Origin of the sequence: Sphingobacterium faecale (assembly GCF_016746095.1) — a bacterium.
Taxonomy (GTDB): domain Bacteria; phylum Bacteroidota; class Bacteroidia; order Sphingobacteriales; family Sphingobacteriaceae; genus Sphingobacterium; species Sphingobacterium faecale.
The window spans coordinates 115,344-168,298 of the sequence record NZ_JAERTY010000013.1; the positions used below are offsets into that span (position 1 = coordinate 115,344).

Here is a 52,955-nt window from a genome sequence, read left to right on the forward strand (position 1 = left end):
AGAAGACCATTGGCGGTATCCCGGAGATCAAGCCACCTTTGCCAAGTTTACGACAGAAACCTTAGAAATTCCTACAACACCTGTTGATGCCTCGTTCTTATCGTGGAATAATATTTCTGTTTCTTACAGTTTGGGAGATCAGATATTGAAAAAAATACGGGTAAAAAATTTGAGTCTTGCTCTAAATGTTCAAAACTTGTATAAGTGGACGGCATATGTCGCCGAACCAGAAATAAAGCAAGGATCCCTTATTCCTATTCCTCGGACTTTTGTGGGAAGTTTAAATATTGGGTTTTAAAATATCAGTTATGAAATACTCATGTTGAGCAAAGCACAAAAAACCATGAGCATTCCATTCCGATTAATTGGAACAAGGTAATGACAGATAAGGAGCAAACGTGCTTGCGAGCTCATTTATATAGACGATACCAAACACACATGAATAATTATACACATATGAGAAAAGTCAACCTAATAACAGTAGTTGGTCTGATCGTAACAACCTCTCTTTACAGTTGTACAAAGTGGTTGGTGATTGACGAACCGAAGGATGCAATAGCGCAAGTGAAAATGTTTGCGACAGAAAAACAAGCTGAAAATGCATTGATGGGGATATACAATTATTTGATCCACGGCACTTCGGGATCTTCTATTGCATCGAATGTTTTTTCCGGTGGACTATCCACCATAGCAGGATCTAGCTCTTCTTATGAATTAATTCCATCAGATGTGGGTTCTGGTGGGATGCCGGTATTGTGGCAGCTAAATAAAGAAAAATCAGCTGCGCTATGGACATCAGCCTATCAAGCGATTTTTTTGGCTAATGCAACCATAGAGGGAATCTCGAAATCTCAGTCCAATGAACTGAGAGATAGTGTAAAGCGACAATTTATTGCGGAGGCTAAATTTTGGAGAGCGTTTTCACATTTATATCTTATTCAATTCTTTGGCGATGTTCCGTTAGTCTTAACCAGTGATTTTAATCAGACACGAACTTATAGACGAACACCACAGGATCAGGTTTACCATCAGATTTTAATTGATTTACAGGAAGCCGAGCACGATTTACCCAGGACATTCGCTGCAGGTTCGGGTCAGCGTGTTCGAGTTAATGCTTGGGCTGCTACAGCCTTGCTAGCCCGAGTTTATCTGTATATCCGCGATTATACGACAGCGATTTCTAAGGCAACTGAAGTCATAACGGCAACACATTTATTTAATATGCCTAAACTTTCCGACTCATTTCTGGCTAATAGTCATGAGGCTATCTTACAACTATTGCCCACTAATATGTATAGTGATCTGCTTAATGCTACACCCGAGGGCTATACCTTTTTACCTTCTCCTTTAAATACCGGAAATATCTATTATCGTCTTTCTGATCATTTGTTGGAGGCTTTTGAGCTTGGTGATCAGCGTCAGGAACAATGGATAGGCCTTACAGACCGTACAGCTTCACAACTGCCATCTCCCACATCAGTTCACTTTCCTTTTAAGTACAAACAGGGGATATACAACGGTGCGCTAGGAGCACCTTCTCCCGAATACTATACGGTATTACGACTTGCTGAGATGTATTTAATCCGTGCCGAAGCAGCACTGATTGATCCCAGTGGGGATATTTCTGCAGCACGTGCAGATTTAAATAAAATTCGTAGCCGCGCCGGTTTAACCGATCTGCCATTAACATTAGATCGGCAGGAATTGATTGCATCTCTCTGGCAGGAGCGCCAAGTTGAGTTCTTTGTTGAATGGGGACATTATTGGATAGATATATGTCGGAATGGGAGTGCGCGACATATCCTTTCTAACGTCTCGGTAAATACGCCATGGTTGGGGGATTGGCAACTTCTATATCCTATTCCTGAGGATGAAATCAAAAACAATAAAAACATAATTCAAAATGAAGGCTATGATCAGGTTCGTTAACAGTCGCTGTAATATATTAGTTTTGCTCGGCTTATTCTGTCTTTTCTCTTGTAAGGAGGAAGAAAAATCCCCCCAACAGATAAGTTCCCTAACCCTTGTACATGCGGTCGTCAACGCAGGTACCCTTAAGACTAATTTTAAAGGTCGGGAACCTATCCGATACACGACTGCCAATGGGGTCAACTACGGCATTTGGAACACTGGGTCAGGCCAGTATACGATCAGTTCTAAAAATAAACAATTGGGGCTTTTTCATGTTCCGGATACTTTGGTCGATAGTAAGCCGTTTTTTTTAATACCGCTAGAAGTCGGCTACTCACCGTTACAGACTCTTTTTCTAACCGGGACATTACAGAACCCGGAATATAGACTGGTAAACGAACAATTGCCCCGATTATCCCCTGCGGATAGTATTGTAGGCGTAAGGTTCGTTCATCTAGCGCCGGACCAGCCGGCTGTGAACATCTATCTCAGGGGAGCGGTTTTGCAAGAGAAAATAGGGTACAGGGATAATGTTACAAATAATTTTCATCTGCTCTCTGCTAAGAAAAGCCAACCCGAGTATGTCTTTGAATTTAGAGATGCGACTACGGACGAATTATTGAATGAGTATCGGTTTGATCCTTCTGATGAATCTCTTGATCGGAATATCTACCGCAATCGTTGCATCAGTTTGGTGTTAACAGGGGGGCCGCACAAGTTGACAAGTCCTCAGTTTTCTACGATTTTAGTACACCACTTTTAAATAACTATAAACTACGATATGAGTATTTTAATAACAGAAAACCTGTCCCATAAATATGGGGCAGGCTGGGCTATCCGTGACATTAATATCGATATTCCACAAAAAGGAGCTTATGGACTACTAGGGGCTAACGGCGCCGGTAAATCCACTCTGATGAATATTATATGTGGTGCACTCAAGCCGACCGATGGACGTGTAATAGTCAATGGGATAGATCTAAGAAAGGAACCACAGCGTGCCAAGACCTCGATAGGTTTCCTACCCCAAATACTTCCTTTGTACTTAGATCTTAGTGTAGAAGAGTATCTACGCTACACAGCTAGTCTGCGACTCGTGGATAAGAAAAATATAGATAGAGCTGTAGAAGAAGTGCTAGAACGTTGTCAGATTACGCATTTTAGACGACGTCTTTTAAAAAATCTATCTGGAGGATACCGGCAGCGAGTTGGTATTGCGCAAGCGATCATCCATAAGCCACTGTTGGTGGTGATGGACGAGCCTACTAATGGTCTGGATCCGAATCAATTGATAGAAACGCGTAGACTCATACAGGAAGTAGCAGAGCAAAGCCTCGTACTTTTGTCTTCCCATATTCTAACAGAAATAGGTCAACTGTGTCAAGAAATCATTCTCATTGATAAAGGAGAACTTTTGTTTTCCGACAGTGCATCAGCCTTTCAACAGCAGGTCCAATCTACCTATTTACAGGTTATATTTGATAATCCGCCCCCTATCGAACAGCTTAGTCAGCTAGTTGGAGTTAATGCAGTAGATATGGAATCAAAAGGTAGTTATAGAATATCCTACGACAATCTGGACATGCTGACACAGCAATTATTAGAACTATCGATACAAAAGGGCTGGAAGTTGAAGACCATAAGACCAGTCGAGAATAGTATGGATGAAGTATTTAAGGAATTAACCAATAAAAGATAAAACACAATGAAACTGATCCTTCGAATTGCAAAAGAAGAGTTGAGACAATTATTCTTTTCACCAATAGCATGGTTTTTACTAATTGCTTTTATCCCTCTATGCTCCTTTTCATATTATATGATTGTAGAAGCTTTGAGCACGTGGCAGGACACATTGTTGGCAAATGATACTTCATTTACTGGTTTTCATGCAGGTTTGTCAAAAACAATTTTTACAGAATCGCTCTATCCGAGGGTTTTCCAACATTTATATCTTTTTTTTCCACTTCTGACGATGTCCATTATCAGTAAAGAAGAGGGAGCTGGTACTATTCGTTTATTACAATCATCTCCGTTGAAAATGAGTGAAATATTGTTGGGCAAGTATCTTTCTTTATTGACTTTTACTTTGATCCTAATCCTTATTGTTGGTGGTTTCGTTATTTGTGGGACACTTTCAATTTCGAATGTGGATCTAGGGTATTTGCTACCCAGTCTCCTAGCCATGTTTTTGATGTCGGCCTGCTATATTGCGATAGGGATGTATTTCAGTAGTCTTACAGTATATCCGGTTATTTCGGCTCTGGCCACTTTCCTCACTTTATTCGTGTTGGGGAATATTTCATCCCTATGGCAACAGTATGATTTTTTCAGAGAGTTAACGTTCTTCTTGTCGATTTCTGGACGAGCCGAGAAAATGGTATTGGGTCTGATCACATCTTATGATCTAATCTATTATCTTTCGATTTGTATATTGTTCTTATCGCTTACTTGGCTTCGCATGCAACGGTCCATCGAATCCAGACCTTGGTCTATTTCACTTTTGAAACATATTGCTATCATCTTCCCTATATTGGTCATTGGTTACCTCTCTATGAGGCCTGCTCTTCGTTATTATATAGATACCACAGCCAATAAGGATAATACCATTAAAACAACAAGTCAAAAGATTTTGGCTGACTTTCGTGAGGAGGAGCCACTGAAAGTGACATTTTATGTCAATCTTTTGAGCCCCGTCTATGATCGTGCATCCCCTGCTAATAGAAATGAATATGTTTGGAGTTTTTGGGAACGATACGTTCGTTTCAAACCTGATATTCAATTTGACTATATATACTATTATGATGTTAAAGATGGGGATAATACACTTTTTAACACTTACAAAAACAAGACTTTAGAGGAAATAGCTGAGCTTCAGATGGAAGGCCGGGGTAATAAGTCTGGTATTAGAGGCTTTGTAACTCCGGACTCTATTCGTAGTCTAGGCGATTATCAGGAGGAGTATGGTATGCCCTTTATTAAATTGGAGTATGGGGAGCGATCCACTATTATACGAACCTTTTCAGATCCGGATTTTTGGCCGGATGAAATGCAGGTATCCTCAGCTTTTAGAAGGCTGCAAAGACAACAGCCCCCGAAGGCGCTTTTTGCTACTGGTAATTTAGAGCGAAATGTTTATAAGAAAGGAGAAAGGGAATATTACGGACATACTATTGATCGTACGTTGCGTACTTCGCTGATTAATCTAGCTTTCGATGTTGATTCTATCAATTTGGATGTCCAAGAGATACCAGAGGGGACAGATATGTTAATTGTAGCGGATCCTAAGACAAGATTAAGTGGTGCCAAGATCGATAAAATAAAGAAGTTTGCAGATCAGGGAGGTAATATCAGTATTTTTGGTGAGCCTGATAAGCAGATGATCCTCAATCCTTTACTTGATACGTTGAATACAGGTGTATCCTTACTATCTGGTCGTTTGATCGAGGTTACTTATGATGAGATGGCCGACCATATTTGGCCGTTTAGTATTCCCGAAACTATTAGCTCACTTGCTCCTGATTATTTTTCTTCACTGATAGAAAAGATAGGTGATGAGATGAAGATTGATAGTGCAGCGTTGTATCGTAAATTGGTGGGTGCTACAGCCATTACTTATGATCAACACAAATCTCTTTATACCATAGAACCTTTGTCCCAAACACAAGCTCAGCGTAATACCTTCCTGAAACAGGGGAGGGTAGTTCTCGATTCCGTACCGCCATTATTTGAGCCTGATCGAGGAGATATTCTGCAACCCAACTTTGATGTTTGGTTAAAGTTGATTAGAGAGACTAATGGTAATGTACAGCGTATTTCTATTCACGGGGATGCCGACGTAGGTAGCACGATGCGTTCTCGCCCAATGGAAGATTTGTTGCCGATTTACAGTTGGATGACAGACAATCTGTTTCCCGTCGTTATCCGTGAAGCGAAACGTGAAGACATCTTTCTCAAATTGACGGCTGCAACAGCCGGTATCCAAAAGACCGTGATGTTATACATACTTCCTGGTTTACTATTACTTTTTTCCATCGTATTTTTAATTCGCCGTAATCGCCAATAGTATGAAGCCATTATTAGAGATTGATGAACAGAGTCGTGCTGATTTAGGGCTAATGGGGGATTTGAGAAATTCCCCACTATTCAAACTTTTTGATCATGCCTATACACGTGGTGGTATGCAATATTTGCAACAGTTATTTTTGAATCCATTATCAAGTGAAGAAGAAATCAAAATCCGTATCCGTATGTTTTCATACCTTTCGGCAATCGATCTTGATTTTCCTTTTCCGTCCCATCTTTTTGATACCTTAGAACGCTATATGCAGCATTCGCAGGCGCAGGAACAAGAGCGCGAAGCTATATATCTACAGGATAAAGAGATAGAAGATGGAGTATTTGCTATGTTGCACCTGTTACACAAGGTAGAAAGCTTCTTTCATTCCGATGCTGCAATGAAAGCCGTAGGACTGGAGGAACTTGTCACTTCCGTATTATCGATATTGAGCCTGCCATCACTACAACCGATATTGGGTGTTTCTAATAGTAAGGCTTTGTCTTACAGTTCTATCGTTGCCTATGATACCTTATTCCGAAGTATTGCCTGGACCGAGATAAGAACGTTGTTGCAATATCTGTACCGTCTGGATGCCTATCTAGCGGTTGGAAAAATCGCCTCAAAGCCAGGTTGGACATTACCTACCGTTTTACCGAGAGCGACTGGCGTATTGCGTGCCAATGGACTATATTACCCAACAATCAAAGGAGCTGTCGCCAATAGTTTTGAATTTAGTAAAGAAAAACGTTTGCTATTTTTGACTGGAGCCAATATGGCAGGAAAGAGCACTTTTCTACGCTCATTGGCACTTGCTCTTTATATAGCCCACCTCGGATTTCCGGTTCCCGCAGATAGTATGGAGTTTTCTGTCCTTGACGGTATATTTACGACGATAAACCTCCCTGATGATCTAGGCATGGGGGCCAGTCATTTTTATGTAGAAGTATTGCGGGTCAAGGATGTAGTAGAGAGTCTGCGAGCAGGTAAATCCATTTTCGTAATATTCGACGAACTATTCCGAGGTACCAATGTGAAAGACGCGATGGAAGCAACTATTGCTGTCAGTCGGCGTTTTCTTCAATCGGAAAACAGTCATTTTGTGATATCATCCCATATTGTGGAGGCTGCTGATGCGTTGCGTGAAGAAGGCACAATCGGATTTCAGTTCCTACCTACGAAGATGGAGGGGCACCATCCGGTCTATACCTATACGTTAGAAGATGGAGTGAGCGATGACCGCCATGGTATGCTTATTATACAAAATGAGCAAATATTAAGTATTCTGGAGAAAGGAGTAACACATGAAATTTAAAATAGACCAACAGACGCTCGAAGAGCTTAACCTATTGGGACGATCTAAACCAGGTTCTGTCCAACAGCTGTTTTCCCGTGTTAAAAGCAGGGCGGGAGAGCAGCTACTGGACCGAATGTTTAAAACTCCTTTGATCGTTAAAGCTGAAATAGAGAATCGTATCAATTGCTTTCGCTTTTTTCAGCACAGGGATATCATATTTCCATTTGATAGCAAGGATCTATCTGAACTGACGGAATACTTTTCGCAGGTCTCTTCTCAAAGTACGATCAAAACTTATTTTCAGGTTTTTTGGAATCGCTTACTTGTTCGGGTATTGAACGATACGCGATTCAAGAAAGAATTGCAGGCATTACATGCACTGGTGTCGGTCTTACAAAAATTAGATCAATTCCTACCGAAGCTTGGAGATATACCCAGTCCTATGTCACAGCGTATCGAAGTCATGCGACAACAAATACAGTCTGGGGTTTTTAGAGAGTTAGTTGCAAGCAATATCTACGAAGGCTTCAATGTAGGGCAGATTGCCCGTTATCAACAACAGCTTCGGGGTAGACTATCGAAAGATGTGCAGGGTATCCTATCATTCATAGCCGAGCTCGACGTTTATATTGCGGTCAGTAATGTAGCAAGGGAGCGCAATTTCACTTATCCTATCGTTCAGGCAGCAGAGACCAATATCTGGAAAGGAACTGATCTCAGGCATCCCGCTATTGAACATGCTGTGGGTAATGATTTTCATTTGGGTCAAGAGTGTAACCTTTTTTTCTTAACAGGAGCCAATATGGCTGGCAAATCCACTTGGATGAAGACCTTGGGTATATCTCTTTATCTTGCTCATATGGGATTCCCAGTTGCTGCAAAATCCTATGAGTTTTCTGTCAGAGAGGGGATGTATTCATCCATCAATGTGGCCGACAATGTTGCTTTAGGCTATAGTCATTTCTACTCGGAGGTAATACGGGTCAAGCAAGCCGCTGAAGCCGTAGCGTCAGGTGCCCGACTGGTGTTATTCTTCGATGAGCTCTTTAAAGGAACCAATGTTAAGGATGCCTTTGATGGTACCTTAGCTGTAACACGTGGCTTTGCACGTTACCGGCAATCACTTTTTATGATCTCTACACATATTATCGAAGTGGGTGAAGAATTAAAAGAGCTGCCCGGTATTCAGTTTGGCTTTATGCCTACCATTATGAATGGACACCGGCCTCAATATACCTATACGCTCAAAGAAGGAATTACAGAAGATCGACAAGGTATGATGATCATACGTAATGAAGGAATTCTGGATTTAATTTAGAAAATATAAATACATAAACCATGAGAAAATTACTTTTAATTTCCCTGATTTTTATCGGGCTGGGACAGCTATGGGCTCAGGAAGATAAGGACTTTTTGTTGACCAAAGAAAGAATCATAGCAGATTTTAAGCTGGCATCAGATATTTTGAAGAAACAGCATCCGCACCCTTACAAGTTTGTTGATTCCGTCCGGTTGGACCAACAATTGGACTCTTTGATGCATCTCGCTCAACAAGAAGAAGATGTCTATGCTATATTACAATATTCTCCTTTGCAACTATTTAGAGACGTACATACCAAGCTACAGCTATCCGCCGAAAACTCAAAGCAGACTATACGTCATACTCGGTTTTTTCCCTTCCCGGTTATCATCGAGAAGGGGCGTATATTTGTAAATAGTAGAGGTGGCTCTATCCCGTATGGAGCCGAAGTGCTGACAGTAAATGGGCAACCCTCATCCATTATCATGCAGATGCTTGCTCCCAACTCGTACAGTGACGGTTTTATTAAGACAGGTACTGACCGTTTTTATGGTGATTTTCAAGGGGTCTGGGGGTATAACAATGCTAGTCCAAAGAACTATACAATACGCTATCGTCCTGCTGATGGCAACAAAGATCAGGAGCAGGTGGTCCCTGCACTGGATCCTTCAAAAGGAGTGCATAGTAGCAGGCTTGGTATTGCGCCGTTTAACCGTTTGGAGACTTCGTATTATGTGTACGGTACCTATCTTGACGAGGAGAGCACCGGCATCCTTACCGTTCTCTCCTTTGCTCTTGATGAGTCTTTTGCGTATAAAGAATTTAGTGATTTCTTTAACGAGGTAAAGAAAAGAAATATTCGTAATGTAATCATTGATATTCGTAGCAATGGAGGAGGCAATCCTGCGATTTCGGCACTATTGTATTCATTCCTGGCACCCAAGTCATTCGATAATGTTTACAATCAGCGTACTAAGACTATTGATATAGCTTATCCGGAGTATACGATTAATAATGGGCGGAGAATGTCTGATGAAGATATACGAAATATGTACAATTTTATGAATCAGCGATTTAATAAAGATTCACTGACAGGGTTTTATGTCGGTAATGCCCGGCTAAAGGAAAGCCAACTCGAAAACTACCCGCCAGATAAAGACGCTTTTAACGGTAGTGTATATGTACTCACCAGTGGAGCTACGGTGTCGGCCGCTACTTATTTTGCATCCTTGGTCCAGAAGAACAAGCGTGGACTGGTGATAGGCAAAGAAACCGGTAGTGGCGAGCAGAGTACCACAGCAGCTTGGTTCTTGAACTACCAGTTGCCCAATACCAAATCTATCTTGACGATCCCGATGTCCGAGATGTACTTTTTCAATGCGCAGACTGATAATGGCAGAGGGGTGATGCCCGACCGGGAGCTGTCGATGGAAGAATTTTTGAAATATTTCCGCTCCGAACAGGATCCGGAGATCAGCTATACCAGAGCGTTGATAAAGCAGGGCACCTAAAACCGGCACGTTGTAAAACTATATTTTTTAGGTGACCTGAAATTTGATACTAGCTACCTATGGTAATGTGATCGCTATAGACGGAAAAGGTATGTCTCTTGGGAATAGAGCATACCTGATCGCTATCGTGCTAGCGCTGCCCTTTTGAGCAGCGCTTTCGGTTTATAAAATACTTTATCTACCGTAATTTTAGGACCCTTTGAGGGTAGTGACACCAGCGGATGGTTTTTAATTTTTGTTAATATCTTCTTAATCTTAGCGTGTTATATTTGAATGGAATTATCACGAGAATAAGAACAATTAGATTTAAGTTTTAATCACGATACTTAAAAATTAGATGGGTTTGCCCTTTGTTGTAGGTTTTTATTTGTTAATTAACAAATAAAGTGCTTAATTCGCTAATTCCACTGTCCTGTTTTATGTCTCAATTAACTGATGAAAATGAATGCGAACTACTTGCCCCATTAAGAAATGGTGATATTGAAGCGTTCAATCAGTATTTCAGACGCTATCATGCTAAATTAGTTTTTTTTTCTAATAGAATTTTAATGTCGTCTGACTTGCAGGATGCAGAAGAAGTGGTACAAGATGTTTTTGTTAAATTTTTTAATAGAAGGACTAAGTTTGAATCAGGTGCTCATATAAAAGCCTTTTTGTATCTCAGTGCCAAGAATGCCTGTCTAGACATCATAGCGAAGGAGAAAGTACGGCTTCGACGTTACGATGCCATTACTAGCCAGTTTGAAGAGTTGGAAGATAATGTAGTCGCTCAGATTGTCTATACTGAACTGATACAGCAAGTTAATCAAGCCATTGATTTATTGCCTAATAAATGTCGTGCTATTATTAAGAAATTTCTAGATGAGGGTAAAAACGCCCAAGAAATTGCGCAGGATATGAATCTTACGGTCAGCACCGTGAATAATCAAAGGGCAAGAGGTATCCGTATACTACGGAGTAAGCTATCGGCTGAAGGAATGAAATTCTTAATTTTCATTTTAGTAGTCTAGTATTGCTGAATTTTTTTTAATTTTTTTTAGAGAAATATTACTTTTTGCCGTATAGGTAAGAAAAGAGCTATGGAAGAAAGCGCTAATCTTAAAAACCTGAAGATTATTGTTGTGTTGCAAAAACGACTGCAAGGAGAGGTGCTATCTGATCATGAAGTCCATATGTTGGATATGTGGTTGCAACAAAGTGAAGCAAATAGATTGATTTATGATGAAATGTCGGAACCAGAACAGTTGGCGTCCAGTTTAGTATTTTTCAATCAGACCGATAGTGAAGCTCAGCTAAACACGTTGCACCAGAGAATACGTAGAGAAACCTTCAGAAAGCGCGCTGTTTATTTAGCTGCTGCGGCTATGTTGTTATTATGTTTAGGTTTGGTATTTTGGCTTTTACCTTATAAAAGCACGGATGGAGTAGCTGAATCTCAAATGGTACAACAGCAAGATATTGCTCCTGGATATAATAGGGCAACACTAAAATTTTCGGATGGCCAGGAGATGAATTTAGATAGTTCAAAAAGTGGTTTGGTAAGTAAGGGATATGCGCTTCGTTATGAAGACGGTGAGCTTATTGAAGCTACGGCTAAATCTGTTAACGCTACCTTAATTACGCCGCATGGAGGTCAATATCAGGTGACCCTCGATGATGGCACTCGAGTCTGGTTAAATGCAGCTTCGGAATTGAAATATCCAATGGTTTTTAGGGGGGTGAATAGGGAGGTTTATTTAAAAGGAGAGGCTTTTTTTGAGGTATCCAAAAACCCGGCTAAACCTTTTATTGTACACACAGAAAAGCAAAGTATTCAAGTCGTAGGAACAGCTTTTGCGGTGCGTGCTTATGATGCAAATGAGCAAACGACTTTAGTAGAAGGCCGGTTAAAAGTGGCAAGTGGAAATAAACAGAAGACATATGATGTTTATCCAGGTTATCAGGTGAGTGTTAAAGCGGGTAATGTTTCTTTACAGGAAGTTTCCATCGACGATTACGTTAGTTGGAAAGATGGGTATTTTGTAGGGACATCGGTTTCTTTGGCTGACTTGATACCTGACTTGGAGCGTTGGTATAATGTGAAATTTATTGATTTCGCATCTTCAATATCTGATGAAATAGGTTTTGTTCGTATTTATCGTAACGAGCCTCTTTCTGCGGTATTGAATGCTTTAGCACTGACATTTGAAGTTAAATTTGAAGTGAGCGGAAAGGAGGTGCGAGTTAAGCGTATAAAGTAATTGTGAAACTTCAAAATCCGCCCTGACTGGTACTCAGGACGGTTGTTGTAAGTCTATTAAATAAAGCTAAGTTATTAACAGAATAAATTAACCTACAAATCAAAATTAATGAAATTAAATATCATTAGCAATGGTAGTAATAAACCTATTCCTATAGGTCAAACATGTACTAGGGCTATTCTTTTAAAAAGTATTCTAATGACCAAGTTAACACTACTTTTTATATTGTTTTTTGCTTTGAATAGTTGGGCCAGCGTAAGTGCGCAAAAGCTCTCTTTTAGCAATAGAAAAGTGGATTTTAAAACAGCTATTGAAGAAATCCAAAGGCAATCGGATTATTCTTTTTCTATAAAGGATAAACATCTGCGCTCGGCAGTTATGGTGAATCTTTCGGGACGTGACTTGTCACTGGAGGAAGCCTTACAGCTGGCATTCAAGAATCAGCCATTTGGGTACAAGTTAGGCGGAAAAATTATTGTTTCGGTTGATCAAATACCGGAAAAGGCTACTCCAAAAAATATAAAAAATAACGAGTCGTCGGCTATAAGTACTGTTGTACAGCAACGTATTGTACGTGGAAAAGTAGTAAATGAGTATGGTGAGGAAATGGCTGGTGTATCTGTTTTTGTAAAGCCCGCGCAACACACGGTAACAACCGACGCTAAAGGTGAATATGGCTTTATTTCTAAAAATAAGGTGGATTCGATATACTTTTCTTATGTAGGTTATCAGAAGATAGGTATGGTTTTTCCGATGGGAGAATTATTGAATGTAAGGATGAAACCGCTTGTGGAAAAGGTGGAGGATGTCGTTGTAACGGGTATTTACTCTAGAGATAAACAGAGTTTTACGGGTTCGTATTCGAGTTTCTCGGGAGAAGAGTTAAAACAGATTGGGGTTCAAAATGTTATCCAAAGTTTGCGTACGTTGGACCCTGCTTTCAATTTACTTGAAAACACCCAATTTGGATCTGATCCGAATAGGCTCCCTGACTTGGAAATACGGGGCAAGAGTAGTATCGTGGGATTGAAAGAGCAATTTGGTGAAGACCCAAACCAGCCTTTGTTCATATTGGATGGTTTTGAAACTTCCCTACAGACCATTATGGACTTGAGCATGGATCGTATTGCTTCGGCAACGATATTAAAAGATGCGACATCTACCGCTATCTATGGCTCTAAGGCTGCAAATGGAGTGGTTGTTATTGAGACTAAGTCGCCCGCTAGGGGTGAGGTTAGGGTGAGCTACAATAATAGTACAGACCTTACTTTTGCGGATTTGAATGATTACAACTTGATGAATGCTGCTGAAAAGCTGGAGTTTGAACTGCGTGCTGGCCGCTTTAAATCTAACTTGTCAACGGTGGAGGAGGATAACTCTTATCGATATTACCACTTGGTCCAGGAGCTAAAGCGTGGGGTGGATACGGACTGGTTGTCTGAACCATTGCGTACAGGTGTCAACCAACGGAATAACTTGTACTTGGAGGGGGGCGATCGTGTGATGCGCTATGGAATTGGTGTAAGTCATAATGCTATTCAAGGGGTGATGAAAAATTCGAAGCGTAAAAATTTATCGGGTAACGTAGACCTTATCTACAGAAAAGGAAAATTCAGTCTCATGAATAAGCTTTCTATAGATCAAATGGATAATCAAAATCCAATAGTCGAATTTTCAGCCTATTCTCGGGCCAACCCATATTATCGTAAATATAACGATAAAGGTGGCGTGGATAAGTGGTTGGAAACTTTTAACATGACCACAGCTAATGGACGGGTACAACCTGTAGGGAACCCTCTGTGGGATGATGCATTGAATAGTAAGAATACTGGCGGAAACCTTGGGTTTAGAAATAACTTAAACCTAGAGTATAGGCCTGATAACTATTTTAACATCAGAGGACGATTGAGTTTGAGTAAAAGTAATGCGGAAACCGAAGAGTTTTATTCGCCAGATGCAACAAGATTTGAAGGAATGGAGGCATTAAGAAAGGGCAGCTATAGAAATTCATCTACTGTATCCACGTCTTATCAGGGCGATATCTCGGGTACTTACGGGCGTATGTTTGCCCATAGACATCAGATTAATGTGGTGTTTGGAGGGAATATTAATGAGTCATCTAGCGTGTCTAAAGGTTTTGATGCTGAAGGTTTTCCCGAGGGAGATTTTACTACTCCAGCATTTTCAAATGGCTATCCGAATGGTGGTAAACCATCATACAGAGATGCTAAAAGAAGAAATGTCGGTTATTTTGTAAACACGGGGTATAGCTTTGATAATAGGTATTTGTTTGATTTTAACTTGCGTTCGGATGGTACTTCCGTATTTGGTTCGAATCGTTTGTTTTCTACAACTTGGTCGGCAGGGGCAGCTTGGAATATTCACCGCGAGAAGTTTTTGGAAAAGTATGCTGATGATATTTCTATGTTTAAGATCAGAGCCTCGGTAGGTAATCCTGGTAACCAGAATTTTGGAACTTTTAATGCGATCACAACGTATCAATTTAATAATTGGCTTCAAAATAATTTTGGAACAGGGCTGATCATCGATCAATTTGGCGACCCTAATTTGGAGTGGCAGAAAACATTGGATAAGAACATCGGTCTGGATTTGAGTATTCTTAATAATAGATTTCACGTTACGTTTGATTATTATAACAAAAAAACGGACCCATTGCTTGCTAATGTAGGTATTCCTCTTTCAGTAGGTATCCAAAATAGACTGATGAATGTAGGGATGCAGATGGATAAGGGGTATTCAGGAACAGTAAAGTATGCCATCTTTTATAAACCACAAGAACAAATAAATTGGACAACGAGTTTTACATTTCGTTCGGGTAGATCGGAGTATGATAATATCGGTAATAAGCTGGATGCTTTTAACAGGGAGAACCTAACTAAAAATATGACTCGCTTTTACAATGGTGCTAGTCCAGATGATCTGTGGTCTGTTATTTCTAAAGGTATAGATCCGGCATCGGGTATGGAGATCTTCCAAAATCGGAACGGCGAAAATGTTTTTGCATATAGCTATAATGACGAGGTAGTTGTAGGTAATGGTAGACCTAAGCTAGAAGGTGTATTCGGTAATACTTTTTTCTGGAAGGGCTTTTCCGCAAATGTACACATACGTTATAGTTATGGAAGTGATGCTTTCAATTCCACACTTTACAGTAAAGTAGAAAATATCTCGAGCACTTCGATCAATATGAATCAAGATAAACGTGCCCTTTATGACCGATGGAAAGAAGTTGGTGACGTAGCTCAATATAAAGGAATATCACTGTCTGATCCTTCGCCAATGTCTTCTCGATTTGTGCAGAAAAATAATTACCTCAGTATAGAGTCGATACGTGCTGGATATGAGTTTAGAGGTAATTGGATGCGCTCTTTAGCTTTATCAAGATTGATGATTAACGCTTATATGAACGATATATTAAGAGTTTCTAGTATGGGGAACGAAAGAGGTATAGATTACCCTTTTGCGCGTACAGTGACGTTTGGTTTAAGTGCAAATTTTTAAGACGATGAGAAGATTTTTAATAATCCCCATATTGGTGGGAACAATGGCTTTGACTTCTTGTAATAAATGGCTGGAAGTAAAACCTAGTGATAGGGTTACAGAAGATAATACTTTCTCAACTCCGCAGACGTTTAAAAAGGCGTTAAATGGAATATATATTGAGCTTAACAAAGATGAGGTTTATGGAAAGGCGCTTAGTTGTGAGTATATCGATATCCTAGCGCAATATTATCCGATAAATCAAGAGTCAACCAGTAATAAAGAGTTGGCGCAATATAATTTTACGAGTGCTGGTAACATGGCCAGGGCTGAAAAAATATGGGGAACGCAATATAACTTGATTGCCAACACCAATCTTATCATTCGGAATAGTGAAAAGCGTCGTGAGGTCTTGTCTGATGATTACTATGCGCTAATAAAGGGAGAGGCACTAGCGTTAAGAGCCATGTTGCACTTTGATCTTTTCCGTTTGTTTGGACCCGTATACACGAAGGAAAATACGGAAGCTCGATTGCCTTATTATACAGACTATGTGCTGGATGTTAACCCTACATTGCCTTCAAATGAGTTTTTAGCTCAGGTTATTTCCGATTTAAAAGATGCGCTTGAATTACTGAAAGAGGATCCCATTATCCAATATGGTCCTGCTGGCGATAAGTCCGACTCTTTTAAACAGTACCGCACTTTGAGGCTAAACTATTATGCTGTTAAAGCATTGTTGGCTCGAGTATATCTTTATGCCAAGGAAAATACGCTTGCACTGGAATTGGCCAAGGAAGTGATGGGGGTACAAGAAAAATGGTTTCCTTGGGTCAAGCCAGAGGTAGCTTCTGCTAATCGAGTGTTCTCTTCGGAATTGCTGTTCTCGTTACAGAATAATAAGGTGAACAATAATTTTACCAGTCTTTTTGATGGTAAAAATGTCCAGGCTACCAACTTGCTAATTCCTAAAGAATATGTCGTATTGCAGCTATTTAACTACCAAAGGCATGATTACCGGTACTTAGCCAATTTACAAAACTCGGTGTTGATCGGGTCAAATAATCATAAGGTGTTTAGTAAGTATGAAAAAATATCGGACTCACTGGAAAATCAGCTTATCCCAATGATACGTATGAGTGAGGTATTTTACATAGCTGCGGAAACTGAGCCTGTACTTACAGAAGGCTTAAAACATTTGAACAAAGTACGCAACAATAGGGGGATTGCAAGTTCGTCTTCGGATAGGTTTTATTTTCCGGATCAATTGCTGACTTCGGAGTATACGCGTGAATTTTGGGGTGAGGGCCAGTTGTTTTACTTCTTTAAACGTAGGAATGTAAAGGAAATTCAAGATCCACATGATGAGTGGTCTAAGGTGTCGATGAAAAATGCAAATTATGTTGTTCCTATTCCTGAAGGAGAAACTAAATATAATTAAACCATGAAAAGACTATTATATCTTGTTGTAGCGCTATGCCTATTGGGCTGCACGAAAAAGGAATTATTAACATATACGGATGGCGATGGGCTGTTTTTCGATACACGGGAAATGTTTTTAGACACCGTTAATGTAAGTTGGGGATTAAAAAATAATGAGATCAAGACACAGAAAGTGAAACTTAATGTTAAACTCATTGGGCATGTGGCAGATTATGATCGGACATTTTATGTAAAAGTTAAAGATGATCCAAGTGACTTATACCAAGCGAAAATAGGGGTAGACTACCAGCAGTTTCCTTTGGAATATGTGTTACCCAAGGGGAAAGCGTCTACAATGATCGAAATTGATGTGTTAAGAAACCCCATTTTACATGAGGAAAACCGTTGGTTAACCGTTCAGCTTGTCGAAACGGATGAGTTTAAATTTTTATACTCCAGAAAACTAGAAGATAGCCTAGGAAATAGACGTTTGTTAGATGTTCAACGTGTTATTAAAATGAATGAAAACTTTCCCAAGCCGAGGTGGTGGCTCGTATTTGGTGATAGGGTATTTGGTAAGTGGTCTTTGAAAAAGCAAATCCTTATCTGTGAGTTGATGGGGATTGATCGGGAGAAGTGGGTTGGCGACGTGGTTTCTGATCCTACTTTTTCGGAAGGCTATTTGCGATTTTGTGGAGTTAAAGTACACCGATGGCTAGAGGAGCAGAAGAAGAATGGGGAAACCTATTATGAAGCGGATGATATAACCCCCATGCAGATGGGCCCTGACTCTAAACGGTAGTTTAATAAATTAGAATTAAGTTCAAATTATGAAAATTTTTATTTCAAGTATATTATACCCCATCGCTGTTGTAGCTCTTCTGTCTTCCTGTCTTAAAGACAAAGGAAATTACGACTATAAAGAGATCAATGAGGTGGGGATCGGAGGTGTTGAACAAAAAATACCGTATGAGGTATTCTCGTTTATAGACACGTTAAAAATAAATCCGCTGATTCAAGCTGCAGACGTTGAGGATAAAAATCGATATAACTACGAGTGGAAATTGATTAAAAGCTCGGGTGATCAAACGGTTGACTCGATAGATTATGTCATCAGTACGGATCCTCAGTTGAAATATCCCGTAACATTACCAGCAGGGGAATATAAAGGTTATCTTAAGGTCACCGATAAGGTTGAGGAAACGAGTTGGGGGGTGACATTTTTTGTGTTAGTTCGTACGATTACCAATGAGGGGTACATGGTACTCTGTGATGATGGTGGTAAAGGACGATTAGATGTTATTGCGAGTGTAAGTGAAAAAGAATATAAAATTGCCTATGATATCTGGAAGAATGAGGATTACGATTGGGGCAAACCATATGCTATATTCTTTAATTATAATCTTCAAAGTGGCTCGACAACCTATTATGTAGCGGAGAAAGGTACATATGGGTTGAATAAAAATCTATTAACAAGTGAGGCTCAAGATATGAAGTGGGCGTTTGGTGAAGTGCCTGAAAAAGTTTCCATCAAGGGAATGAACTCGACAACATTTAGTTTTGACAGGCGTAGAGAGGTACTTGTTAATGAAAAGAACCAACTATACGCGCGAAATACCACATTGGGCGGCTCGCTTTTTGAGTTTCCGATTAATTTTGTTAACGGTCGGGACGAATTTAAAGCTTCTAAACATATCGGTATGCCTATACCCAATAGTTTGGCAGGATATTTTCCTTATGGGCATACCATATTGATATACGATGAAACAAACAAGCAATTTTTAGAGCTGATTGACAAAAATGAATTTCCAACACCTATTAAATTTTCAAATACAAACTATTTTCCAACTTTGACGGGAAGAGATATGGTACATGTAGAATCTACCTCCAATGGGTTAACTTTTGCTGTACTAAAGGACCCTATAGACAAGAAATTTTATATGTATGGTATGCGATTAGGTGAAAATGCTGTTAACACGCAACAATATTATATGGAAATTCCTATTGCAACGACCAGCACTATTAATCATTTCGCTTTTCACCCCGTGTTACCTTATTTGTTTTACGCAACGGACCATACAGTTTATCAATTCGACTATAGTCAACCTAATCTAAGTCCGAAGGTAGCATTGAATTATCCAAACGATAAAATTGCTGTTATGAAGTATTTCCCTTTAGTCGGTTGGAATCCTTATGCACTTTGGGAAAGAGAAAAAGCTTTTAAACTATTTGTTGCGCGTAACGTAGATAAAGGTGCGGATGAAACGGGGGTCCTGGAGTTATATACGGCGCCAGCTTTAGGCCAACCGTTGGTGCGAAATGCCGAATTTGAAGGTTTAGGTAAAATAATTGATATAGAAATAAGAGAACGATAATGATGAAATATAAATATGTAAGTGGAATGTTGTCTATGATGCTTGTAAGTGTCATGTTTTGTTCTGCGCAAGTACGTACTGCAAAGTTGCAAGCAACATTCAAAAATGCAGGTAAAGGGGATAAAGTTGTCCTTTCGTATAGTGATGTGAATGCCCGCGTTATAGATACCATAATGATTAAGGACAAGAAAATCTTGGTAGAGCAGAAGTGGAGTATCAATACAAGAGCTACGTTGACTTGGATCAGAAAGGCTGATCAAAATAAACAAACGCGTCCGGATAGAGTGCATTTATATCTTAGCGAAGAACCTATTCAGATTGTGGTGCGGGATTCTATGAAGTATGCTAAGTTCAATGGCAGTAAGTTGAATGCCGATTACCAAAATTTTATGGCTGTATTGAAGCCTGCTGACGATGTTTTGGACGAGTTAGATTTTAAATGGAGAAATATGAGTAAGGAGGAGCAGGAACGTTTTTGGTTTGAACGCTCGGAGCGTACTAGAGATGCAAGGGGGCAAAGAAAGCAGCTTATGTTGGAATATGCAGCTCATCACCCTAGTTCTTACTTTAGCCTACAGTCTCTTATTGATTTGTCGGTGCAATCGGTGGACTATCGAGCTGTGCATAAAGTGTTTGATAATTTGGATAGTACGCTGAAGAACACCACGGCTGGTAGAAAACTAAAAGAACGAATAGATATTGCCGGAAATATAATTGTGGGTGTAATGGCACCTGATTTTGTTCAAAACGATGTTAATGATAAACCTGTACGTCTTTCCGGTTTTCGTGGCAAATATGTTTTGTTAGATTTTTGGGCCAGTTGGTGTGCTCCATGTCGTGCTGAAAACCCTAATCTGGTGAAATTGTATGATCGCTATGCTGGTGATTCATTTGAAATTTTAGGTGTATCATTAGATTATCCTGGGAAGAAACAAGCATGGGTTAATGCTATAGAAAAGGATAAATTACCATGGGTACATGTTAGCGATTTGAAGGGATGGGATAATGAGGTCGCTAAATTGTATGCCGTGAGAGGGGTTCCGCAGACCTTTTTAATAGACCCTCAAGGTAAAATAATTGCCGTTAGTTTAAGCGGAGAATCATTGGCAGCAAAGCTTAAAGAGGTATTCCAGAGATAGCTAGCCGCTAGTACATGTCTCTGATAGCGTTTTTGGAGGAGGGTTAGGAATTAAAAACTTGAGAAAAGCGAAAGTAAGCCTTGAGAAATCAAGGCTTGTTTTTTTGGCCTGCCCAACATGGTCAAAAACTCTAGGGAGCGTGTGCCAAACACGTTATTAAAGTAGGAAGTGTTAGCTCACAGCAAGGGGGGCATCTTGATTTGGAACCCCGAAAGGCTCGTCGAAGATAATCTGAAGAAAGTTCTAGGCAAACCCTCGATCCGACGCACAGAAAATATATATTAAAGTCGCAGGTACGGAACGAGATTACCAAACAAACCGAAGTCCTGTACTATAGCATCGCCATGGTAAATGTAGTGGATATATGAAATCAAAATTATCTTTTTAAGTACTTCGTTTGCTATTGTAGTCGGGGATTTGTGTATGAAAATAGTGTTCTTTCCCACTTTGCGATGGTCGAGGGACGGGGCCGAAATACAGGAGGCACACTGAATCACGAATATATGCTGACCGATTATCAGGGGAACGTCTGGGTGAGTTTTGAAGAGGACAATGGAGTGGCTGTCATTCGTCAGGATAATGGATATTATCCGTTTGGTCTAGTCATGCCGGACAGTGTGGTGCCTGCACAGGCTAACAAAAATCTCTATAATCGTGGGTCGGAATGGCAGAATGATATTAGCGATCTTCCAGACTGTTACAAGACCCATTATCGCAATTGACGATGCGGCACTGGGGCGTTTCATAGAGGTAGATATCCGTGCCGAATAAAATGTATTTATCAGTCCGTATCAATATGCGTTGAACAATCTCATTATGCTCAACGACCCTTTAGGAGATAAACAACGACCCGTTGAAGCAGCAATAAGGGGACTGTGGAATTCTTCTTATGGAGGTACGTGGAGTGAAAATAGCGGTTATTCTTTTTTCGGTAGTAATGTAGATGTTTTCCAGTTTTGAGCAGCTTACATGGATTGTCATGGCAGCTGGGGGATGTTTGGCTTTTCATCAGATTTTATTGCTGGAGAAAGAGCATTTAATCAAGATCAACGCTTATCTTTGTCAGAGCCACGTTCGAAGGGCCAACATGATTATATTGTGTTATCCTCTTGGTACCCTAATGCGGATGGTAGCGCTACAACCGTAGACGGAGTGAGTGCTCGGATGATGGTAGTAGATCTGAATTATAAGCATTTTTTAGGCGGTATGCTAGGCTTTGTTGAAAAGCATTTCAATGGAAATATAGGGATAATTGGCTTTGCCGGAGAAGCTTACTCCAAGATACCTAATTCGACTAAATATCGTCTAGTTTATGAATTATCCAAGGTGACGAAATGGAAAGCCGGAGAGATATTTCAGAAAGGCAAATCTTTCTCGAATGGTGTTGGTAAGTTCGCAAGTAAAGCGGGCGTGGCAGGAGCTATGTTGACTGCAGGGCTAATTGGTTATGAGCTTTGGTACAGATACCTGGGATGCACATACCTTTGTTAATGCAGGACTATTGGTCGGAGGAGTGGTTGCTACTATTTACGCTGCTCCTGTTGTTCTGAAAGGAATAGCCTTATAAGGAGTTGGGGATTATTTTTTTGATTTTAGCGGTAAGATAGATTCGGCTGTAGGAAGGAATTCAAATATATGGTAAAGAAAATATTGCAACCGGATTTCGTGATGACGAAATGGTTTGTAGGAAAGAAAAAAAATGATCGGGTTATTCCTGCTACGGTTGTCTTTTTTTTATTCAAGGTAGCGTATATTGATATGGTCATTTATAGTTTGATTGCTAAATGGACAGGAATTAGCAACGATGTTAGTATATACATGGTTGTTTTGCTGGTTCATTTGTCATTTCTTTTATTTGGCTTAGAAAAACCACTCAAACAGATGATCAGAAGTGAAGGCTTGGAAAGGAGATATAAGGCAATGAGTAAGTCTGAGATACAAAAAAAACGGGCTCTTGCTCTATCTCTGCTTATTTTTTCATATATCTTCATGTGCTGGGCCTTGGTTATGATTTTTAGAAAATAGCTGTTCTTCAGAGCCATGGTCTGAAGAACAGCGGGATTATCTTGTGTTATCCTCTTAGTACCGTGATGCGGATGGTAGTGCTACAACCGTAGATGGGCTGAGTGCTCGGATGATGGTAGTAGATCTGAATTATAAGCAGTTTTTAGGCGGTATGCTAGGCTTTGTTGAAAAGCATTTCAATGGAAATATAGGGCTAATTGGCCAAACAATCTCCAACGGTCCTACACGTCTTAGCTTTACAGTTATGGTTAAAAACGTAAAGGAAACATGAATGAACAAGCCTTATCAGGTTTTGAATTCGAAGATGAATTTAAAGAGAAATTAGTAGAGTTAGTGCTCTATAAAAATCTATCAGCAGAACAAACTGCAAAAAAGTACGGACTCCCCAATACGAAGATCTTAATCAATTGGATTAACAATTATTAGCGAAAGATACTTTCAGACAATATCAATTAGAGGGCTAACGATTAAGAAGATTATTATATATCTAGCCCAATCTTTCACAAGATTGGGCTGTATAATTTAAAGGTATTTGTTTATCCCTTGCTTTCGGATTCTATAATCCTTTTACCATTTTCCGTAATGATGTAATAGGAAAGGAAGCCTTCTTCTGTGTTTTTTGTTGAAGTTTTAGCCAGCCAGCCAGCCTCGATATAGACTTTTATCGATACAGTCATTTTTGAGAGCTGTACTCCAAGCAATGCATTATTTCTTAGCGTATAGGTTTGTATTCTTCTTTGTCGGATGTGGCCAGTGCTTTATGAATCCTGAATTTTGTATTGTGATGGAAAGATTGCTGAAGTTTATTTTTGGATAATATGTCCTTATTATAGCTTTAATGTGCTTTAGTTCTAACTCCGGTTCATTTAAGAAATTAGCATCGTGAATTAAGATGTTGTCAATTATAAACGGCAAGGATGGTGTATCATTTAGAGCTTTCGAGAATTCAAGGTTTTTGGCATGTTTTTTTTGAAGTAATTCTCTTAAATTATCAGGAGGTACACAAGTCGAAGAAGTAAATTTTCTAAATTCTACCGAAAAGAAGCTTGCTGCTTTAATTACTGTATCTACATCAAAGACATAATCATTTTTTAAGGAACTTACGGATTTAAACCACCGGTCAGATATACCTATTATATTTGCAAAAGCATCTATAGTTAAGCCACATTTTCTAAAATAATTAACAATATTAATCTTTGCGATATTCGCATCATAAGTTCCCATGTTAACAAAGGAATATTTATAATGGATTGAAAAAGGGAAAATTAATTCCTTTTTTTAATTATTTTATTTATATTTGTTTAATGATTTTTTATGAACATAAGTAATTGATATAGAAGTTTAGATAAATAGATTAAAAACGAACCTCGTAACGAAACCTGACAGTTTATTAGTAACGCGAGTGAGTAATGCGTCAATTTATCCTATCTTTGAAAATATTATTTTCTGAGGTGGGATTGGCGCTTGCTTTATCCACTGTGTTACATCACGAAAATCGACCTCAGACGATGAGTAGGGTCTCTGTCAGGACCTTCGTTACAGAAAGATGAGCAAGGAGCCAATCCATCTTTAATCTTTCAGGTTCGTTGAAATACACGAATTATGGGAAAAAAGATTAGAGGAGTTAAGCACTTAATAATATTACAGAAATGTAATGTTTTTGGTGCTTTTCTTATTAACAGGCACCGTGTCTGTAAAAAACAACAGTACAAAAATATTATTAAAGCACCCGAATAGTTTGGAAAAGCTTAGTCATTGTCATGACTTAGATCGTTGTATGTGCCAATTAGAAAACCTAAGATTCCAATTATAAACGTTAAGGCATTTCCTCGATTTCATTCAGTTAATTTTTTATTTAAAACAAGAACTAGTGACTAGTAATGAGTAACCAGTAACGATACTAGGTGTGCCATTTTAGGTTGCTAAAATTACTTTAAAAATGAGACAATTTTTTAGGGGTGGGATAGGACTGCCCTTTGGACAGAGGTGTGTCCGACCACTGGCGGATGAACGAGTTAACATGTTAACAAGTTATCAAGATCTTTCTAGTTACCCAATAGAACAAAATAAAAGCAGGTTGTGCCATAGACTGCTTCTCCCGCTTGGGCGGTATCGCAGTGACGAAACTTGGTGCAATGATGGGAGAGTGGGGCGTACTGCTTACAGCCTATGGCCTAAAGCCATTACAATAATATTCTGTGTGTTGTTTAGTGTGCCCAATTTGCTAGGGACTGGCGCTATGGCGCAGTCCCAGCATGGGGCTGTGCCCCGTATTAATTTTGTGGATCAAATGCCCGTCGGTTTGGAGGCAGGCACTCAAAGGCAAACTGAGCGAATACTCGTTTATGAGGTATGCTCGGTTGCCGATGGGGGGACTGTGAATCAGGTTGGCAGTAATACTGCGGTCGAACAGCAAAAGGTCTCCCTGCCTCCTGCTCTACAGAAGAGGATAAGGGTAGGGGAGGTCGTGCCCGAAGAGCTATGGAACCTTCCTTTGGATGTGCTCTATCATAAAGATGGGGCGAAGCAGATACGTCTTGCTGACTATAGAGATACACCCCTTATCATTATCGATGTATGGTCGACTTCCTGTGCGGTGTGTCTTCGTGAGATGCCTCATGTTAGAGCCGTATCAAAGGCGACTGATGGAAAGATGCTACCTCTCTTTCTGACTCCGCAAGCTAAATCGGATGTAGAGCGATTTATGGCGCGCAGAGAAGGCGATATCTGGGAGACCATTGTGGGGGCAGATATCTTTCTGAAGCTATTTCCGACATATAGCGCGCCGCAAGAGATATGGATCAAAGACGGAAAAGTATTTGCGATTACGGAATATGTATATGTGACCAAAGATATTGTAAAGGACGTGTTGGACGGTCGTATTACTGAGCTGCCGGAGAAGGTATACAATGGCGATTTTAAAATCAGCAAGCCGCTACTTCTATCCGATAATGGTGGCAATGCTGGAGACATGCTATATCATTCGTTATTTACGAGATACTTGGATGGAATTTATGACAACAGCCTACGGATAGGAGGAGGGAATGGGAATAAAATAACATTAACGAACATGTCGGCGTATCTAATGTACGTGCGCTTTGCCGAATTAGTAAACGCAGATCTTATTACAACAAACAGGATGTTGATACAATCTGATCTCATAGATAGCCTTAAGACGCTGAGCTCTTTTTATCCGGAAAATCGGAAGCATTTTTTCTCCTACGAATTGTTATTGCCTCCAAATATGCAGGGGCAGGCTCCCGAACTTATGTTAGCCGATCTTAACCGATTTTTCGGTGCGTTGTATGGTATCAAGGGAGAGGTCGCAAAAATAAAGCGCCCATGTTGGGTACTGCGTCCGAATGGGAAAGCTATTCCTTATGCCTCCACAGGTGCACAGCAAGAGGCGGAAGCACACGGTGGCGTGATTGATATGCGTGCCTATCCACTGTCTTCCTTTGTTTCCGCAATGAAGCGTCATTTTAACATGTTGCCATTGCCGATCCTGGATGAGACTGATATTACTGAACGTGTAGATATACAGCTGTTTACAGAAATGGAAGATTTTGAGAAACAACGTAAGCACCTAGAAGAAAAGGGATTTGAACTGGTTCAGGAGCATCGTGAAGTTGACATGTTGGTGTTGTCCGATATCAAAACAAAGAAAGGAGATATTGAATGAGAAATTCTATAATTATTGTATTTCTGCTGTTTGTTTTTGCACAGTATATACAGGCTCAATCTATACGCATAGGGACGGTGAGGGATGAACAAGGGGTACTTCTGAGGGGTGCCAATCTGTTGATCTACCCTAATAAAATAAATATAAGAACGGATAGTGATGGACAATTCAACCTACCGGCCGAGGTTGACTCTATAAGGATATCAAAAGTAGGATACCGTACGGAAGTATTTGTCATCGATGCTAATACCCCATTGATATTCACGCTCACGTCCTATAGTCAGTTTATTGAAGAGGTACAGGTGTTCACCGGTTACCAGGGATTGACGAAAGAGAGGCAGACGGGGTCTTTCGTATTGGTCGATAATAAGTCTTTGGAGCGGCGCAGCAGTGCAGATATAATGAGCCGGCTTGAGGATCGGGCTACTGGGCTATTGTTTGACAAGCGGCCTACGGGCTCATCATCGTTTTATGTGCGGGGGCAGAGTACAATCAACTCTGAGGATCGGCCGCTCATCATATTGGATAATTTTCCCTACGAAGGTGATTTAAAACAGATCAATCCCAACGATATTGAATCGGTGACTATCCTTAAAGATGCAGCCGCAGCCTCGATATGGGGAGCAAGGGCCGGAAACGGGGTGGTGGTACTGAGGACTAAGCAGGCTCGGATAGGTCAGCGGACGGCGGTAGATTTTAAAAATTACTACAGCATAACTGAAAAACCTGATTTACGTGCTAATAAAAATTACTTGCCTTCGGAGCCATATATCGATGTGGAGCGTTATCTTTTTGGTAATGGGTACTATGCGGATAAAGAGCGTGATCTAACCTATCCGGTGCTGTCTCCTGTAATCGAACTGTTGATCAGCCAACGGGAAAATGCTATAACAGCAGACGAGCTAGAATCTCAATTGAACCTGTTGAAACAGTTGGATTTCAGAGACGAACTGTCACGCCATGTTTATAGACAGCGAGGGGATCTTCAGTCGGCCTTAAATATTCGTGCAGGCAGCGATCGCCTAGCGTATTCTTTTTCTGCCGGATTTGACAAAAATCGTTCGGAGATAAAACACATGGGTGATAAACGGGTAGATCTATCACTATCCAGTCAGTTTAATATAATACCAAAATTGACTTATCACAATACTTTTTCCTATGTCACGGCTAAGAATACGTATGATAGTTATGTCGTACAGAACCTATATGGTGCAATGGCGATTGCGCCACCTTATCAGCGCTTGCAAGATGAACAAGGTAATTCCTCTATGTTATGGAAGGATTACCGACAGCGCTATATACATGAGCGAAGGGCAGAGGGATATCCCGATTGGGCATTCTATCCCTTAGAGGATTTGAAAAACCAAAAGAATAGGGTTGAGAATAATGATATACGGATCAATAATACGCTTCGCTATGCCTTGATACAAGGTCTCGATATAGAAGTACATTATCAGTACGATCGGCAGTCACTCGATGATAGGAGTATGCAGGATCAAGACCTGTATGCCACACGGGATCTGATCAATAGGTTTGCACAGAAAGATGATACTCGATTTATTTATCCTGTGCCATTGGGCGGTATACTTGATCAGCGACGACAGGTGAGAACAACCCATTCAGGAAGAGGACAGACGTCTCTTAATAGGCAATGGGGCGAGCATAGCCTGGCAGGGATATTAGGCGCAGAATGGAGAAAAGGACGGTATGACGCCGATGGAAATCGTCTATATGGTTATAATGACAATCTGTTAACATTTAGTTCCGTGGATTATCAAGGTTATTATATGATGAATCCGCAGAACTATGAAGGAAAAATCCCGAATACGTCCTTTTTAAATGGAAAAATAGATCGTTTTGTGTCGTATTATGGCAATGTAGGGTATGATTTGAAAGGCCGCTACATGCTGTCAGTAAGTGCGCGCAAGGATGCTTCGAATATTTTTGGAGTACGTACCAATCAAAAAGGCGTGCCATTGTGGTCATCGGGACTAAGCTGGAATCTTAGCAATGAGCCCTGGTATGATCTGAAACAATTACCGTACATCAAGATCCGCACGACTTATGGGCTGAGTGGAAATGTAAACCGTTCATTAACGGCTTACAGTACGGGCTATTATAGTGTATCTAGTTTAACCCAACAGTCGTATATACAATTGCTCACACCTCCGAATGCAGATTTGAGATGGGAGAAAATAAGTACGGTCAATCTGGGCTTAGATTTTAAAATTAAGGATAATCGCCTGTCGGGTAGTCTGGATTTTTATTGGAAAGATGCCAAAGACTTGATCGGAGAATCACCTCTGGATCCTACGGTTGGGTTTTCTGTAGGTGGTCGAAATACTTTTATCGGCAATAACGCCCGCATGAAGGGGCGAGGAGTAGACCTGAATTTGAATTATCATAAAAAATGGAATAAACTCGATTGGTCCACAACTGTTAATTACAGCTTTAGCACGGATAGGATCGTGAAGTATGATTTTGAAAATCACCTGTCTGCCTATTTTTCAGCATTTAATGCGCCTATGGAAGGGCGATCTAGATTTTCAGAATATGTACTGGCTTGGGGAGGGCTCGATTCTGAAAACGGAGATCCAAGAGTCCTTTTGGGGGGTGAGCCTTGGAAGGATTATGGTAATTTCTACACGAAATTGGTCAAGGAGGATATTAAATATGGAGGAGCGATATTGCCCCGTCATTTTGGATCGGTTCTTACCGAACTAAGCTATAATGATTTTCAGCTAAGTATAGGTTTGAACTATAAATTTGGGCATTGGTTTAGGCAGCCCACAATCAACTACACCGATCTTTTTTCAAGAGGTAGAGGGCATTTGGATTATCTAGACAGATGGCAGAAGGAAGGGGATGAACTCCATACCGACATACCTTCCAGACCTGATCCTTCGATAACACCCATGCGGGATTTTGTATACCAATATGCAGATGTACTCCTTAAGAGAGCCGATCATATCCGCCTGAAGGATGTTCGTCTCAGTTATACTTTTTCCGGAAAAATGAGACAGGCGTTCAGGGGGGTAACGGTTTTCGGATATGTGGATAATGTAGGTTTGATGTGGACCGCCAATAAAATGAACATAGATCCGGAGTATGTGCTGTCCGATTATTCTGCTATGCGTAGTTATGTCTTAGGCTTGGATATTAAATTTTAAAGATACAGTTATGATTAAACAACATTATATTTTGGGGATGATCTTGTACTTTTTGGTTCTATCCTGTACAGGAGATTTTTTGGACGTCAAACCGGACAAAAAACTAGTTGTTCCAGAGACGCTTGCGGATATGCAGGCCTTGCTGGATTATACGGATTTAATGAACCGGTCTATACCTATCGTAGACGAGATGCAGGCCGATGACGGCTATTTGACGGATCAGGTTTGGAATGCGATGGGGAATTATCCTGACTATAAAAATGCGTATCTATGGCTGGATCAAATATATGAGACAAAACTGTTAGATGCTAATTGGTCTGTCGCGTACAGGATCATTTTTCAGGCAAATAATGTTTTGGAAGGATTGTCCAAGTTGGATCCTGATCAAGATCCACTCCTATACAAACGTCTTAAAGGACAAGCCCTTTTTTTTAGAGCTTGGCAGCATTGGAGACAGGTGCTAATGTTTGCCCCGCAGTTTGATAAAGATAAGTCGGCCACAGATATGGGGGTACCGATGAGACTCGAAACCGATATCATCGCAAAGACGGTACGGATGTCTGTAGAGGAGAATTATAAAATAATCTTAATGGATCTATTGGAAGCTGCTGACTTAGTGGATGATCATGATGCTGTAAAAACACGACCGGGTAAAGCTGCCATACATAGTCTCTTGGCTAGGGTGTACCTTACTATAAGGCAATGGAAAGAGGCTGCAACGTATGCGGATTTAGCGTTATCTAGTCCCCATTATTCATTAATGGATTTTAGCACGGTGACAGATGGTAGTTATCCGTTCAAACGGTTTGGTTCGGAGGTGCTTTTTCATGCGATAGCAAATACATCTTATATTTTTTCGTCTTCTCGCTTTAAAACAGATCCTGAATTATTCCGTTCATACAGCGTAAATGATTACCGTCGTCAGCTGTTTTTTAACAGCGTAGGTGAGGAAGCGAACTACAAAGGGAGTTACGACGGCTCACTTTATCCTTTTGTGGGCATTAAGTTGTCAGAGTGTTTTTTGATAAAGGCTGAATGTGAGGTAAGAATGAATCAAGTTGAGCAGGGGCTTAATACATTAAGCAAGTTGTTGGAGTCTCGAATAGAAGGGTATCAATCACCTGAAGGACTATCGCAGTCTGAAGCGTTGAACTATGTGTTGTCTGAACGCCGTAAGGAACTTTTTTTGAACGGTGTGCGTTGGTATGATCTGAAGCGTTTGAATATGGAGAAAGCGACAGAGAAGGTGCTTTCAAAGACGGTTTTGGGAAAGGTGTATACGTTGGAACCGAATAGTTTAAAATACATATTCCCGATCCCACCTACTGTGATCCAAATGACAGGGATTCCTCAGAATCCCCGTTGATAAAAGGAAGAGGTTGTTCGACCTTTCGGACAACCTCTTTGGTTTATTCTCTCGTACGGAAATCTTTGTGATTGCCTATTTCTGAAGTAATGACGGTACGTGATGCACCTGTACCCGTTGTCTGGGAGTCTAAGTATTTCCTAGCGCAGTCCGGTATTTCATTATCATCAGGACACGGCAAATCGATTTCATTCACCTCACCGGGTAATGGTGTGGTACCCGCTGCGTCCATAAGGAACCAATACTCTGCTTGAACATCAGATTTTAAACCATCTGCAATGGCGTACATGCCAAAGCCTGTTAAAGTAGCTGTAAGTGCAACAGCAAAAATGTTTTTTTTGATAAATTGTATGATTTTCATTTGTCAGGTTTTTATTTCGCACGGACGGAAAAAAAACACGGTAAAAAAAAGCACAGTTTACTATTTTGTTAAAAGTCTAATCTCGTCTCCATGGGAGACAGTATTTTATATGTCTGCGGAGTCACTATCTGCCGATGGTGGATCTCCATTATGCCTTTACTTTACGGTTTGCCCGAAATAGTGCAAATTTCTCTCTTACCGCATAGGCGTTTTTTTGATTTCGATGTATCATAGGGCTAAGCTATAGAAGATAAGCATCTTTTTTAGATGTGTTAATTCGCAAATGCGATGAATAAAAGCTCAAACAGTATGTCTTTTGCACTTTTCGTACGAATTAATTCGTAAGTTTTTGAAAATATGGAATGTCTTTTTGCTTTAATATCTTCTGTAGGTTATCTTAGGCTATAGTGACCATTAAAAGTTGTAAGCGCTTTAAAATGTTTTTATTATGGATGAAATGGACAGACCTAAGTTTAAAAAATGTAGGGGTACAGGTAAGGTATCCTTTCCCAACAAGTTGGAGGCGCAATGGACGATGCTCAAACACAAGTGGTCCGCTTTGATCCGGAATAAGATCGACGGGCGGCGGGTCAAGCACCGCCAGGGCAAGCAGGCGCAACGACGTATCTACTACTGTAAGGTGTGCAAAGGCTACCACCTGACGAAATGGACCAAACAGAATTTTAATAATTATACGCGCTATCGGGATGAGGAGCGGTTTTGACTACTTGCTTTTTGTTTGAACAGAGAAACGCTAGTACAAAAATCCGAATAGCCATAGCGGAATCTTTGTGCCGAAACCAGTCTCTATCCCATCTGCTGCAATAAGGTAATTATCGGTGTTTTTAACCTGTTTTATCCCCTTGTTTTTACCCCCTACTTCAATATGGATATCTTTGACAAGAAAATCACCTACCTGTGGTTCGGAAACTTCCAGTCCGGCATTGAGTAATTGATTCAGTAAAAAAGTCTCCCTAATATTTCCTTGATTAGGTTCTGGGTGGATAGCATACGAAAGGTTGGTGTTTTCTAAGAATAGCTTGTCCGGCTTTTGTAAACGGGATATACCTTTGCCCTGTGCAGACAGGACATTTAGAAGCCCGGCATCACGAAGTTGGTATATATATTCCAATATACGGTCTCTAGAAATGTCCATTTTAGCTGCAAGAGCAGATATGTTGGGTTTGAAGGGAGCTGATTCAGCAATTACAGCTAATAATCTTTTGACCTTCACAGCGGTACCAGCATTGTATGATGCTATGTAAGCTAGGTCTGTATCTACCACAGCATCTATTACTTGTTCGAGTTTCGGTAGATATTCATTCTCACCCTCGGTAAATATCGGGAGATACCCCAATCGTAGATATTTAGTAAATAAAGGTAGTGGTCTTATTGTTGATGTAATTTGCAGACTAATATCATTTCCATATTGCAGTTTGTATACTGCAAATATAACTATAAATTGTTGTTTTAAAACTACATTTTGACTTGTGTATCGCTGTTTTGTATCAGCAATAATAGGGGGATGTTGATTTATTTCTTACACTTTACTGGTGCTTTGGTCCGCAATAAGATCGACGGGCGGCGGGTCAAGCACCGCCAGGGCAAGCAGGCGCAACGACGCATCTACTACTGTAAGGTGTGCAAAGGCTACCACCTGACGAAATGGACCAAACAGAATTTTAATAATTATACGCGCTATCGGGATGAGGAGCGGTTTTAGTTACCGATTTCTTGGTAAGTTATGATTTAACTGCATAAAGACTTGGCAAATGGTGGGACAATACCAAGATCATATAGATGCTACAGTTCGTTATAGGTTTGATTAAGGCTTTATTTTTACGATTTTCTTGTCGCGAATTATCACAAGCTCGCTGTTTTTGGCCTTTTTAAACTCTATAAGCTTTTCATATACTTTTTCGAGTCCTTTTAGGATTTTGATCTTCTCCTCTATCTGTACTTCAATAGTTGTCATAGTAATGTTTTAAAAGATTAAACTTCTCATCATTGATAACATTCAGCAGGTCATCTACTTGTTTGTCTGCTAATAGTTCGTGGTGCCCCTCAGAATTATCGAAAATTAGAGCTCCGTCAACAATCGGAAGATAAATGTCAAATAGATTTTTGATTCCTTTGATATATCTTCTCTCTATCACATTAGGTTCAATATTATGTCCTCCTTCAGCAACCCTTGTCTTAACTCTTTCTTTGGCTAATTCAATATTTTGAAGCCAAAAGAACAGTAATGTTACCCGATAGCCCTTTTCTTTTGCTGTAGCTACTGTATGTTTGTAACTTCGGGTCGATAGTGTAGTTTCGAATGCGAAATTTTCATTTTCAGAAAGTAACTCTTTAATTCTATTTAACATGATCCGACCTGCCTCAAACGAAACTTTTTCCGGTTGGAAGGGGGATAAACCTTTTGCAATCTCATCAGCATTTACAAACTCTTTACAATCTAGAATTTCAGGTAAAATTGTAAACGAAGCTGTCGTTTTTCCAGCTCCATTACAACCTGCTATTATATAAAGCTTTCTGTCCTGCATTTTTACAAACTTACCAATAAAAATGTTGTTTTGAAACTGCAACTACTTATTCTTCTGAAACCAGCGTAAACCCATTTTCAGATAGCTGGCTTTTTGCTCGTCTGTGATGACGTAATAGATGTCCTTGTGGTCGTCCCTAAACTGTGCCACTCTTTCTTTGGCACCGGTTCGCTTGATCCAGCGGATGTGCTTTTTCAGTTTACTGTTCTTTTGGGCCAGGAACCGGTTGAAATAGTAGTTGATCTCGGGAAATTGTTCCCGTATCCGAAACAGGTCGATCAGGTCGATCTCCAGTGTGGTACTTGCTACAGGGAATACGATGTCCACATCGCTGATCCGCTCTTGTAGTAGGCTGCTGGCATGGATGATAAAATCGGTCGGGCTCCATATCCAGTCCAAGTGTTTTTTTTGCTGTAATTTTTCCAATGCAATGGCTTTGCCATCCTGTAGCAGTACGATCTTGGTATAGATCTCGCCCGATCGGAGCAATACTTCTTTGTCTTCGTAGCTTTTGACGCGGCTCTTGTGGAGTATCGCCTCCAAAAGATCTTCGCTCGGTATTTTGTAGCGGCTCAAAACACCTTTTAGAAATTGGTAACTCAGATCCTGTTGCATAATGTGCAGTTTTCGTTATTTCAATAAATCTCCCGTAGAGCGGACTTTCTGCTCGGTAGGGAGAAGGATGATAGGAAGGAATGTCGGGCAGAGTTGACCAATGGCAACTATGCCCCAGAGACACCGAAGGTGAGCGGACGGTTGTAATATGGACCACACATCGCAAAGGATACCAATAGCCGAAACCACTGATGCGGTCGGGTATAAACAGTAATGTATCGATGATATGTAACCATAAAAGTGATATAAAAGGATCTGTAATAAGGGGTGGGCTTGGATAAAACGGAACAGCTATAATCGGACAGATCCAGTGATGTTTTTACTAAGTTAATAAATTAAGATAGATGTTCATAATATTAATTGATCAAAACTATTTTAAAATTAAAAAGTTATATAGAAAGCAGTGTGTTTTTTTTTGCCGAGGAGGATGCGGCACACGATATAGGATGATAGGGAGTGATCCCAACCAATTAATAATTTATAAATCTAGTTTTTGTTTTAACTGCATAGTAGCTATGGCCGGACTTTGACTGTGCATGTCATTGTTATTATTATGAAAGAGATGTTGCAACATATTATTGATCAACAGAGTCAAACGAATTTTCTGTTGAGCCAGCAGAATGAGTTTTTAAAGGGGTATTTATACCCGGTAGCAGATAATAATACCGAACCACAGCCTGTGGTACCGGTTCAAAAGCCGGAGGTGTTACCCAGACACCTAACAGTCAGTGAGGTCATAGATTATTTTGAAGTGTCGCAGGCTACATTTTACCGCAATATTAAAGATGTACTGATCCATCCGGTCAATAAGGTGGGCAATAGGCCTTACTACCTATATAGTGATGTGGAGGAAGTAATGAAGCATATTCCGGCTCATGAAAAAGGAGCCTGGACCTTTAAGAAACTTAAAAATAGAATGAAAGATGGCTAGAAGGGATCCGTTCTTGATAATCAGTGATTGCTTTTAGCAGAAAAGGGTTCGCTTTTTCTAAAATAGTGAACCCTTTTCCGAGAGAAGGAGTCCCTTGTTGGAAAAAAGTGAACCCATTTCGAGACAAATGGGATGGTATTCCGTAATAAGGGAGCACTTGTTATTAAAAAGGGAAAGCTTGTTCTCAAATAGGAACTGCTATTTGTGAATAAGGTGTATCTAATTGATAAATAGGTGTCCCTTTTATTATAAAAGGGACACCTATTTTTAAAAATGTGTTCGGTTGTTACTAAAAAGGGAACGCAATTTCATACAAAGGGAAATGGTTTTGGTAATAAGGTGCTCCTTTTTACTAAATAGGGGATGTTAATTGCCGATAAGTGACACCTTTTTCTTAACAAGGGATCACTTGTTTGTAAAAAGGGATCACTTGTTGTAAAAAAGGGAATGGTTGTCCGCGATAAGGGTTCCCTTTTTGGGGCACCGTCCCGCAAAGTGTGTAAAGTTGAAGGTAGATATTCTCAGTACAGTACCTTGTTCCTCTCAATATGGCCTGTGCATTATCAGTTTGAATGCCGGCTTCTCTCAGTTCGTCTCAGTTTGGTTTTTTAGGAGTAATCCGAGATAGGTTTGTGTCATAAGGTCGGCCGCGGCGACCGGTGTTCATTAATTTACTAACAAGGGATATTCCCTAAAACAATTACAATTATGCGTACAAAAAGAGTATTGCTGGATTATTCGGGGTTCAAAGATGATGAGTTGAACACCCTGGTAGGGAAAGTATTGGACTGCCTTACGGATCATGTTATTTTTACGGATCTACCCATCGAGCTGACGGAACTAAGTCTGCAGATGATTGACTTTAGAGAAAAATGGCAGGTGGCAAGTAGAGGGGGAAGTCTGTTACAGATTTCCGAGAAGAATGATGCCAAAGGTGTATTGGCTGCTAGCTTGAGGGACATCGCTTTTTATGTCAATAAGATGTCGGGTGGTTCACGCTCCAAGCTGTTGAGCTCAGGTCTACAGCTTGAAGCTGATCCAAAGGAGGCGCAGGTGCCGAACAGGGCGACAGGAGTAATGTTGACCGACGGTAAGCAGCAGAATCAGATGGATATCAAATTCAAACCACAGAAGGAGGCATTGATTTACGAATACCAGATTGCAGATGGTGTAGATGAAGATGGTGTTCCGATATGGAAAGAAACTTTCCAGACGGGTAGCAGTCGAAGCAATATGTATGCGCCGACGGTGCCTGATACGACCTACTACCTGCGCGTACGTGCGCGCAATAAAAAGGGTATCGGAGATTGGTCGGATATCTTCTCTCTGAAAGCAAGGTAAATCATCAATGACTGATTATAGGAAGGGCGGATATGCGTATTCGCCCCCTATCACGCTATTATTACTACTGGATAATTCGTTCACTTGACAACTACATAACTTTCTTATAACATGACAACAATATCAACCAACTCTTCATGGCTGGCCCAGGGCTGGCGGGGAGAACTTACGCTCGGGGAGAAGCTGTTCTTCGGTTTTCTCTTTCTGCTCATCGGCTGGGTAGGCGTATCGGTCATACTACAGCTTATTGATCCGGCCATCGGTATACTGGATTTCGGTACACTGACCTTAGCGATCTTTGGACTGCTGCTGGGATGGCTTGCTATCTATATCAGTATATGGCTGCAGGAGATGCTGTGGCATCCCTTTAAATCATTTCGTAAACAGTTCGGTCAACATTTTAATCAATTGACATCATGGCAACAATGTATTATTTATTTTGGAGTTTTCTTTTTACTGCTTTATGCAGTGATAATGGTGATGGTAGTGGTGTTCTAGATGTGTTCAAATCATCAGTAGTAAACGATTTTTATCCCCTTTATCAAGTGAGGGATTTTCATTTTTTCCTTGATGAAAAAACGAAACAAAAAAATCAAGGCTTGGTTGCTCGGCTAAATTGTTCTCTTATTTCTGGCAATAAGACAAACTCTCCCGATAAATCGGGATCAAACAAGTCTGATTGCGCCTCAGAAATAATCAACAATTCTTTACGCCTTGCGCAACCTAGGCCATCTTATTCGGCTAGTGCTAGTTGTTGTCCCTTACAACCAAAATTAATGTCGCCTGTGAAGTATTTAGCTTTTAAGGACGACCTTTTAGCATATGGAGTCAAAGGCCGTAAAGCTACAAATAGCAGTTCTGTACATTTTGCACTAGTTCAGGAGTCCCAGTCGAAGGCGGGGACAGGAGGGCAGGGGATCTTGGGAACCGCCTCTGTAGCTTTGCGAAGCCGTGATGAAGATAGGCTAAACAGTCTTGATCTTTGTGGCACTTTCTATCAAGGGAAAGTGCCTAGGCAGTCTGCCAATGAGGACAAAAGAAACTTAATAATAGCAATTGCTTCAAAAGAACTTGGTGTTCGTGAAGCTACTGGCAATAACGATGGTAAGCGTGTGGAGGAGTACTTGCGCTATACCAACCTTGGTAAAGGATACGAGTGGTGTGCAGCCTTTGTAAGCTTTTGCTACGGTCAGGCAGGTTTGCCTGTTCCACGTAACCCATGGAGCCCAGCGCTATTCCCGAAGGCCAGACAGATTGCTACAGATAAAGCTCAGGCAGCCGATGTATTTGGGATCTATGGTAGTGCTGCCAAAAGAATCAATCACGTAGGCATAGTAAAGGAGATCTCAAACGGATACCTGATCAGCATCGAAGGCAATAGCAACGATCGGGTCGAATCAAGGCGGCGGCACCTAAGGACAGTATATGCTGTAGCGGAATGGGTCAACAAAGTTAACCAGTGAACTTGTGATACTGTTAACTAGCATACTTGATAACTTGTTAACACGATAACTCCATAACTTTTAATTTCAACAACCATGAAAAACATAACTATCATACTCCCCATCTCTCTTTTGGTAATCTCCACGTTCTCAAATTGCCGTACGGTAAAAGAAAAGACATCCCTTCAAGAGTCAATGATACAGCACCAATATACGGGGACGCAAAGCCGGCAGGCAACGTACTCCCATCAATGGGACAGTACCGGAAGGCGTTGGTTCTTTAGTACAGATAGTGTCTTCTATTATCATCCCGATAGTGGATTGTATGCAAAGCAGGGAATACTGTCTATACGTGAAAATAATCTAAATGTACAAATGCAGCATGCAGTTGTTGATAGCACTCGAATAGAGACTACCACCGAAGAAACGCTTAGCCTGTGGAAGACATATTATCGTAAGGTAAAAGATAGTAGATGGACTCTTATTATTGCAGGAGTGCTGCTTTTGGGAGGTGTATACTGTTGGCTTAAATACAGGCGTGTCGCTTTCTCAATATTTTGGAGGAAACCCAATACTCCGTAATGGCCCACAGGTTGGTTGCCGAAATCTAACGGTACGCCTAAGGTCGTACTGGGTATGCGTTATGCGTTTCGTTTTAAATAGTGTTTTTATTTACGGCAAGAAGCAATCTGTTGTGAATGGATTGCTTCTTGTAGTTTGTGGAAGACTAAAGATTTAACGGTTTTCTTTTTTGATATCATTTGTCGTCACAATCTGCTCTAAGTATTCAATACGCTTGTCCTGCTGTATAATGTATAAGGTAAGCTCTTCTATTTTCTCCAATAGGATTTTGTTCATTTCGCCTAAAGCGATTCCCTGTGCACTGACCTCGGCGGCTTTGGGAACATTGGGTAAGTCAGGCTGCACTAACTTTAGTAAATCAATAGCTTTGTTACATAAAAAGGTTTCATTTGTTTTTTTGTGATTTTTATGGTAGTAAGAGCTGCTTTCTTTTTGGAGTCTTCCGGAATCTCTTGTTAATATAAAGTTAACACAAGATTAATGATAACATAATTGCCTTTTTGACGGTTTGTGCAGGGGTATTGGCTAGTTTTGCATCGTTTTAATAAAAGACCGTAGGCCGGTATTAACTTGTGTAGTATGTTTTTAATTCTTTCAAATTTCAGTTGTATTATTTTGTTTTGTTTCTTTTTGTTTTAAAAATATTTGTTTTGTTTGTTTTTCAGCATTATATTCGAATATTCATTAAGAACCTGTTGTAAACGTAATTAACCCATCATATGTTATGAAAACACATATCCTATTCATGATTCCTTTGTTTTCTTTGCTGTTTTTCTTCGGTTGTAAAGAGAATGAAGCAGCAAAACAAAGTGTGCATGACCCGAATAAGCCGGTCGTGCTGACTTCTTTTTATCCTACCGAGGGTGGGGCAAAGGACAAAATCTTATTAAGTGGTGAGAACTTCGGTTCGGATCCCAGCAAGATCAAAGTGTATTTTAATAATGCGAAAGCGGCAGTAGTATCATCAAGTGGTGATCGTATTTATGCTATTGTTCCACGTCTACCTGGAGATGATCCTGCGATATCGGTGGTCATTGGAAAGGATTCTGTCGTATATGATAATACATTCGCCTATACGGTACAGGCACAGGTAACTACTGTGACTGGAACAGGTTCTAGGGAATTTATTGCCGGCACGCTTGATCAGGCGCGCGTATGTGCTAAATATCTGGAACTGGATGCCGAGGGTAATCTATTTATGACGTGGCGGGACGGTAAAGATAACGCCGTGTTTGGTGTTGGAAGGGTCAGTGAAAAGGAAAATCTGGTTACGGCTATGTATCAGGTTAAAGATAAGCCTTACCCTTATGCGAATGGAATTACAGTCGACAGGGCTACGGGAGTAATGACCGTCTCGCATGAATCTGTTGTCGAAACGTTTTTCTCGTTCGATCCTATTGAAGGATGGTATCCACGTCAACGTAATGCAAAATTTGCGCAGGCTCACGAAATCCCTAATGGAGACCAGTACATGAACTTTATTACTTTTAGTCCTTATGATGGTTATCTCTATAGCCGCTCGCGCGATGGAAGTGTAATCAAAATACATCCGGATACGTACGAGGCAACATTGGTGCACAAGGGATCAAAAGCAGCAGGCTCTACATGGCCGTATGGATCGCAGTATGGACAGGGGATCAATCCGGCTAAGCCGTGGGAGCTCTGGATGACGCTCCACTCGAATGCCAGCCCTATTGAGTATCGTCAGGGACTGATGGTGCTAGACTTGCGTCCAGAGCATATCGGTAAGGGATTCCGTCGTGTAAACGGTACAGGTGGTAGCGACCATCGCGATGGACCGCTCGAAGATGCGATATTTAACTATCCTAAAGATATTAAGTTTGATAATGCCGGAAATATGTTTATCGCAGATTCGGGCAACCAATGTATCCGTATGGTATCAGCCGATGGGATTGTCACTACCGTAGCAGGCCAACCTAAGGTCAAAGGTTATAGGGACGGTGGACCGTTAGAGTCTATGTTCAATGAACCTTGGGGAGTAGCGGTCAATGAACAGGGCGAAATATATATAGCCGACTATGGTAATTCGCGGATCCGTAAACTAGTTATCGAATAATTAACCTAACTCTATATCATGAGGATTATTTATATTTTGTGTATACTGCCTTTGTGTCTGTGGTTTACGGGTGCATTTGCGCAGCAAACAGAGGAATTAACGATTGCAGGTACGGTGGTCAATGAAAAGAATGTACCGGTGCAAAGTGTGTCTATATATATTAAAGATAGACCGGCAGGAGGGGCGTCTACGGATGAGAACGGAAAGTTTAGCATCAAAGCGATATACGGAGATATGTTGGTGTTCAGCTACGTGGGCTATGAATCCGTAGAACATCTGGTGACCAAGTCTCAAGCTAATCTAAGCATTAAATTGGCGGATAAGAGTTTGGATGTGGAGGAGGTCGTGGTGGTCGGTCTAGGAGCCACACAGCGGAAAATAAGTTCGGTGGGCGCTATCACAACGGTAGATGTCAAGCAGCTACAGAGTCCGGCTCCTTCCATGTCTAACCTATTGGGTGGACGTGCAGCTGGAGTAATCTCCATGCAGACTTCCGGAGAACCAGGCGCCAATATCGCCGATTTCTGGATACGTGGTATCGGTACCTTTGGAGCCAATAGCAGTGCACTGGTACTTATCGATGGGCTGGAAGGCGATCTGAATACGATTGATCCGGCAGATGTCGAAAGCTTCTCCATCCTGAAAGATGCATCGGCGACAGCTGTATACGGTGTGCGTGGTGCGAATGGGGTAGTTTTAATAACGACCAAACGAGGTACGGTAGACCGTATACAGATTACGGCAAGGGCCAACTCTACCTTGTCAAGACTCAATAGGTTGCCTAAATACCTAGGCGCTTACGACTATGCAAAGCTAGCTAATGAAGCGGCCTTCTCACGTGGGGAATCGCCCATATACAACCCTACGGAACTGGGAATCATTGAGAATGGCCTGGATCCGGATATGTACCCTGATGTCGATTGGCAGAAGGAAATTCTGAATAATAGCTTCTGGCGCCAAAGTTATTACGCCTCAGGACGTGGAGGTTCGGAGATCGCACGTTATTTTTTGAGTTTAGGAGGTAAAAGTGAAACGGCAGCTTATAAAGTCGATAAAAGTAGCCCCTATAGTTCGAATGTTGGATTCAATACCTACAACTACCGTGTCAATCTGGATCTAAATCTGACTAAAACGACTAAGGTTTACCTGGGATCGGACGGCTATTTATCAAGATTGTTACAGCCGGGGATTTCGAATACGGATTATATCTGGGGGTCGCAATCGAGTCTGACTCCGGTAGCTGTACCGACTAGGTATTCTAATGGCTTATTCCCTGCGGCCGGAGGAGGCGAGCTTTCTTCTCCCTACGTATTGATCAACCGTACAGGAAGGGCATCGGAAGAGTGGTACAAGGGAAAGACAACGCTTGCGATAGATCAGGATCTTAACAGCGTATTGGATGGTCTTAAATTCCGTATGCAGGGAGCCTATGATATACATAGCAATTTTACCGAGCGCCGTTGGGTACAACCGGCTCTTTATCAAGCGATGGGGCGTAACTATGATGGGTCGCTTATTATGAAGGAAACGGTACAGGAACGTGCAGCTATCTATGGTAAAGGATTAAGACAGTTCCGTAAATACCACTTCGAAACTACGGTTAATTACGATCAGAAATTTGGAGAAGACCACCGTACATCCGCATTGGTGTATTATTACCTGAGTGACTCCAAAGATACCAAAGATGCTACCAATAATCTGACGGCTATTCCGGAGCGCTACCAGGGGGTGTCCAGCCGCTTGACCTATGGATTCCGCGATACCTATTTGCTGGATGTTAACTTTGGATATACGGGATCAGAAAACTTTCAGCCGGGTAGACAGTATGGTTTCTTCCCATCCGTAGCCTTGGGGTGGGTGCCGACTGGGTATAAGCTGGTGCAGGAGAAAGCTCCGTGGTTGAATTATTTTAAGATTAGAGCTTCTTATGGTACGGTGGGTAATGACCGTATTGTTAATGATGTCCGTTTCCCTTACCTGACTAAAGCCGATCAGTATTTTAGCAATGTATGGGGCGTAGGAGGTATAGAGACGATCTCCGAAACGCGCATCGGCGCGGATAACCTGGCTTGGGAGAGAGCTGTAAAAGCTAATCTTGGGATCGAGGGTAAACTCTTTAATAACAAGATTGATTTTGTAATCGATTTCTTTAAGGATCAGCGTAACGGAATTTTTCAACAGCGTGTACAGGTGCCTGAGTATGTGGGGGTGATTACTAACCCTTGGGCTAATGTCGGGCGGATGCAAAGTTCGGGTGCCGATGGAAATATTAGCTACAATGCGCAGATCAACCAGGATATGGGATTTACCCTCCGTGGTAATTTTACCTACTCCAAGAATATCGTACAGAACTGGGAGCAACCCTATATGGAGTATTCATACTTAGAATACAATGGATTCCCTTACGGTTCTATCCGTGGATACCAGGCGATCGGATTGTTTAAGGATGAAGATGATGTGAAATATAGTCCAAAACAGACGTTTGGAACGGTCCTGCCGGGGGATATCAAATATAAAGATGTCAATGGTGACGGGGTGATCAACTCCTTGGATAAAGTGCCATTGACCCACAACGATTATCCGCTGATGATGTTTGGATTTGGTGGAGAGTTCCGATATAAAAATCTATCCTTGGGCGTCTTGTTCAAAGGGACAGGAAGTACACCTTTCTATTACGTAGGAATGCCAAAGACGTATAAAGGTGTGACAGAGATCAATGGAAAAGGATATATGCCTTTCTATAATGGTAGTGAAGGTAACGTCATTACCTTGGCCAATGATCCTGCCAACCGCTGGATCCCTCGTGATTATGCTTTGCAGGAAGGTATGGATCTTTCGTTGGCAGAAAATCCAAATGCCCGTTTCCCACGTTTGGAATATGGTAAAAATAGCAATAATACGCAGCTGTCTACTTTCTGGAAAGATGATGCACGTTATATTAGACTGCAGGAGGTGACGCTTAACTACCGCGTGAATCCCAACATTCTTAAAAGGGTAGGGGTAAAATCTATGGACTTACAGTTTGTCGGAAATAACCTGTACATCTGGGACAATGTGAAAATATTTGATCCCGAACAAGCTGCCTGGAACGGACGTAAATATCCGATACCGTCCACGTATTCGGTACAGGTATATGTTAATTTTTAGTACGATAGATATAAATCAAGGATATGAAGACGTCAACAATCATAAAGAGAATAACAAAAGTAGCCCTTGCTGTACAGTTGCTGTTTATGGTAACATCCTGCAAGGATTACCTGAATATCGATAATTATTTCGATGACGAGTTTAATATAGACTCCGCTTTTAGTAATGCCCGGAATATGGAAGCTTACATGTGGGGGGCAGCAGCTATGTTTCCGGACGAATCAAAAACGATACGGAGCAACTATACTCCAGGACCGATGGCTACCGATGAAGGGTTTAATGGATTGACAGGGGCAGGTTCTACCAATATATATTATGGGATGGACTTTGCTACTGGGAATATCACCGCCGATAAATTTGGTGGGCTCAATCAGTGGGGCAATTATTATAAGATAATCCGTAAGTGTAATCTGATTTTGAAGAATCTGCAAAAACCTCAGGATATTACGACCACGGATAGGCTTAGGGTTGAAGGTTATACGCGTTTTATCCGCGCTTATGCTTATTATAATATATTGGTAGATTACGGTCCTCCAATTTTATTGGGCGATGAGGTGGTCAATACCAATGAAAATATGGAGTATTATGACCGGCCGAGATCGACCTATGATGAGGCTATGGATTATACCTGTGCGGAGTTTGAGAAGGCGGGTACCTTAATGCCGCCTGATGTCGGTCTTTTAAACTTTGGCCGCCCTACACGAGGAGCTGCTTTTGCACTGATCGCCCGCTTGCGGTTGATCCATGCCAGCCCGTTGTATAATGGGGGAAATGCGGCACGCGCTTACTTTGGTAACTGGACCCGCAAGACCGATGGCGTACATTATGTCTCCCAGCAGTATGACGAAAGTAGGTGGGCGGTTGCAGCAGCAGCAGCAAAACGTGTCATGGATATGGGAAAATATCAGTTGTATACGGTTCCTGCTGATGATCTGACGGCTCAGCTACCTGCTGATGTGACCTCTGATCCGGATTTTTACGGAGCATACCCTAATGGGGCTTTTGGTATAGATGCCTTCAAATCCTATTCGGATATCTTTACCGGAGAGTCCGTAGCAGCGATCAATCCAGAATTTATATGGGGAGTCAGTGCACCATATATCAACTCGGATATTAACCAGGGAGCTTTCCCGCCGACACTAGGGGGATGGGGGCGTTTTTGTGTGACACAAAAAGTAGTGGATGCTTACTTGATGGAAGACGGAAGGACGATACAAGAGGCCCGTGGTGACACCTACTTTGAAACTGTAGCAGACCTGCCTGCAGGTGGAACCTTTAATGATCTTTTTACGGAGCAATCTAAGACTTTCTCGGGGTATCCGCTTAATTCTGGGGTGTATAAGATGTACGCTAACCGCGAAATGAGGTTTTATGCATCTGTCGGATTTAATGAGGCCGTGTGGCAGGCACTGTCTACATCGGATATCGCACTGCAGAACCATACCGCCAAATACTATTTTCAGGATCTTGACGGACGTGGCGGTGTATCCGCAAATTCACCTAATTATCCGATTACTGGATATATCATCAAGAAATGGGTGCATTCGTATGATGCAAAAACGGGGACAGGCGCTCGTACACTTCCTAAATTCTACCCTATTATCCGTTATGCAGAGATTTTACTGTCTTATGCAGAAGCATTGAACAACTTGAACGGTAGTCATACGGTCAAAATAGGAGAGCGGGAGTATACGGTATCTAGAGATGAGGAAGAGATAAAAAAAGCATTCAACCAAGTGCGTTACCGCGCTGGTCTGCCAGGATTGTCTCAAAGCCAGATCCAGGTAGCAGAAACGGTTCAAAAACAGATCGAAAGAGAGCGTATGATTGAATTCTTGTGGGAAAATAGACGTTTTTATGATGTGCGCCGTTGGGGAATATATGAGGAAACCGAACGTGAGCCGATTATGGGAATGAATCCGGATGGAGCAACGAAAGAAGCGTATTATAGACGTGTGATCCCCGGAACATCTTCTTTCTTGACACGAGAAGTAAACAAGAGGCTTAATTGGGTGCCTATACCGCGTTCAGAACTGAGAAGATTACCTTCCGCAGATCAGAACCCAGGATATAATTAAGAAAAGAAGTACCTGAAAATTTAAAAAAATAACAGATGAAACGAAGATATATAACAGCTCTCGCGCTCCTGATCGGACTAGCTTCATGCAACGATAATGAAGTGTTTGAGAAAGAAATGTATAAGAATGAGGTTTCCCTGATCAGTAGTGATAATCACAATGTATTTCAAGAGGTGGTGCATATGACGGGGGAAGAAATCATTGGGTACGTGGCTGCTTCTGCTGGAGGTACCTTGGCGCCGACAAAGGATCTGACCGTGGGACTGGAAGAGGATGCAGAGCCTCTAAAGGAGTATAACTGGGCGAATTTTGACGCGGCAGAAGAACTCTATGCTAAGCTGCTGCCTCCGGATAAGTACGAGATCATGGATGATAAGCTGGTGATCAAGGCTGGCGAACGTACCGGAAGAACAATGATTAAATTGAGGCCAGAAGGACTGTCTCCGGACTCGACTTATTTTATCGGACTCAAAGTTGTTGATAACTCGGGCGTTGAGATCAATCCGAAGAAAAATACGATGCTCTATCAGGTGTCTTTTCAGAATGATTATGCCTCGCAGGTGAATAGTTCGATGTATATGATGACGGGTTTGAAGGACGACGTGATACCGGTGGCAGCCAATAAAAGACTGTTCCCGCTGACGCATAGTAGTGTGAGATTGACTGCGGGGAATGAATTGTTTGAACCTAAGCTAGCCAGCATAAATAAAAACTCCATGATACTGGAGATCGATGATTCTAACCGGGTGACCATCAAACCGTATAAGACTATAAAGATTGTGCAACTGGATAATGATCCTAAATATCCGAATATATTTCAGGTAGAAGAGTCTTTTGGTAAGAAGACTAATGTATTCTTGCTCTCGTATCAATATTCGCTGGATGGGGGCGTTACTTACTTCAAGATGAAAGAACGCGTGGAGATGCAGGTTAAATAATAAAAGAAGGAATCCATGAAAACGACTAATTATTATAAAATTAAGGCCAAGTCAAAAGTAGCTTTTGCTTTTGTCCTTTCCCTGATGATGTTTCTGTCGTCTTGTAAAGATGAAAATGAGGTCAGAAGCCAGTTTGCATTAAAGGATAATCCAACGAAAATGGAAGTTCCTGCACGTGGCTCTACGGAAACGTATACCGTGCAATCTAGTGGAAGCTGGAAAGTGGAACCACAACGAAAAGAGAAGTGGTTGAAGATCGAACCGATAGAAGGTAGCGGTGATGGTACATTTACGGTGACCGTAAACAAGAATATAGCCCATGAGGTACGTAATATAGCGCTTTTTTTTACGGTGGATGGTCAGCTGCACAATAGTGTGCTGAAGATAGAACAGGCAGCTGCTACAGGAGGAGAGGAAGAAGAGGACCCTTATATCTACCTCGACGGAAAGCCATCTAAACTGGAATATGAAGAAGCTGGTGGAGTAAGTAGTTATGTATTGCGTGCTAATGGGAAGTGGCGCTTAGAACTGGAAGATCAACCCGATTGGGTTACTGTCGAGCCGATGGAAGGTACGGGGGATACTCCGCTCAAAATGACAGTTGCTAAAAATACAGATGTAGAGCGTGCGACAAGTTTATTGTTCTTTTTGGACGATGTACAGCAGTCACAGTCGGTATCCGTGTACCAGAAAGGTCAGAAGTTACAGGTTTCGGGGGATATCGTTTTGAAAGAAGATTTTAACTGGTTGAATTATGGTAGTGAAATATTTTATACGACAACTGGTGAAACGATAATCGGTAACTGGACAGCTGAACAAAAAGCCAAAGGATGGACCAGTTCACCTTCGTCGGATGGAAGCACGTCGGTGTATGCACGTAAGGGATTTGTTAAGCTAGGAAAAACAAATGTAGCTGCTGATTTCATATCGCCCCGATTGGTGAATGTACAACGGACAAAAAATCTAATTGTTAAGTTTAAGGCAGCACCTTATATGACGGCGGCGGGAACGAAAGATCCTACGTTTTTAAGAGTAGAAGTTGTAGGCCCAGGAACGGTGGACGTGAGCGAATTTAATATCAATAACTGGCCTAGTGCAGTTCCAATAGATTTAGGGTATTATACATCGGTCTGGAATGACCCAATGACAGAGCGCTCTTTTGTGATCACAGGAGCAACAGAAGAGACAAAAATTAGATTTGTGGCCAGTGAAACCGACCTGACACTGAAAAAAACAAACCGTATTTTTATCGATGATGTGGTAGTCACTGTACAATAATATAATCAACCTAAAAGGCCCGTGCTGAGTATTCGCGCGGGCTTTTTTATACTTTTAATTATGAAGAAGAAGTTCAATTATACGCGAAGAACCTTTATTCAGGCTTCTGTCGTAACCGGTCTGGGGTTAACACTGAATATGTATGGATGCTCAAAGTCAACTGCTGCTCCAGGAAGTAAACCCGATGAACCTGCACCAGGAGGGGAAGATAATGGGAAGTTGACTATTACAGGTGTGCTGCTGGCCTCGCGTATAGATGTCACTAAAGGTGCTGAGTATACTATTCAGGGGAAAGGGTTTGCCAGCGGAGATCAACTGTATTTTGAATCCCGGATTAATCTGTCGGCTACAGGGAAATTTACGATCAATAGTAAGTCTACTTCGGCTGATGGTATCGTATTCGAGTTTCCAGCAGACCTTCTTTCGGATAGTTATAGAATTTCTGTAAAGCGTGGAACACAGTCTGTTTTATTGGGAACCACTATTCTGAATCTGTACTTCAATGCCGATTTACCCGATAAGACGGGAATGACGGTCAAGGGGGTGGTGTATGCTGCAGGTGTAGGGCTTCCCAACGTGGTGGTGTCTGATGGATTTGAGGTTGCGACTACGGACCAAAATGGAGTGTATTACCTACCGTCTGCTAAAAAAGGAAAGTATGTGTTTGTATCTATCCCCGGTAATTATGAGGTAGCAACTACGATGAATGCACCGCAGTTTTTTCAACGTCTTAATCAACCGGCGAATGTCGTGGAAATTAGGGATTTCGAGCTTTCGGCTGTCAATAATGAAAAACACGTGGTGATGGTATTGGGAGATATGCACCTGGCTAAACGGACGGATGATCTTAATCAGTTCCAGAAAGGATTCTTACCGGACGTTAATAAGTCGATTCAGGCCTATAAGAGTGCTGGTAATAAGGTATATGCGCTGACGCTTGGTGATATGACCTGGGATAGTTATTGGGAGTCCAATAATTATGGGTTGCCTCAATATATTACGGAGATGAATAAGATCGGCGCGATGGTATTTAATACCATGGGTAACCATGATAACGATCCAAAAGAGTTTGAAGACTGGTTGTCAGAGAATAAATTCAGAGACATACTCGGACCTACTTATTACTCCTTTAATATCGGGAAGGTACATTATATCGTGCTCGATAACATCGAATATCTAAACACCGGAGGAACTCGCAATTATAATACAAAAATTGTGGCTGATCAAATCGACTGGCTGAAAAAAGACCTGGCGACGATTACCGATAAAAGCGCCCCTATTGTCATAGCCATGCACGCACACTTGCATACCAACCCGTCTTTAAATAGTAGTGGCAATGAAACTACGGGATACCGTATCTCCAATGCGGCCGACTTTGTGGATGCATTGAAGGAGTTTACGACGGTGCATGTACTTACTGGACATACGCATATTAACTACAATGTAGAAACAGCCGATAAACCAAATATTATGGAACATAATACAGGAGCTGTATGTGCTACTTGGTGGTGGACTGGAAATGTCGGATACGCAGATAATCATATCTGTAAAGATGGAGCTCCAGGTGGATATGGCATATGGGAAATGCAAGGAAAAGAATTAAAGTGGAAATATAAAGCTATCGGCGAGCAGGAAGATTACCAGTTTAGGGCGTATGACCTTAATGAAGTACACTTGACCAAGGAGAAGTACGCTCCTGCCTATACCGGCGCAGAATGGAATACATACGCAGCGGAGTATGCGAATTCCAATAAGAATAATGAAGTACTCATCAACGTATGGAATTATGACAAGGAGTGGAAGGTAGAGGTAATGGAGAATGGCAAATCTCTTCCTGTCAATCGGGTGAGAATGCGTGACCCATTGCATATTATTTCTTACTCGGCCAAACGGCTCGATAGAAATGCTGTGCCTACGGCAGATTTTGTGACAACACTTACAGCGCACATGTTTAAAGTGAAGGCTTCGTCGCCTACCAGTACTTTAGAGATTAAGGTTACTGATCGCTTCGGAAAGGTCTATCAACAAACAATGGTGCGGCCAAAAGCATTGGGCTACCAAATGAAGTAAAGAAATAGGCAGCGCATGGAGGCCGCTACAAGGGCGACATCCATGCGCTATATAGATCGGGTATAATACAGATGATTGTTAAATATTTTTGTAATGAAAGCTATATTAATATCAGTTGTTGGAATTTTAATGCTTGTTTTTACGGTGCAGGGCCAAACCGAGTTTGGCCTCAAAGCTGGAGTCAATTTCCCTTCTTATAGTTGTGCCGAATCGGAACTGCTCGCTTCGACCAAAGCTATAACTAGTTTTTATTTAGCAGGCTATCTAGACTCGCGTATAGCCCGTGGTCTCTATTTTCATCCGGAACTCTCTCTGCAGGGAATGGGCAGTAAACTGATCGAGACTCAGGTAAGGGGAGCCGAGGAAATAACGCAGAAAACAAAATGGCTAAATCTTACATTTAATTTCTTGGGAAAAGCTCCGGTGAAAACTTTTGGAAATGCATTTTTGGGGGGAGGACCCTATATGGGGTTTGCTATGGATGGAACCAATACGTATACAGACAAAGGCACGACTACAGCTGTCATCATCTATGATCGGAATGCACTGAAAAATTTTGACTATGGCGTGAATGTTTTGGCAGGATTTAAATTTGGAAAGCATTTCTCACTAAACGCCAATTACAGGTTGGGCTTGGCTAATATCGCAGAATCTTCCTTTAAATGGTCAGATAATGTGAAAAATAGGGTGTTTTCTATAGGGATAGGTGCGTCTTTGTAGTTCTACAAAAAAAGCTGTCTCCTATGTTTGTATCGAGCAAATGTAGGAGACATTTTTGTTTTTAGATTTGCTCCCTAAGGCAGAATAGAATTTAAGACGGAATATACTCTTGCGCCCCGGTACTCCGTCATGTCGACCTTGTGGAGACATCTATAGGTTATTTAGACGGTGAATTCTATTTCGTAGGCTGCCCGACACCCGTATTGTTTCAGGACTTTATCATCAACCTGAGGTGTCGTTGTAAGGAAGAGAAATTGGAGCTTTGCTACCTTTAATAGCGGGAGGATATGAAGTTAAAATATTGAAAAATAGAACAAAATGTAGGTAATAATATTTGCAATCTTTATATTAGAGTTTTAAGAAATAATAATCAACTTATGAAACGCCCCCAATTTATTAACTTATTGGCTCTGCTATGTTTTGGATTGTTAATTTCCCATGCGGGATACTCTCAGTCTAGATCTTCGCAAGCTATTCAGGTATTGGTGTCACCAAACAAACCTGATTGGACTTATAACAAAAATGAGGAAGCCTCTTTTAAAATTCAGGTATTGCAACATCAAGTCCCTTTGACAGATATTGAAATTACCTATAGTGTAGGCCTAGAAAAAATGATACCTACAGACCAAGGTAAAGTGAAGCTAAAAGACGGTTTTGCAGTGGTAAAGGGTAGGTTGGCTACGCCTGGATTTTTGCGTTGTGAAGCAAAAGTATCTATAGACGGGCGTTGGTATAGTGGTATCGCTACAGCAGGGTATGCACCATTGGACATCAAACCGACTCAGATATTACCAGATGATTTTCAAGAATATTGGGATACGGCAATAGCTAAGGCCTCGAAGGTACCTTTGGATGCGAAGTTAACATTATTGCCCGAGCGATGTACGGAAAACGTGGATGTGTACCAGGTAAATATGCAAAATGCAGCTGCTGGAACACGTCAATATGGTATACTGGCTAAGCCAAAAAAGGAGGGTAAGTATCCTGCGGTATTAGCGGTCCCTGGCGCCGGTATTCGTCCGTATGCTGGTGTTATTGACCTTGCAGAAAAGGGTATAATTACACTGCAAATCGGTATTCATGGTATTCCTGTCACCTATGAAACAGGGCTGTACAATGACTTGGGCAATGGCCCACTAAAAGGATATCCATTCTTTAATTTGGATAATAGGGATAGCTACTACTATAATAGGGTGTACTTGGGCTGTGTAAGAGCTGTGGATTTTCTATACGCTTTGCCAGAGTTTAACGGTAATGATCTATTGGTCTGGGGTGGTAGCCAAGGTGGCGCTTTAGCTATTATTACGGCATCTTTGGATAGTCGTGTAAAGGGCTTGGCCTCACTGTATCCTGCTTTGAGTGATCTCACTGGTTATATGCACAATCGTGCGGGTGGATGGCCTCATATGTTTAGGACGGATGTGGATGAGAATAAAGTGAAGGTGTCGGCTTACTATGATGTGGTCAATTTTGCCCGTTTTGTAAAGGTGCCCGGATTCTATACCTGGGGATATAATGATGATACATGTCCTCCAACGTCTTATTATTCGGCATATAATCTTATTAATGCACCTAAAGAATTATACCTGGTACAAGAGACTGGCCATTGGACTTACCCTGAGCAACATCAAGAAATAGAAAAATGGATGCTCAAGCAGTTGAAGAAATAAAAGGAATATAGCGTAAATCAACATAAAAAGGGGCATCGCTAGAGTGCCCCCAAAAGTTTAGACAAATTTAGTTATTAGATTTGTTATTGTAATGAGCTCGATATTCCATCGGGCTCATTCCGTTTAAATTGAGTTTTATCCTGTTGTTATTATAATATTCGATATA

At 41.2% G+C, this 52,955-nt stretch carries 46 protein-coding genes (1 of these 46 only partly in view); 37 read left to right on the forward strand and 9 right to left on the reverse strand.

The window, feature by feature from the left end; genetic code table 11:
• The 19 genes from JKG61_RS20780 to JKG61_RS20870 form a co-directional block, all read left to right on the forward strand.
• Window positions 1-298, forward strand: the 3' portion of a protein-coding gene (locus tag JKG61_RS20780; RefSeq protein WP_202104932.1) for a SusC/RagA family TonB-linked outer membrane protein. The gene continues 3,164 nt to the left of window position 1, outside the view; the window shows 298 of its 3,462 coding nt (coding positions 3,165-3,462); its start codon lies off the left edge, out of view; the stop codon is at window positions 296-298.
• A gap of 158 nt (window positions 299-456) precedes the next feature.
• Window positions 457-1,929: a RagB/SusD family nutrient uptake outer membrane protein gene (locus tag JKG61_RS20785; protein ID WP_202104933.1), complete on the forward strand. Its 1,473-nt coding sequence runs from the start codon at window positions 457-459 to the stop codon at window positions 1,927-1,929.
• Window positions 1,913-2,674 (forward strand): DUF4397 domain-containing protein, encoded by a 762-nt coding sequence (locus tag JKG61_RS20790; protein ID WP_202104934.1) that lies wholly within the window; start codon window positions 1,913-1,915, stop codon window positions 2,672-2,674. Before JKG61_RS20785 ends, JKG61_RS20790 begins: the two co-directional genes overlap by 17 nt.
• 18 nt (window positions 2,675-2,692) lie before the next feature.
• On the forward strand, window positions 2,693-3,610 hold the full coding sequence (locus JKG61_RS20795; protein WP_202104935.1) for an ABC transporter ATP-binding protein: 918 nt from the start codon (window positions 2,693-2,695) through the stop codon (window positions 3,608-3,610).
• 6 nt (window positions 3,611-3,616) lie between these two features.
• Window positions 3,617-5,974, forward strand: coding sequence for a Gldg family protein (locus JKG61_RS20800; RefSeq protein ID WP_202104936.1), 2,358 nt, complete (start codon window positions 3,617-3,619; stop codon window positions 5,972-5,974).
• Between the two features lies 1 nt (window position 5,975).
• The gene (locus JKG61_RS20805) at window positions 5,976-7,280 is read left to right on the forward strand and encodes a MutS-related protein (RefSeq protein ID WP_202104937.1); all 1,305 of its coding nucleotides are present in this window, start codon (window positions 5,976-5,978) and stop codon (window positions 7,278-7,280) included.
• On the forward strand, window positions 7,270-8,580 hold the full coding sequence (locus JKG61_RS20810; protein WP_202104938.1) for a MutS-related protein: 1,311 nt from the start codon (window positions 7,270-7,272) through the stop codon (window positions 8,578-8,580). Before JKG61_RS20805 ends, JKG61_RS20810 begins: the two co-directional genes overlap by 11 nt.
• 20 nt (window positions 8,581-8,600) lie before the next feature.
• Window positions 8,601-10,073, forward strand: coding sequence for a S41 family peptidase (locus JKG61_RS20815; RefSeq protein ID WP_202104939.1), 1,473 nt, complete (start codon window positions 8,601-8,603; stop codon window positions 10,071-10,073).
• Window positions 10,074-10,492: 419 nt separating this feature from the next.
• On the forward strand, window positions 10,493-11,083 hold the full coding sequence (locus tag JKG61_RS20820) for an RNA polymerase sigma factor (protein ID WP_202104940.1): 591 nt from the start codon (window positions 10,493-10,495) through the stop codon (window positions 11,081-11,083).
• Window positions 11,084-11,152: 69 nt separating this feature from the next.
• On the forward strand, window positions 11,153-12,313 hold the full coding sequence (locus JKG61_RS20825) for a FecR family protein (RefSeq protein WP_202104941.1): 1,161 nt from the start codon (window positions 11,153-11,155) through the stop codon (window positions 12,311-12,313).
• A gap of 108 nt (window positions 12,314-12,421) precedes the next feature.
• A complete protein-coding gene (locus tag JKG61_RS20830) occupies window positions 12,422-15,835 on the forward strand; it encodes a SusC/RagA family TonB-linked outer membrane protein (protein ID WP_202104942.1) in 3,414 nt (1,137 codons plus the stop codon).
• 4 nt (window positions 15,836-15,839) lie between these two features.
• Window positions 15,840-17,255 (forward strand): RagB/SusD family nutrient uptake outer membrane protein, encoded by a 1,416-nt coding sequence (locus JKG61_RS20835; RefSeq protein ID WP_202104943.1) that lies wholly within the window; start codon window positions 15,840-15,842, stop codon window positions 17,253-17,255.
• Window positions 17,256-17,258: 3 nt separating this feature from the next.
• Entirely contained in the window at window positions 17,259-18,038 is a 780-nt protein-coding gene (locus JKG61_RS20840) for a DUF4843 domain-containing protein (protein WP_202104944.1), read from the forward strand.
• 28 nt (window positions 18,039-18,066) lie between these two features.
• Window positions 18,067-19,611 (forward strand): PKD-like family lipoprotein, encoded by a 1,545-nt coding sequence (locus JKG61_RS20845; RefSeq protein WP_202104945.1) that lies wholly within the window; start codon window positions 18,067-18,069, stop codon window positions 19,609-19,611.
• Window positions 19,611-20,750, forward strand: coding sequence for a TlpA disulfide reductase family protein (locus JKG61_RS20850; RefSeq protein WP_202104946.1), 1,140 nt, complete (start codon window positions 19,611-19,613; stop codon window positions 20,748-20,750). The genes JKG61_RS20845 and JKG61_RS20850 overlap by 1 nt, the downstream gene beginning before the upstream one ends.
• Before the next feature lie 419 nt (window positions 20,751-21,169).
• Window positions 21,170-21,472: a hypothetical protein gene (locus JKG61_RS20855; protein WP_202104947.1), complete on the forward strand. Its 303-nt coding sequence runs from the start codon at window positions 21,170-21,172 to the stop codon at window positions 21,470-21,472.
• A 247-nt stretch (window positions 21,473-21,719) separates the two neighbouring features.
• Window positions 21,720-22,241: a hypothetical protein gene (locus tag JKG61_RS20860; RefSeq protein ID WP_202104948.1), complete on the forward strand. Its 522-nt coding sequence runs from the start codon at window positions 21,720-21,722 to the stop codon at window positions 22,239-22,241.
• A 144-nt stretch (window positions 22,242-22,385) separates the two neighbouring features.
• Complete coding sequence (locus JKG61_RS20865; protein WP_202104949.1) at window positions 22,386-22,775, forward strand: hypothetical protein; 390 nt, start codon at window positions 22,386-22,388, stop codon at window positions 22,773-22,775.
• Window positions 22,776-23,042: 267 nt separating this feature from the next.
• Window positions 23,043-23,201 carry a transposase gene (locus tag JKG61_RS20870; RefSeq protein WP_202104950.1) on the forward strand — a complete coding sequence of 53 codons (159 nt, stop codon included), beginning with the start codon at window positions 23,043-23,045 and terminating at the stop codon, window positions 23,199-23,201.
• A 110-nt stretch (window positions 23,202-23,311) separates the two neighbouring features.
• On the opposite strand, the gene JKG61_RS20875 is transcribed toward JKG61_RS20870, so the two are convergent.
• Window positions 23,312-23,452 (reverse strand): hypothetical protein, encoded by a 141-nt coding sequence (locus JKG61_RS20875; protein ID WP_202104951.1) that lies wholly within the window; start codon window positions 23,450-23,452, stop codon window positions 23,312-23,314.
• 28 nt (window positions 23,453-23,480) lie between these two features.
• Entirely contained in the window at window positions 23,481-23,999 is a 519-nt protein-coding gene (locus tag JKG61_RS20880) for a hypothetical protein (protein ID WP_202104952.1), read from the reverse strand.
• Window positions 24,000-24,714: 715 nt separating this feature from the next.
• On the opposite strand from JKG61_RS20880, the gene JKG61_RS20885 reads away from it, so the two are divergent.
• From JKG61_RS20885 to JKG61_RS20895, 3 genes are read left to right on the forward strand one after another with little or no spacing between them, the layout of a single operon-like run.
• Window positions 24,715-26,457, forward strand: a complete 1,743-nt coding sequence (locus JKG61_RS20885) for a thioredoxin domain-containing protein (protein ID WP_202104953.1) — start codon at window positions 24,715-24,717, stop codon at window positions 26,455-26,457.
• Window positions 26,454-29,627: a SusC/RagA family TonB-linked outer membrane protein gene (locus tag JKG61_RS20890; protein ID WP_202104954.1), complete on the forward strand. Its 3,174-nt coding sequence runs from the start codon at window positions 26,454-26,456 to the stop codon at window positions 29,625-29,627. Before JKG61_RS20885 ends, JKG61_RS20890 begins: the two co-directional genes overlap by 4 nt.
• Before the next feature lie 10 nt (window positions 29,628-29,637).
• On the forward strand, window positions 29,638-30,993 hold the full coding sequence (locus JKG61_RS20895) for a RagB/SusD family nutrient uptake outer membrane protein (RefSeq protein WP_202104955.1): 1,356 nt from the start codon (window positions 29,638-29,640) through the stop codon (window positions 30,991-30,993).
• 43 nt (window positions 30,994-31,036) lie between these two features.
• Here JKG61_RS20895 and JKG61_RS20900 read toward each other — a convergent pair whose 3' ends face one another.
• On the reverse strand, window positions 31,037-31,354 hold the full coding sequence (locus JKG61_RS20900) for a hypothetical protein (protein WP_202104956.1): 318 nt from the start codon (window positions 31,352-31,354) through the stop codon (window positions 31,037-31,039).
• A gap of 448 nt (window positions 31,355-31,802) precedes the next feature.
• Here JKG61_RS20900 and JKG61_RS20905 point away from each other — a divergent pair, with 448 nt between their 5' ends.
• Window positions 31,803-32,078, forward strand: coding sequence for a hypothetical protein (locus JKG61_RS20905; RefSeq protein ID WP_202104957.1), 276 nt, complete (start codon window positions 31,803-31,805; stop codon window positions 32,076-32,078).
• Between the two features lie 30 nt (window positions 32,079-32,108).
• On the opposite strand, the gene JKG61_RS20910 is transcribed toward JKG61_RS20905, so the two are convergent.
• Window positions 32,109-32,711 carry an ATP-binding protein gene (locus tag JKG61_RS20910; RefSeq protein WP_202104958.1) on the reverse strand — a complete coding sequence of 201 codons (603 nt, stop codon included), beginning with the start codon at window positions 32,709-32,711 and terminating at the stop codon, window positions 32,109-32,111.
• Between the two features lie 126 nt (window positions 32,712-32,837).
• Here JKG61_RS20910 and JKG61_RS20915 point away from each other — a divergent pair, with 126 nt between their 5' ends.
• Complete coding sequence (locus tag JKG61_RS20915; RefSeq protein WP_202104959.1) at window positions 32,838-33,077, forward strand: hypothetical protein; 240 nt, start codon at window positions 32,838-32,840, stop codon at window positions 33,075-33,077.
• 102 nt (window positions 33,078-33,179) lie between these two features.
• Here the strand turns inward: JKG61_RS20915 and JKG61_RS20920 are convergent, their stop codons facing one another.
• Genes JKG61_RS20920 through JKG61_RS20930 form a run of 3 tightly spaced genes read right to left on the reverse strand, consistent with a single transcriptional unit; the run spans window position 33,180 to window position 34,515 of the window.
• Window positions 33,180-33,329, reverse strand: coding sequence for a hypothetical protein (locus tag JKG61_RS20920; RefSeq protein ID WP_202104960.1), 150 nt, complete (start codon window positions 33,327-33,329; stop codon window positions 33,180-33,182).
• Window positions 33,316-33,900 carry a zeta toxin family protein gene (locus tag JKG61_RS20925; protein ID WP_202104961.1) on the reverse strand — a complete coding sequence of 195 codons (585 nt, stop codon included), beginning with the start codon at window positions 33,898-33,900 and terminating at the stop codon, window positions 33,316-33,318. Before JKG61_RS20925 ends, JKG61_RS20920 begins: the two co-directional genes overlap by 14 nt.
• A gap of 42 nt (window positions 33,901-33,942) precedes the next feature.
• The gene (locus tag JKG61_RS20930) at window positions 33,943-34,515 is read right to left on the reverse strand and encodes a Crp/Fnr family transcriptional regulator (protein WP_202104962.1); all 573 of its coding nucleotides are present in this window, start codon (window positions 34,513-34,515) and stop codon (window positions 33,943-33,945) included.
• Window positions 34,516-35,068: 553 nt separating this feature from the next.
• Here JKG61_RS20930 and JKG61_RS20935 point away from each other — a divergent pair.
• From JKG61_RS20935 to JKG61_RS20955, 5 genes are all read left to right on the forward strand, one after another.
• Entirely contained in the window at window positions 35,069-35,446 is a 378-nt protein-coding gene (locus JKG61_RS20935) for a helix-turn-helix domain-containing protein (RefSeq protein WP_202104963.1), read from the forward strand.
• Between the two features lie 708 nt (window positions 35,447-36,154).
• A complete protein-coding gene (locus JKG61_RS20940) occupies window positions 36,155-36,787 on the forward strand; it encodes a fibronectin type III domain-containing protein (RefSeq protein WP_202104964.1) in 633 nt (210 codons plus the stop codon).
• A 111-nt stretch (window positions 36,788-36,898) separates the two neighbouring features.
• Window positions 36,899-37,285: a hypothetical protein gene (locus tag JKG61_RS20945; RefSeq protein WP_202104965.1), complete on the forward strand. Its 387-nt coding sequence runs from the start codon at window positions 36,899-36,901 to the stop codon at window positions 37,283-37,285.
• 287 nt (window positions 37,286-37,572) lie between these two features.
• A complete protein-coding gene (locus tag JKG61_RS20950; protein WP_317192428.1) occupies window positions 37,573-38,250 on the forward strand; it encodes a CHAP domain-containing protein in 678 nt (225 codons plus the stop codon).
• Window positions 38,251-38,325: 75 nt separating this feature from the next.
• Window positions 38,326-38,811 (forward strand): hypothetical protein, encoded by a 486-nt coding sequence (locus tag JKG61_RS20955; protein ID WP_202104967.1) that lies wholly within the window; start codon window positions 38,326-38,328, stop codon window positions 38,809-38,811.
• Window positions 38,812-38,964: 153 nt separating this feature from the next.
• Here JKG61_RS20955 and JKG61_RS20960 read toward each other — a convergent pair whose 3' ends face one another.
• The gene (locus JKG61_RS20960; protein WP_202104968.1) at window positions 38,965-39,156 is read right to left on the reverse strand and encodes a hypothetical protein; all 192 of its coding nucleotides are present in this window, start codon (window positions 39,154-39,156) and stop codon (window positions 38,965-38,967) included.
• Between the two features lie 379 nt (window positions 39,157-39,535).
• Between JKG61_RS20960 and JKG61_RS20965 the strand changes: the two genes are divergently transcribed.
• From JKG61_RS20965 to JKG61_RS21000, 8 genes are all read left to right on the forward strand, one after another.
• The gene (locus JKG61_RS20965) at window positions 39,536-40,888 is read left to right on the forward strand and encodes an IPT/TIG domain-containing protein (protein ID WP_202104969.1); all 1,353 of its coding nucleotides are present in this window, start codon (window positions 39,536-39,538) and stop codon (window positions 40,886-40,888) included.
• 18 nt (window positions 40,889-40,906) lie between these two features.
• Window positions 40,907-44,035 (forward strand): SusC/RagA family TonB-linked outer membrane protein, encoded by a 3,129-nt coding sequence (locus tag JKG61_RS20970; RefSeq protein ID WP_202104970.1) that lies wholly within the window; start codon window positions 40,907-40,909, stop codon window positions 44,033-44,035.
• 23 nt (window positions 44,036-44,058) lie between these two features.
• Window positions 44,059-46,113: a RagB/SusD family nutrient uptake outer membrane protein gene (locus tag JKG61_RS20975; RefSeq protein WP_202104971.1), complete on the forward strand. Its 2,055-nt coding sequence runs from the start codon at window positions 44,059-44,061 to the stop codon at window positions 46,111-46,113.
• A gap of 35 nt (window positions 46,114-46,148) precedes the next feature.
• Window positions 46,149-47,051: a BT_3044 domain-containing protein gene (locus tag JKG61_RS20980; protein WP_202104972.1), complete on the forward strand. Its 903-nt coding sequence runs from the start codon at window positions 46,149-46,151 to the stop codon at window positions 47,049-47,051.
• 15 nt (window positions 47,052-47,066) lie between these two features.
• Complete coding sequence (locus JKG61_RS20985) at window positions 47,067-48,329, forward strand: BACON domain-containing protein (RefSeq protein ID WP_202104973.1); 1,263 nt, start codon at window positions 47,067-47,069, stop codon at window positions 48,327-48,329.
• A 60-nt stretch (window positions 48,330-48,389) separates the two neighbouring features.
• Entirely contained in the window at window positions 48,390-50,399 is a 2,010-nt protein-coding gene (locus tag JKG61_RS20990) for a calcineurin-like phosphoesterase C-terminal domain-containing protein (protein WP_202104974.1), read from the forward strand.
• A gap of 93 nt (window positions 50,400-50,492) precedes the next feature.
• Window positions 50,493-51,119 carry an outer membrane beta-barrel protein gene (locus tag JKG61_RS20995; RefSeq protein ID WP_202104975.1) on the forward strand — a complete coding sequence of 209 codons (627 nt, stop codon included), beginning with the start codon at window positions 50,493-50,495 and terminating at the stop codon, window positions 51,117-51,119.
• Between the two features lie 377 nt (window positions 51,120-51,496).
• Window positions 51,497-52,789 carry an acetylxylan esterase gene (locus JKG61_RS21000; protein ID WP_202104976.1) on the forward strand — a complete coding sequence of 431 codons (1,293 nt, stop codon included), beginning with the start codon at window positions 51,497-51,499 and terminating at the stop codon, window positions 52,787-52,789.
• 67 nt (window positions 52,790-52,856) lie between these two features.
• On the opposite strand, the gene JKG61_RS23370 is transcribed toward JKG61_RS21000, so the two are convergent.
• Window positions 52,857-52,952, reverse strand: coding sequence for an IS3 family transposase (locus JKG61_RS23370; protein ID WP_394371087.1), 96 nt, complete (start codon window positions 52,950-52,952; stop codon window positions 52,857-52,859).
• Window positions 52,953-52,955 lie beyond the last annotated feature (3 nt).

Bases quoted from the DNA above. Each gene is read 5' to 3' on its own strand.
- JKG61_RS20830 (WP_202104942.1), top strand. From the start codon at position 12,422: ATGAAATTAAATATCATTAGCAATGGTAGTAATAAACCTATTCCTATA.
- JKG61_RS20945 (WP_202104965.1), top strand. From the start codon at position 36,899: ATGACAACAATATCAACCAACTCTTCATGGCTGGCCCAGGGCTGGCGG.
- JKG61_RS20850 (WP_202104946.1), top strand. From the start codon at position 19,611: ATGATGAAATATAAATATGTAAGTGGAATGTTGTCTATGATGCTTGTA.
- JKG61_RS20995 (WP_202104975.1), top strand. From the start codon at position 50,493: ATGAAAGCTATATTAATATCAGTTGTTGGAATTTTAATGCTTGTTTTT.
- JKG61_RS20880 (WP_202104952.1), bottom strand. From the start codon at position 23,999: ATGGGAACTTATGATGCGAATATCGCAAAGATTAATATTGTTAATTAT.
- JKG61_RS20940 (WP_202104964.1), top strand. From the start codon at position 36,155: ATGCGTACAAAAAGAGTATTGCTGGATTATTCGGGGTTCAAAGATGAT.
- JKG61_RS20920 (WP_202104960.1), bottom strand. From the start codon at position 33,329: ATGACAACTATTGAAGTACAGATAGAGGAGAAGATCAAAATCCTAAAA.
- JKG61_RS20990 (WP_202104974.1), top strand. From the start codon at position 48,390: ATGAAGAAGAAGTTCAATTATACGCGAAGAACCTTTATTCAGGCTTCT.
- JKG61_RS20795 (WP_202104935.1), top strand. From the start codon at position 2,693: ATGAGTATTTTAATAACAGAAAACCTGTCCCATAAATATGGGGCAGGC.
- JKG61_RS20885 (WP_202104953.1), top strand. From the start codon at position 24,715: ATGAGACAATTTTTTAGGGGTGGGATAGGACTGCCCTTTGGACAGAGG.
- JKG61_RS20985 (WP_202104973.1), top strand. From the start codon at position 47,067: ATGAAAACGACTAATTATTATAAAATTAAGGCCAAGTCAAAAGTAGCT.
- JKG61_RS20845 (WP_202104945.1), top strand. From the start codon at position 18,067: ATGAAAATTTTTATTTCAAGTATATTATACCCCATCGCTGTTGTAGCT.
- JKG61_RS20790 (WP_202104934.1), top strand. From the start codon at position 1,913: ATGATCAGGTTCGTTAACAGTCGCTGTAATATATTAGTTTTGCTCGGC.
- JKG61_RS20875 (WP_202104951.1), bottom strand. From the start codon at position 23,452: ATGACTGTATCGATAAAAGTCTATATCGAGGCTGGCTGGCTGGCTAAA.
- JKG61_RS20835 (WP_202104943.1), top strand. From the start codon at position 15,840: ATGAGAAGATTTTTAATAATCCCCATATTGGTGGGAACAATGGCTTTG.
- JKG61_RS20865 (WP_202104949.1), top strand. From the start codon at position 22,386: ATGGTAAAGAAAATATTGCAACCGGATTTCGTGATGACGAAATGGTTT.
- JKG61_RS20900 (WP_202104956.1), bottom strand. From the start codon at position 31,354: ATGAAAATCATACAATTTATCAAAAAAAACATTTTTGCTGTTGCACTT.
- JKG61_RS20815 (WP_202104939.1), top strand. From the start codon at position 8,601: ATGAGAAAATTACTTTTAATTTCCCTGATTTTTATCGGGCTGGGACAG.
- JKG61_RS20800 (WP_202104936.1), top strand. From the start codon at position 3,617: ATGAAACTGATCCTTCGAATTGCAAAAGAAGAGTTGAGACAATTATTC.
- JKG61_RS20895 (WP_202104955.1), top strand. From the start codon at position 29,638: ATGATTAAACAACATTATATTTTGGGGATGATCTTGTACTTTTTGGTT.
- JKG61_RS20975 (WP_202104971.1), top strand. From the start codon at position 44,059: ATGAAGACGTCAACAATCATAAAGAGAATAACAAAAGTAGCCCTTGCT.
- JKG61_RS20925 (WP_202104961.1), bottom strand. From the start codon at position 33,900: ATGCAGGACAGAAAGCTTTATATAATAGCAGGTTGTAATGGAGCTGGA.
- JKG61_RS20930 (WP_202104962.1), bottom strand. From the start codon at position 34,515: ATGCAACAGGATCTGAGTTACCAATTTCTAAAAGGTGTTTTGAGCCGC.
- JKG61_RS20970 (WP_202104970.1), top strand. From the start codon at position 40,907: ATGAGGATTATTTATATTTTGTGTATACTGCCTTTGTGTCTGTGGTTT.
- JKG61_RS20820 (WP_202104940.1), top strand. From the start codon at position 10,493: ATGTCTCAATTAACTGATGAAAATGAATGCGAACTACTTGCCCCATTA.
- JKG61_RS20840 (WP_202104944.1), top strand. From the start codon at position 17,259: ATGAAAAGACTATTATATCTTGTTGTAGCGCTATGCCTATTGGGCTGC.
- JKG61_RS20965 (WP_202104969.1), top strand. From the start codon at position 39,536: ATGAAAACACATATCCTATTCATGATTCCTTTGTTTTCTTTGCTGTTT.
- JKG61_RS21000 (WP_202104976.1), top strand. From the start codon at position 51,497: ATGAAACGCCCCCAATTTATTAACTTATTGGCTCTGCTATGTTTTGGA.
- JKG61_RS20870 (WP_202104950.1), top strand. From the start codon at position 23,043: ATGAATGAACAAGCCTTATCAGGTTTTGAATTCGAAGATGAATTTAAA.
- JKG61_RS20905 (WP_202104957.1), top strand. From the start codon at position 31,803: ATGGATGAAATGGACAGACCTAAGTTTAAAAAATGTAGGGGTACAGGT.
- JKG61_RS20890 (WP_202104954.1), top strand. From the start codon at position 26,454: ATGAGAAATTCTATAATTATTGTATTTCTGCTGTTTGTTTTTGCACAG.
- JKG61_RS20980 (WP_202104972.1), top strand. From the start codon at position 46,149: ATGAAACGAAGATATATAACAGCTCTCGCGCTCCTGATCGGACTAGCT.
- JKG61_RS20810 (WP_202104938.1), top strand. From the start codon at position 7,270: ATGAAATTTAAAATAGACCAACAGACGCTCGAAGAGCTTAACCTATTG.
- JKG61_RS20935 (WP_202104963.1), top strand. From the start codon at position 35,069: ATGAAAGAGATGTTGCAACATATTATTGATCAACAGAGTCAAACGAAT.
- JKG61_RS20805 (WP_202104937.1), top strand. From the start codon at position 5,976: ATGAAGCCATTATTAGAGATTGATGAACAGAGTCGTGCTGATTTAGGG.
- JKG61_RS20825 (WP_202104941.1), top strand. From the start codon at position 11,153: ATGGAAGAAAGCGCTAATCTTAAAAACCTGAAGATTATTGTTGTGTTG.
- JKG61_RS20785 (WP_202104933.1), top strand. From the start codon at position 457: ATGAGAAAAGTCAACCTAATAACAGTAGTTGGTCTGATCGTAACAACC.
- JKG61_RS20955 (WP_202104967.1), top strand. From the start codon at position 38,326: ATGAAAAACATAACTATCATACTCCCCATCTCTCTTTTGGTAATCTCC.
- JKG61_RS20860 (WP_202104948.1), top strand. From the start codon at position 21,720: ATGGATTGTCATGGCAGCTGGGGGATGTTTGGCTTTTCATCAGATTTT.